This window comes from Paenibacillus solani, assembly GCF_001277345.1.
In the GTDB taxonomy this organism is placed as follows: Bacteria; Bacillota; Bacilli; order Paenibacillales; family Paenibacillaceae; genus Paenibacillus_AQ; species Paenibacillus_AQ solani.
In genome coordinates this window covers 318071-375741 of the sequence record NZ_LIUT01000006.1, presented here as the reverse complement: position 1 = coordinate 375741, position 57671 = coordinate 318071, and the positions used below count along the sequence as shown (strand labels likewise).

General features: G+C 48.9%; 55 protein-coding genes (2 of these 55 running past the window's edge). 18 read left to right on the top strand and 37 right to left on the bottom strand.

Going from position 1 to position 57671, the window contains the following annotated elements; translation table 11 throughout:
* Positions 1 to 694: the 5' portion of an oxygen-insensitive NADPH nitroreductase gene (gene nfsA, locus AM231_RS22985; protein WP_053490182.1), read on the bottom strand. Its footprint begins 47 nt before the window's first position; 694 of the gene's 741 nt are visible here — the first part of the coding sequence; it begins with the start codon at positions 692 to 694; the stop codon falls past the left edge of the window.
* A gap of 189 nt (positions 695 to 883) precedes the next feature.
* Positions 884 to 1087: a cation transporter gene (locus tag AM231_RS22980; RefSeq protein ID WP_053490183.1), complete on the bottom strand. Its 204-nt coding sequence runs from the start codon at positions 1085 to 1087 to the stop codon at positions 884 to 886.
* A 299-nt stretch (positions 1088 to 1386) separates the two neighbouring features.
* Here AM231_RS22980 and AM231_RS22975 point away from each other — a divergent pair, with 299 nt between their 5' ends.
* The 9 genes from AM231_RS22975 to AM231_RS22935 all read left to right on the top strand — a co-directional run bounded on the left by AM231_RS22975 (position 1387) and on the right by AM231_RS22935 (position 12567).
* Positions 1387 to 2004 (top strand): DUF5317 domain-containing protein, encoded by a 618-nt coding sequence (locus AM231_RS22975; protein WP_053490184.1) that lies wholly within the window; start codon positions 1387 to 1389, stop codon positions 2002 to 2004.
* Positions 2005 to 2269: 265 nt separating this feature from the next.
* Entirely contained in the window at positions 2270 to 4129 is a 1860-nt protein-coding gene (locus AM231_RS22970) for a bifunctional diguanylate cyclase/phosphohydrolase (protein ID WP_053490185.1), read from the top strand.
* A 109-nt stretch (positions 4130 to 4238) separates the two neighbouring features.
* Positions 4239 to 4469, top strand: a complete 231-nt coding sequence (locus AM231_RS22965) for a hypothetical protein (protein ID WP_053490186.1) — start codon at positions 4239 to 4241, stop codon at positions 4467 to 4469.
* A 122-nt stretch (positions 4470 to 4591) separates the two neighbouring features.
* On the top strand, positions 4592 to 5692 hold the full coding sequence (locus tag AM231_RS22960) for an ArnT family glycosyltransferase (RefSeq protein ID WP_242615285.1): 1101 nt from the start codon (positions 4592 to 4594) through the stop codon (positions 5690 to 5692).
* Between the two features lie 214 nt (positions 5693 to 5906).
* The gene (locus tag AM231_RS22955) at positions 5907 to 6407 is read left to right on the top strand and encodes a sigma-70 family RNA polymerase sigma factor (protein ID WP_053490188.1); all 501 of its coding nucleotides are present in this window, start codon (positions 5907 to 5909) and stop codon (positions 6405 to 6407) included.
* The gene (locus AM231_RS22950; protein WP_054404671.1) at positions 6404 to 7660 is read left to right on the top strand and encodes an anti-sigma factor; all 1257 of its coding nucleotides are present in this window, start codon (positions 6404 to 6406) and stop codon (positions 7658 to 7660) included. Before AM231_RS22955 ends, AM231_RS22950 begins: the two co-directional genes overlap by 4 nt.
* Before the next feature lie 246 nt (positions 7661 to 7906).
* The gene (locus AM231_RS22945; RefSeq protein ID WP_053490190.1) at positions 7907 to 10369 is read left to right on the top strand and encodes a UvrD-helicase domain-containing protein; all 2463 of its coding nucleotides are present in this window, start codon (positions 7907 to 7909) and stop codon (positions 10367 to 10369) included.
* Between the two features lie 54 nt (positions 10370 to 10423).
* Entirely contained in the window at positions 10424 to 10777 is a 354-nt protein-coding gene (locus AM231_RS22940) for a VOC family protein (RefSeq protein ID WP_053490191.1), read from the top strand.
* A 284-nt stretch (positions 10778 to 11061) separates the two neighbouring features.
* Positions 11062 to 12567 carry an MDR family MFS transporter gene (locus tag AM231_RS22935; protein WP_053490192.1) on the top strand — a complete coding sequence of 502 codons (1506 nt, stop codon included), beginning with the start codon at positions 11062 to 11064 and terminating at the stop codon, positions 12565 to 12567.
* A 159-nt stretch (positions 12568 to 12726) separates the two neighbouring features.
* Here the strand turns inward: AM231_RS22935 and AM231_RS22930 are convergent, their stop codons facing one another.
* From AM231_RS22930 to AM231_RS22920, 3 genes are all read right to left on the bottom strand, one after another.
* Complete coding sequence (locus tag AM231_RS22930) at positions 12727 to 13557, bottom strand: aldo/keto reductase (protein WP_053490193.1); 831 nt, start codon at positions 13555 to 13557, stop codon at positions 12727 to 12729.
* Between the two features lie 187 nt (positions 13558 to 13744).
* Positions 13745 to 14116, bottom strand: coding sequence for a hypothetical protein (locus AM231_RS22925; protein ID WP_053490194.1), 372 nt, complete (start codon positions 14114 to 14116; stop codon positions 13745 to 13747).
* Between the two features lie 98 nt (positions 14117 to 14214).
* Positions 14215 to 14799, bottom strand: coding sequence for a nitroreductase family protein (locus AM231_RS22920; RefSeq protein ID WP_053490195.1), 585 nt, complete (start codon positions 14797 to 14799; stop codon positions 14215 to 14217).
* Positions 14800 to 15088: 289 nt separating this feature from the next.
* On the opposite strand from AM231_RS22920, the gene AM231_RS22915 reads away from it, so the two are divergent.
* On the top strand, positions 15089 to 17089 hold the full coding sequence (locus tag AM231_RS22915; protein ID WP_053490196.1) for a S9 family peptidase: 2001 nt from the start codon (positions 15089 to 15091) through the stop codon (positions 17087 to 17089).
* Between the two features lie 148 nt (positions 17090 to 17237).
* On the opposite strand, the gene AM231_RS22910 is transcribed toward AM231_RS22915, so the two are convergent.
* Positions 17238 to 18632 carry an MATE family efflux transporter gene (locus tag AM231_RS22910; RefSeq protein ID WP_054404670.1) on the bottom strand — a complete coding sequence of 465 codons (1395 nt, stop codon included), beginning with the start codon at positions 18630 to 18632 and terminating at the stop codon, positions 17238 to 17240.
* A 157-nt stretch (positions 18633 to 18789) separates the two neighbouring features.
* Between AM231_RS22910 and AM231_RS22905 the strand changes: the two genes are divergently transcribed.
* Both AM231_RS22905 and AM231_RS29270 read left to right on the top strand, forming a co-directional pair.
* On the top strand, positions 18790 to 19659 hold the full coding sequence (locus tag AM231_RS22905; protein WP_054404669.1) for an AraC family transcriptional regulator: 870 nt from the start codon (positions 18790 to 18792) through the stop codon (positions 19657 to 19659).
* A gap of 189 nt (positions 19660 to 19848) precedes the next feature.
* Complete coding sequence (locus tag AM231_RS29270; RefSeq protein ID WP_165593461.1) at positions 19849 to 20001, top strand: hypothetical protein; 153 nt, start codon at positions 19849 to 19851, stop codon at positions 19999 to 20001.
* A gap of 210 nt (positions 20002 to 20211) precedes the next feature.
* Here AM231_RS29270 and AM231_RS22900 read toward each other — a convergent pair whose 3' ends face one another.
* From AM231_RS22900 to AM231_RS22855, 12 genes are all read right to left on the bottom strand, one after another.
* Complete coding sequence (locus AM231_RS22900) at positions 20212 to 21795, bottom strand: response regulator (protein WP_054404668.1); 1584 nt, start codon at positions 21793 to 21795, stop codon at positions 20212 to 20214.
* A complete protein-coding gene (locus AM231_RS22895; protein WP_242615284.1) occupies positions 21770 to 23683 on the bottom strand; it encodes a cache domain-containing sensor histidine kinase in 1914 nt (637 codons plus the stop codon). Before AM231_RS22895 ends, AM231_RS22900 begins: the two co-directional genes overlap by 26 nt.
* A gap of 240 nt (positions 23684 to 23923) precedes the next feature.
* Entirely contained in the window at positions 23924 to 25597 is a 1674-nt protein-coding gene (locus AM231_RS22890) for an extracellular solute-binding protein (protein WP_207383672.1), read from the bottom strand.
* 135 nt (positions 25598 to 25732) lie between these two features.
* Entirely contained in the window at positions 25733 to 26614 is an 882-nt protein-coding gene (locus tag AM231_RS22885) for a carbohydrate ABC transporter permease (RefSeq protein WP_054404666.1), read from the bottom strand.
* Between the two features lie 30 nt (positions 26615 to 26644).
* On the bottom strand, positions 26645 to 27637 hold the full coding sequence (locus tag AM231_RS22880; protein WP_082341783.1) for an ABC transporter permease: 993 nt from the start codon (positions 27635 to 27637) through the stop codon (positions 26645 to 26647).
* A gap of 304 nt (positions 27638 to 27941) precedes the next feature.
* Positions 27942 to 28115: a hypothetical protein gene (locus AM231_RS29265; RefSeq protein ID WP_165593460.1), complete on the bottom strand. Its 174-nt coding sequence runs from the start codon at positions 28113 to 28115 to the stop codon at positions 27942 to 27944.
* Between the two features lie 191 nt (positions 28116 to 28306).
* Positions 28307 to 28543 (bottom strand): cold-shock protein, encoded by a 237-nt coding sequence (locus AM231_RS22875; RefSeq protein ID WP_053490202.1) that lies wholly within the window; start codon positions 28541 to 28543, stop codon positions 28307 to 28309.
* A 96-nt stretch (positions 28544 to 28639) separates the two neighbouring features.
* Complete coding sequence (gene cspD, locus AM231_RS22870) at positions 28640 to 28840, bottom strand: cold-shock protein CspD (RefSeq protein WP_006207896.1); 201 nt, start codon at positions 28838 to 28840, stop codon at positions 28640 to 28642.
* A 306-nt stretch (positions 28841 to 29146) separates the two neighbouring features.
* Positions 29147 to 29611, bottom strand: a complete 465-nt coding sequence (locus AM231_RS22865) for a hypothetical protein (protein ID WP_054404665.1) — start codon at positions 29609 to 29611, stop codon at positions 29147 to 29149.
* Between the two features lie 4 nt (positions 29612 to 29615).
* Positions 29616 to 29825, bottom strand: coding sequence for a hypothetical protein (locus AM231_RS30100; protein WP_242615283.1), 210 nt, complete (start codon positions 29823 to 29825; stop codon positions 29616 to 29618).
* Between the two features lie 102 nt (positions 29826 to 29927).
* Positions 29928 to 31283, bottom strand: coding sequence for a glycoside hydrolase family 5 protein (locus AM231_RS22860; protein ID WP_242615282.1), 1356 nt, complete (start codon positions 31281 to 31283; stop codon positions 29928 to 29930).
* A 223-nt stretch (positions 31284 to 31506) separates the two neighbouring features.
* Positions 31507 to 32697, bottom strand: a complete 1191-nt coding sequence (locus tag AM231_RS22855; protein WP_054404664.1) for an acyltransferase — start codon at positions 32695 to 32697, stop codon at positions 31507 to 31509.
* Between the two features lie 168 nt (positions 32698 to 32865).
* Between AM231_RS22855 and AM231_RS22850 the strand changes: the two genes are divergently transcribed.
* From AM231_RS22850 to AM231_RS22825, 6 genes are all read left to right on the top strand, one after another.
* The gene (locus AM231_RS22850; protein ID WP_106406118.1) at positions 32866 to 33615 is read left to right on the top strand and encodes an amino acid ABC transporter ATP-binding protein; all 750 of its coding nucleotides are present in this window, start codon (positions 32866 to 32868) and stop codon (positions 33613 to 33615) included.
* 39 nt (positions 33616 to 33654) lie between these two features.
* Positions 33655 to 34464: a glutamate ABC transporter substrate-binding protein gene (locus tag AM231_RS22845; RefSeq protein ID WP_054404663.1), complete on the top strand. Its 810-nt coding sequence runs from the start codon at positions 33655 to 33657 to the stop codon at positions 34462 to 34464.
* A gap of 133 nt (positions 34465 to 34597) precedes the next feature.
* On the top strand, positions 34598 to 35257 hold the full coding sequence (locus AM231_RS22840; RefSeq protein WP_082341782.1) for an amino acid ABC transporter permease: 660 nt from the start codon (positions 34598 to 34600) through the stop codon (positions 35255 to 35257).
* Between the two features lie 44 nt (positions 35258 to 35301).
* Positions 35302 to 35952 carry an amino acid ABC transporter permease gene (locus AM231_RS22835; protein WP_054404662.1) on the top strand — a complete coding sequence of 217 codons (651 nt, stop codon included), beginning with the start codon at positions 35302 to 35304 and terminating at the stop codon, positions 35950 to 35952.
* Positions 35953 to 36261: 309 nt separating this feature from the next.
* Positions 36262 to 36759, top strand: coding sequence for a hypothetical protein (locus AM231_RS22830; protein WP_054404661.1), 498 nt, complete (start codon positions 36262 to 36264; stop codon positions 36757 to 36759).
* Positions 36760 to 36895: 136 nt separating this feature from the next.
* Positions 36896 to 37330, top strand: a complete 435-nt coding sequence (locus AM231_RS22825) for a DUF6376 family protein (protein ID WP_054404660.1) — start codon at positions 36896 to 36898, stop codon at positions 37328 to 37330.
* 77 nt (positions 37331 to 37407) lie between these two features.
* Here the strand turns inward: AM231_RS22825 and AM231_RS22820 are convergent, their stop codons facing one another.
* The 19 genes from AM231_RS22820 to AM231_RS22725 form a co-directional block, all read right to left on the bottom strand.
* Positions 37408 to 38514: a hypothetical protein gene (locus tag AM231_RS22820; protein WP_242615281.1), complete on the bottom strand. Its 1107-nt coding sequence runs from the start codon at positions 38512 to 38514 to the stop codon at positions 37408 to 37410.
* A gap of 174 nt (positions 38515 to 38688) precedes the next feature.
* A complete protein-coding gene (locus AM231_RS22815; RefSeq protein WP_054404659.1) occupies positions 38689 to 39315 on the bottom strand; it encodes a nitroreductase family protein in 627 nt (208 codons plus the stop codon).
* A gap of 21 nt (positions 39316 to 39336) precedes the next feature.
* Positions 39337 to 39741 carry a DoxX family protein gene (locus AM231_RS22810; RefSeq protein WP_054404658.1) on the bottom strand — a complete coding sequence of 135 codons (405 nt, stop codon included), beginning with the start codon at positions 39739 to 39741 and terminating at the stop codon, positions 39337 to 39339.
* A 329-nt stretch (positions 39742 to 40070) separates the two neighbouring features.
* Positions 40071 to 40331 carry an ABC transporter permease family protein gene (locus AM231_RS22805; protein ID WP_242615280.1) on the bottom strand — a complete coding sequence of 87 codons (261 nt, stop codon included), beginning with the start codon at positions 40329 to 40331 and terminating at the stop codon, positions 40071 to 40073.
* Complete coding sequence (locus tag AM231_RS22800) at positions 40328 to 40531, bottom strand: response regulator (protein WP_054404657.1); 204 nt, start codon at positions 40529 to 40531, stop codon at positions 40328 to 40330. The genes AM231_RS22805 and AM231_RS22800 overlap by 4 nt, the downstream gene beginning before the upstream one ends.
* Positions 40521 to 41291, bottom strand: a complete 771-nt coding sequence (locus tag AM231_RS22795) for a sensor histidine kinase (protein WP_054404656.1) — start codon at positions 41289 to 41291, stop codon at positions 40521 to 40523. Before AM231_RS22795 ends, AM231_RS22800 begins: the two co-directional genes overlap by 11 nt.
* Before the next feature lie 202 nt (positions 41292 to 41493).
* The gene (locus tag AM231_RS22790) at positions 41494 to 42321 is read right to left on the bottom strand and encodes a cache domain-containing protein (RefSeq protein WP_054404655.1); all 828 of its coding nucleotides are present in this window, start codon (positions 42319 to 42321) and stop codon (positions 41494 to 41496) included.
* Positions 42322 to 42586: 265 nt separating this feature from the next.
* Positions 42587 to 44815 (bottom strand): helix-turn-helix domain-containing protein, encoded by a 2229-nt coding sequence (locus AM231_RS22785; protein WP_054404654.1) that lies wholly within the window; start codon positions 44813 to 44815, stop codon positions 42587 to 42589.
* Between the two features lie 67 nt (positions 44816 to 44882).
* Entirely contained in the window at positions 44883 to 46502 is a 1620-nt protein-coding gene (locus AM231_RS22780) for an extracellular solute-binding protein (RefSeq protein ID WP_054404653.1), read from the bottom strand.
* A gap of 255 nt (positions 46503 to 46757) precedes the next feature.
* On the bottom strand, positions 46758 to 47678 hold the full coding sequence (sdaAA, locus tag AM231_RS22775; protein ID WP_054404652.1) for an L-serine ammonia-lyase, iron-sulfur-dependent, subunit alpha: 921 nt from the start codon (positions 47676 to 47678) through the stop codon (positions 46758 to 46760).
* Positions 47675 to 48361, bottom strand: coding sequence for an L-serine ammonia-lyase, iron-sulfur-dependent subunit beta (gene sdaAB / locus AM231_RS22770; protein WP_054404651.1), 687 nt, complete (start codon positions 48359 to 48361; stop codon positions 47675 to 47677). The genes sdaAA and sdaAB overlap by 4 nt, the downstream gene beginning before the upstream one ends.
* Positions 48362 to 48400: 39 nt before the next feature.
* Positions 48401 to 49483, bottom strand: coding sequence for a dihydrodipicolinate synthase family protein (locus tag AM231_RS22765; protein ID WP_054404650.1), 1083 nt, complete (start codon positions 49481 to 49483; stop codon positions 48401 to 48403).
* Positions 49484 to 50500 (bottom strand): NAD-dependent epimerase/dehydratase family protein, encoded by a 1017-nt coding sequence (locus AM231_RS22760; RefSeq protein WP_053494005.1) that lies wholly within the window; start codon positions 50498 to 50500, stop codon positions 49484 to 49486.
* A 398-nt stretch (positions 50501 to 50898) separates the two neighbouring features.
* Positions 50899 to 51972, bottom strand: a complete 1074-nt coding sequence (locus AM231_RS22750; protein ID WP_054404649.1) for a DUF4349 domain-containing protein — start codon at positions 51970 to 51972, stop codon at positions 50899 to 50901.
* 321 nt (positions 51973 to 52293) lie between these two features.
* A complete protein-coding gene (locus AM231_RS22745) occupies positions 52294 to 53289 on the bottom strand; it encodes a zinc-dependent alcohol dehydrogenase (protein ID WP_054404648.1) in 996 nt (331 codons plus the stop codon).
* Positions 53290 to 53388: 99 nt separating this feature from the next.
* Entirely contained in the window at positions 53389 to 55011 is a 1623-nt protein-coding gene (locus AM231_RS22740; protein WP_054404647.1) for a carbamoyltransferase family protein, read from the bottom strand.
* Positions 55012 to 55056: 45 nt separating this feature from the next.
* Positions 55057 to 56310: a type III PLP-dependent enzyme domain-containing protein gene (locus tag AM231_RS22735; protein ID WP_054404646.1), complete on the bottom strand. Its 1254-nt coding sequence runs from the start codon at positions 56308 to 56310 to the stop codon at positions 55057 to 55059.
* A gap of 5 nt (positions 56311 to 56315) precedes the next feature.
* Positions 56316 to 57593, bottom strand: a complete 1278-nt coding sequence (locus AM231_RS22730; protein ID WP_054404645.1) for an ATP-grasp domain-containing protein — start codon at positions 57591 to 57593, stop codon at positions 56316 to 56318.
* A protein-coding gene (locus AM231_RS22725) for a sugar phosphate isomerase/epimerase family protein (RefSeq protein WP_054404644.1) crosses the window boundary here: on the bottom strand, positions 57590 to 57671 show its final stretch. The gene runs 782 nt beyond the window's last position; only the last 82 of its 864 coding nucleotides appear in the window; its start codon lies beyond the right edge, outside the window — the gene reads right to left on this strand; it ends in the stop codon at positions 57590 to 57592. The genes AM231_RS22730 and AM231_RS22725 overlap by 4 nt, the downstream gene beginning before the upstream one ends.

Sequence of the window (57671 nt, the reverse complement as noted above, 5' to 3'; positions counted from 1 at the left end):
GTCTTACCGGCTCCGCCAAACGCTTGGCCATAAGCTCTGACCATGGCGTATTATTCTTGCCCTGGGTACGCTTGGATAAATATTCGGAAGAGATGCGGTCATAATTCTTCACTTCCTCTACAGCCTCCCGCTCGTAACGGTCCCGATGCAGAACGGCTTCCATCGGAAGCCGGGGGCGCAGTCCGGGTTTCTGATCGGGATAGCCGAGGCACATTCCAAACACGGGATAGACCAGCTCCGGCAGCTCCAGAACTTCGGAGAACTCGGCAATGGCATTGCGAACCCCGCCGATATATACAATGCCAAGGCCCAGCGATTCTGCGGCAATCGCGGCATTCTGCGCAGCCAAAGCGGCATCCACCGTAGCCACGATGAAGTTCTCGGTCGAATCTTCGTACGTCTCTTGATCAGCCGAAAGCGCATCTGTACTCTTTTTCAAGCGGAACAGATCTGCGCACCATACGAGAAATACCGGACATTCCACGATATACGCCTGGTTTCCCGCTAATTCAGCCAAGCGCTGCTTCTTCTCTTGAGAGGTGACGGCAATGATGCTGTACGCCTGGACATTGCTGGAGGTAGATGCCATCTGGCCTGCAGCCACGACTGCTCTAAGCTGCTCCTCTGATACGGGCTGATTCGAATATTTACGAATCGACCGATGGTTCATTAGCAGTGAAATTGTATCATTCATCGGATATTATCACTCCTTCGATTTAGATAAAAAGGTTTAATAGGATTCCTGCAAAATGATCTCCTATAATCTATATTTCAAGCTCCTGAGAGAGCTTATGAAACAATGCAAAAAGCCGGCATGCTATAACTAGCAACCGGCTCAAACTCAGCTCTTGCCCTCAAGCTTCCTAATATACCGGGGCTTCTATTAGGACACAATATCGTAGCCCTGCTCTTCAATCGCCTCTTTCAATGCTTCAAGGCTAACCTTGGTTTCATCATACTCAACAGCTACAGTGCTCGATGCCAAATCGACTTTCCCTGAAGCTCCTGCATTCTTTAGCGCGCCTTCAACCGAGTTCACGCAGTGGTTACAGGACATGCCTTCCACTGTTAATGTCACTTGTTTCATGCTGTCGCCCTCCTATCCAATAATGTTGTACAATCTAACCTTACTATACCCCCCGTAGGTATGTAAAGTTCGTTGAGGGTTCAATTCTTCTACGGATAATATGAAATATTAGGAAGATATTTCTTGTTTCCGTCTGTTATAATGTACATAAATCGTTTGATTCATGCATATCTGGGCAATTTTTATGAAAATATTCCTTTTTAAATAAAATTTGATTGTTTGTTGCAGGAATTACCAATTCATTGTCGAACTATCTTTATGAATAGGGAACATTGAACTATGAAAGTAGGAACTTTATTATGGTATTTGACGGCATTATACTGGGATTATTTGTCGGACTGATACGAGGCGGATTCCGTCATGGCCTGCAGCAATTCAGCAGGATTCGCCTACGGGGCGGCATCATTTTCCCCATCCTCCTGATCGTTCAGCTGCTTATATTCCGTTTTCAAGTAAATTCTGACTGGTTGTCCTCCGCAAGCGGATATATATTTATGTTCATCTATGTTGCTGGCATGGTCTTCCTCTGGATGAACCGGGATCAGAAGGGGTTTGGGAGCATATTAGCCGGGGTCTTCCTCAACTTCCTGGTCATGGCTGCTAATGGCGGAAGAATGCCGGTATCCATGAGTGCAGCTTCTGTTCTTGATCCCATCTACGTGGACATGCTCATGGATGGGGCAGCTACGACCAAACATTATTTAATGGATGCTACGACCCGCCTGTCTCTTCTTGGTGACATCATTCCACTATCCCCGCCTTATCCAAGAACGCAGGTCATCAGTATCGGCGATATTATTATGAATATCGGTATTTTCCTCTATATCATGCATCTCATGACTTCAGGAAAGAATACCACCGCTCATAATCCTACTCGACCATCCGATACGACTGAGCAAGTTGAACCACAAAATTAATCATACATCATACCACCTGGAAAGGAGGGAGATCTGTGAAAAAGACTGATAAAATCAAGTATTCCCGCATCGTATTGAATGCAATCATCGTTGCTTCCGTAGTTGTTGCTTTGACTTCCGGTTACAGACTGGGCTAATTCCTTACCTTACACAAAAAAAACAGGCTGAGAACTCCAGCCTGTTTTTTTACATCTTTTACGTTGTTTTGCCCCCCGTTATATCTTAAAATTGGAGAATACACCATGTTTTTATGAGGAGAACCGTTATGTCCATATTCAAGCGTCCTAAGATTTCTCGGGAAAAGCTTCCGATACAGCTGTATTTTGTACTCATATCGCTTATGGGCTGTTTAACCTTTCTACTAGTGCATAAAGGAGAATTTATACATTATTCCCCTTCACAGTGGGTATGGGTTTATGCGATGTTAGGTGCTGCCCTCATATTAAATTATTTTACCTTCCAGCTTCCGCCCGAAGGTAATTTGCAATCTATGGATTCTTCCGTTTACTTAGCTTGCATATTCATATATGGCGCTCCTTTCGCTCTTTCCGTCATCCTATTCAACACTCTAGCGATCGCACTCTATGACAGAAAGGTCCCCTTTTGGAAGCATTTCGTTAATTTCTCCATATATACACTCATGATCGTAGGATCCTCACTTATTTTTAAGATAGCAGGAGGACAGACAGGACCTATCCTCAACAATCAATTTGGGGCCTATCTTGCCGCATTGCTTGTGTATTTTATTATCAATGTGTTTCTAATTGGATTCTATTATTACTTATTATATCGCGGATCTTTATATGACGTCCTGAAGTCCTTCATTAAAGATACCCTGCTCGTTTATTTGAGTACGCTCATAATGTCTCTGGTCCTCTCTGTGCTCATCGTACATAACGCCGTGTTCGGACTTACCTTATTTATAGGTCTTAGCATCATGCTGTCCTATTCTTTCAAGCAGCTCTTCACCATGTATACGCAGTTACAGGAGAAGGCGATCAAAGATCAACGGACCGGCTTGTATAATCATAGTTATTTTGAAAACCTGCTCGACAACGAAATCAAGAAAGCCAAGACAACGGAATCACCATTATCCCTGGCCATGATTGATATCGATGACTTCAAAAAATATAACGATCAGTTCGGACATCTGAAAGGCGATATGCTTCTGGGGTTCCTCGGCCAATATTTGAAAGTTGAAGCCGAAGCAGCCGGGGTGATAGCCTCTCGTTTCGGTGGCGAAGAATTCACGATTCTTATGCCGGGTTATGATGACAACCAAGCGCGCTCCTTTATGAACAGGCTCCGCAAAAAGCTGAATGACACGTACTTTGAGGGCGTCGAGATTTTCCCTTCCGGGTGTCTCTCCTTCTCGGCTGGCGTGGCCGCGTATCGAATTGACATCCATGACAAGTCACAGCTCGTCGAGCTTGCCGATCAAGCTCTGTACTATGCCAAGAAACAGGGAAAGAACAATGTGCATGTATACGGGAGCGGTGCGGAAAAAGAATCCGAGATCGACTTTGCGGAAGATGTCCGCGATATCGAGCAGCAGTTGAAGCTGTTCTTGTATAAAGATGTGGATACGTTCAAACATTCCAAGCGTGTCTTCCGCTACGCGATGGACATGAGCGAAGTGCTCGGACTTGATAGTGCGGAGCAGCGCAATTTCGTACTCGGCGCACTTATCCATGATATTGGCAAGCTGGAGATCCCATGGGCCATTCTTAATAAAAAGGACAAGCTTACAGCAAGCGAATGGGAAACCGTCAAACGGCATGTCAGCTGGGGCAAACGCATTGCCGAAACGAACGAAAAGTTCAAGGAACTGGTTCCTTATATTGAATTGCACCACGAACGGTTTGATGGCGGCGGTTACCCGCACGGCTTCAAAGGCAGTCAAATCCCCAAGCTGTGCCGCATGCTGACCATTATCGATTCATTTGACGCAATGACCACGGAACGGCCATACCAGCAAACCAAAACCTTTGAGGAAGGAATTGAAGAATTGCTCCACTGCTCGGGCACGCAATTTGATCCGGAGCTTGTCGAGCTGTTCATTCGTTATTTACGGCTTAAAGCCGAAGCCCAGCAGCAGCCTGCCGCCAGCTTGGAGACATCCTGATGAGTAATCGGCTGCAGAATGATTCTCCCGCCCCGTCCCATCTTAATGTTTGATACTCTCTCAAAAAAGGTATAAAGGTAGTATCCTAATGATAATGAGGTGAGAATCGGTGGCTGATAAGAAAAAGAATCTTCCGCTTCAAAATGGTCCCGGTAACATGGATCACCCTGAACAATATCCGACGGAAAATGAAAGCCTGTTCGACAAGTTTGAGAGCGAACAGCATGTGGACCCCATTCCCATGGAAGATGCCAGGCTGGAACGCGAGGAAGAAAAACAGCGAGACGGCACATCAAAACAGCGTTCATCCAGTGATGACAAGTATCACAGCGGCTTCTAGCATGAGATGGTCTAATGGCTGCAGTGCAACTTGACCGTAGGGCTCCGTTATGGCGGAGCCTTTTTAGTTAGATTATATAGAGTGGAGTGGACCCTTTGTTTTCGATATGGACATTAACCCGCATGCAGCGAAGAATGCTTCTGATCCTGATCGCTGTGGTTCTGGTTATGTCATGTTTGCTGGTGCTGACCGGCCTTCATGAACGTACCCCGAGCATAAGCAGCGTCATCGAAGAACGATATATCCAAAGTGCGGCCATGATCAGCCACCCCGGCGAAGAGCTGGAATACCACGCTTCTCGTGTCATGCCCGGTGTGCCGCTTATGATTGCCGGACTTGCCGCCTTGTTCGGAAGCATTGACGCTGCCCTGGTAGCCTATCAGCTGCTTCAATGCGTCTTTCATGCCTTTTCTGTCTACCTGGTGTTTGTGCTCTCCCGCTATATGTTTAATACGCGAATTGCTTTTCTCTCGTGCTCGATCTATGCGCTGTTCTGGCCGGCATACGGCGCAGTCCGTCTGATCTTGCCCGATATTGCCATGCAAACCTTGATGCTTCTCCTCGTCTGTGCAGTCATCGGGGCATTGGAATTGAAACAGGCTGGCTGGTATGCTGCGGCCGGGGCACTAACAGCGCTGATGGCTTGCTACAATCTGCAGGCGCTGCTGTATCCGGTGCTATTCATTGCCTTTTGGATCAAGTATCGCAGCCCCATCAAAATCGTAATCGGCGGAATCCTCCTCATTGGCATGGGTTATTTGCTTATCCTGTCGCCATGGTGGTTGAACATCCCTCTTTTCAACCGCTTGATGTATATGTCCGGGCCATGGAATTTAGCCTCGCTGTGGCTGGAATCCAGATATATTGAAGGCAATCCCATCGTTCATCTGTTCCGCAGCATCTTTGCCGGCCGGACCTCCAAATATGCAGCTGCGATCGGAAATGAGGATGCAAGAAAAATCGTGCAATCCGCGTTGGATGCCGTCCGTCTTGTGATGCTGTTCGCCGGGGTTGCCGGCGTCATCTGGTCCGTGTGGAAATACCGCCTGAAGCGGCAGCTTCCCGTCCTGCTGACATTGCTGTATTTTATTGCTGCCGAATGGTTTGTTCCCAGTCTGGATGGAACCGGATTCCCCTACTCGGTCTTCCTGCTCCTCTATGCCGCATTCTTGGCTGACAAAGCGATCCTCTACGCCCATAAGACACGCTTGCTGCGTAAATAGGATGAAACCGTAATGCCTGGCTAAATCTTCGCTCATAATCCCGGCCGCGCCTGAAAGCACTCTTTTCGGGCGCTTTTTTATATATGTTTAAACTTGTCCACCAATAGCTGCGCCTATCTTATCTCTGCAAATCCTATAGTCCCTATATCATTTAGTTCAGCCGAAACTGTAACTTTATGCTTGGGTTATACGTGTATTACCTAGAGGGGAGGCCATGAAACTGAACAGTCTGGAATCAATTTATCAATATTATGTGAAGGACGTTTACCGTTATCTTTACTCCCTCTCTTATGATCACCATACGGCGGAAGATCTGGTGCAAGAGACCTTTTACCGGGCTTATCTGTATCTTGAGGATTGGAAGGAAGAACGAATAAAGCCATGGTTATTCCGGGTGGCCCACAACGCTTATGTTGATTATCAGCGTAAAGCAAGCCGCAGTCTCGTCAAAGATGCTGCCTTTTTCGAACAGATGGTTGATCAGAATACACCCGAGAGTACGCTGCTCCAGCAAGAGATTCACCGGGAAATCGGACAGATGCTCTCCCAGATTCCCGACAAGCAGCGACAGGCCGTCCTCCTGGTCGATTTTCACCAATTCACGTATCAGGAGGCCGCGGACATCATGGGCATTACCTTATCGCATATCAAGATTACACTGTTTCGGGCCAGGCAGCGGCTGCGGGACATGAAACGAAAGGAGGAGTTAGGATGAGCGAAGATTTCAAGCAGCGACTAAAAGATTACGAAGACGGGAAGTTAAGTGACGAAGAAAAAATGGAAGTCGAACGCGAAATCGAGAAACTGGAGGAATACCAGGCTTACGTAAACGAGTTGATGGACCAAGCGGAGGCAGATAACAATAAGCGTGCGCATGCTAAGGGCAAACCATCAGGTCTCTCTCCCAAAAAAGAAAAGCGGATCGTGCGCAGGGGAAAATGGAAGGCTCGCATCTCTAATACGCTGACTGTCCTGTCTGCATTCCTGGCTATATCCATCATTAGCTCGATCTTAACGGCACTATTCTACGGGATGGGTGATCCAAGCCGAAACGATAAATACCGGGATGCCATTGCTTCCGCTATCTCGATTTCCCATCCTAATATTGATGTCTCGCTGAACAGTCAGGGCAAAGTCTTCTTCATGCAGGAAGTATACGGGGATATGAAAAAGCGCGTAGGCGATGATCGCGTGACGGTCGGTGAATACTCCGTCAACTTCCTGTTCGGGCTGCCATCGGTCAAGGAGGATTGGAACGGACTCAGCACAGGTACCTCTCAAGTTTTCCAACGGCCGGATGGCAAATCTGAAGCTTCTGCCCTAGCTGATGCGGAGAATGGCAGCGGTCAACAGTCGGCAAAAGAACAAAAGAAGGATGCGTCTTCTGCCAAAAGCGGCGATTGGTCCAGGCTAAAGAAGCTCCCCGAGGGTACGGTAGCCGAAGCTTATGTATCATTTAACCGCTTCTTCTCGACCGATGAACTGCTCAAGGAATTTGAGAATCTGGATATGGAAGCGATCTGGTTTGCCGTCGATACCGGACCGGATGACCGGTTTGGGGGCCATGATGGAATCATCTCCGATCCCGTCGGCTTTCCGGCTATGCCCGTCTGGCATAATGATGATCTGACGGTAACCTCATACGGGGAAGAAAAAAGTGGCTGGTTCGGCAAAGTATCGTTCAGCGGCGGACATTACCCCTCTTTGGAAACGTATGGGGATGGAGAGCTGCGAAATGAACATTTCATAAAATCGCTGCGGCTGCTGCAGGAGTATGAACTGATTGCTGACCGAGTGGCTCCGTTCATCGATATAGATGCTTCGTTGGCTTACGTAGAACAGCATGGCGTCCAGCTCTATGGGGCTGTTGTAACCGGTCCTGTCAAGGAGCTGTTGACCCTGCGCGAGGTTTCCTGGGTGCAAGATTTGCGGGTCGGAGAAGTGCGCCTGTGGAATTGGAGCGAATAAGGGAAGCCTGTGGCTAACAAGCGCAGCATCGCTTGCTGGTTAAGATGAAATTCAAATGACACGGAATGATAAGAAATCCCGGTGTTCGCTTCACGCGAAAGGCCCGGGATTTTTGTTATTCCATATCAATGATAGGTCATGAAGGGCCTATGTTTCGATCGTTTGTCTCCTGTGCTTTGCCAGACTTCCACGAATCCGTTAAACTGGTAAGACGATAATCGAAATACGAAATGATTGGTGAATTACATGACATCCATACCCTTCTATAAACGCCCGTACGGCGGTGAGCGTCAGGATATTCCGTTTGCGAAGCTGGCTTCCTTCGAGAACAGCCGGGACCTGATTTCCGATGATGTGCCGGATGCGGCTTTTTTTCGCGGCTTGGAATCCCAGGGGCTGCTGTTGAACCGCGCCCAAATCCAGGCCGTACGACATACACAAGGACCGCTGCTTACGCTCGCTGGAGCAGGCTCCGGCAAAACCTCCGTACTGGTCAGCCGGACAGGCTATCTCATAGCTGCCAAAAGGGTTGATCCTGCTTCGATCCTGCTCGTTACCTTCTCTTCCAAGGCGGCAGCAGAAATGAAGGAACGCATTATGGCACTTCCCGGTTTGCGAACAAACGAGACCGCCAAGGTAACGGCAAGAACCTTCCATTCCTTCTTCCTGTACTTGCTGCGAACCCGCGGCTACAAGCAGGAGATTCTGAGCAATGCCAGGCATCAGCAATTTATCATGAAGCGCATCCTGCGGGAAATGGGCTTGCAGGACAGCTACGAAGCCGAAACGCTGCTATCGCTGTGGTCTGCCCATCGAATGAACATGACCAGGCTTGAAGAGCTGCCTGCCAAAACACCTGCCGATGTGGAGCAAAAGCAAATATTCGCCCGTTATGAAGCTTGGAAGGAAGATCATGGCCAGATGGATTTCGATGATATTCTGGTCATGTCCTACCATCTGCTGTCTCATGATCCTGGTTTGCTTGCCTCCCTTCAGAGGCGATACCGATATGTTATGGTCGACGAGTTCCAGGATACGGGATTGCTCCCTTATGAGCTGCTGAAGAAAATCGTCGCTCCGCATCGCAATCTGATGGTTGTCGGTGACGATGACCAAACCATATACGGCTTCAACGGTGCACGCAACGAATTCATTCTGGAATTCGACCAGACCTTTCCCGGCGCCAAGGTGGTGACACTGGATATCAATTACCGTTCCCTCTCTTCGATCGTCGGGCTGGGAAATGAAGTGATCCGCGTCAATGAGCGCCGCCGTTCCAAGCAGCTGCGATCTACCCGCAAGAGCAGTGGTGTGCCGCTGTATCTTCGTCCCGGCGATCCCGACCAAGAAGCCGAGCTGCTGCTGACCTATATTACCGAGCAGGTCCGGGAGCACGAAAAGCAATACCGCGATCATGCAATTCTGTACCGAACCGCAAACAACAGCCGAGCTATCTTTGAACAGCTCGTCATGCGGGAAATTCCGTTTATTCATTACGAGAACGGCGATCTGTTCTATGAGCAGTGGATCGTCAAACCGCTTCTGGATCATCTGCGGCTGTCGCTGGACCGGCGCAATTTCACGGCGATGGAAGGCATGCTTCATACGCTTTACATCAATCGGGATAAGGGCATGGCTTTCATCCGGCAGCAGGACGCACCGAGGCCCAAGAAAGGCCCGCTGTCTCACCTTCTGTCCTTACCCGGCCTGAAGGATTTTCAGATTGAGAATATCAGAGGCCGTTCCAAGCTCATCAAGGGATTAAAAGCGATGGAGCCGCTGCAAGCTGTTCAGGAAATGAGGCGCCAATTCTACGATAAATTTCTGGAGGCGGACGAACGGCAGGAGATTACGCTGCATAAGGAATTCATACAGGAGGCGCTGGATGAATTGGAGGCTTCCGCCAAGCGCTTTGACCATATCGCCGAATTCGTCGAATTTGTCGATCGGTTAATCGCCATCCATAAGGAAATGGCGGCCATGAAACGGGACGAACATGCCGATGCCGTCCGCTTAATGACCATCCATAAATCCAAAGGGCTGGAGTTCCCCTCTGTATCGCTGATCGGGGCAAGCGAGGGCATTCTTCCGCATACATCCGCATTGGACGCAGAGCGCCGGGATGATCAGCGTCCGTTGTCGGACAGAGAGGTTAAAGCACTGGATGCGCTCGAAGAGGAACGCAGATTGGCTTATGTCGCCATCACGAGAGCACGAGACGAACTCATTATCAGCTCACCAGGCTTTTATCGGGGACGAAAAGCGGAGGTTTCCCGCTTCTTCCGGGATGTATTCGTCACGGATGAACAGAGTAAGCAAGGTAATAGCATCCCGGGCAAGGACGCGAAGTCATCGACACACCGATCCTTTACTGCAAAGCGTACGGTTCGCATAGAGACATCTGCCAAGCATTCGTCCACGTCCTCTTCTGCTGGCCAAAGATCCACGGTTGCAGCAACTCCCGTAAGTCGGCTCAGCGGTTCAGGTGTACACCCCGTACAGAACTCTCGGGACATGGCTGCACCCACTGCCATGGAGATCGTCGATGTGTGGCTGTGCACGGGGGCTCATTGCAAGGGCTGGCAGCGGGTCACTGCAAGAATCCCGGCTGCTGCGGGCAAAGGGAACCGGGAGAACAAGCTCTGCCCTCTATGCCAATCGCCCATGACCCAAGGAAAAAAGGAAGTACCGGTGCCGCATAGACGCTAAAGGCTCGTAATTGATGGCATAACTAAATAATCAATAAATGCATGTAGGCCATTCATGTTTGTTCCAAGACGAGATCTCCCTTTTACCCGTGCCTTTGATATTCCGAATGATCAGGGTGAGCCTTGGATTGAGTACATTAAGGTGACAGAGGGTCAGTTTATCGAGCTGTTTTACGGAGGGCAAAATAAGCCGGAGCAGATAGCCAAGCCCGTAGGGTTCTCCCATCTCTGTCTGGAAGTCGAAGATATTGAGCGAATGGCGGAGCATCTTCGCAATCAAGGCGTGAAGCTGGACGTCGAGCCGGTCCAGGGAAAGGACTTCAATTGGCAGTGCTGGGCAAGGGACCCGGACGGCAACCGGATCGAATTTATGCAGCTGGATCCAAAATCGCCGCAGATGAACTGCTAAGCTTCACGTATGCAACCTCATCCCGGCCGTGTTATTGTGGAGAAATCAAATCATACATGATGGATTTACAGGCACAGGCATCTTTGCAGGCGGTTATCCTGCGAATGACAAGGCCCTTTTCGCAGCATACAGGGTTGGCCTTGTTTTCTTATGCAGACTATAGAAACAGGCGGCTGCATGAAACTTCTTGCTAACCTCTGTTAATCCAGCTACAATATAACCACTCTATGGTTCAAATTTAAATAGTATGTACATAGTTGAATATGAAAAAGGAGCATCTTCACATGAATGCACAACAAAGCAATATCAAATTAGTCGTGACTGGGTTGCTGCTCGGTATTTTCATGTCCGCGATCGATAATACCATCGTAGCGACTGCATTATCGACGATTATCCGCGATCTTCAGGGCTTTGACCAGGTCGTCTGGGTAACCTCCATCTATATGGTTGCCGTTATGGCGGGCACGCCGATATTCGGCAAATTGTCTGATATGTATGGACGAAAACGGTTCTTTATCTTCGGGCTCGTCGTCTTCCTGGTCGGGTCTGCCTTGTGCGGAATGGCGGGAAGCATGACACAGCTCATTATTTTCCGCGCGATTCAGGGAATCGGCGGCGGTGCTCTAATGCCGATTGCATTTACGATCGTATTCGACCTGTTCCCGCCGGAGAAGCGTGGTAAGATGACAGGACTACTCGGCGCTGTCTTCGGCACATCCAGCATCATGGGACCGCTGCTTGGCGCCTTTATTACCGACAGCATCGGATGGGAATGGATATTCTATGTCAATGTTCCGATCGGAATCGTGTCCTTCATCCTCATCATGACGTCTTACAAGGAGTCCCGCTCCCATGTCAAACAGAAGATTGACTGGACCGGAGCTGCCACCCTCGTAGGCGCGATCATCTGCCTGATGTTCGGGCTGGAGCTTGGTGGTCAAACCTATCCGTGGGATTCACCGCAAATTTTAGGTCTGTTTGCTGGATTCCTAGCGTTGTTTATCGTGTTTCTCTTTGCAGAGACCCGGGCTGACGAGCCGATCATTTCATTTCAAATGTTCCGCAAGCGGCTGTTTGCTTCGAGTAATATCGTAGCCCTGTTCTATGGCGCCACCTTTATTGTGGCTACCATCTACATTCCGATCTTCGTCAGCGGTGTGTATGGTGGCAGCGCGACCAATTCGGGCCTCATTCTGATGCCGATGATGCTCGGCAGCGTAGCCGGCAGTCAAAGCGGCGGGATGCTGACAACCCGGACCTCGTTCAAAAACATTATGATTCTGTCCGTCATTTGTTTCATCGCAGGCATATTCTGCCTGAGTACGATAAGTCCGGATACGCCGCGCTACCTGTTGACGTTGTTCATGGTTCTGACCGGCTTTGGCGTCGGATTCTCGTTCTCCACACTCAGCATGGCCTCCATCCATAATTTTGATGCGAGACAGCGCGGTGCGGCCACATCAACGAATTCTTTCCTCCGCTCATTCGGCATGACGGTCGGAATTACAATCTTCGGTATTATTCAGCGAAACGGCCTGAACAGTCGACTTGCGGAAGCAGGTGACAGCGCCCCTGCCGGTACCCAGCTAAGTGCAGATGCCGCCCTTTCACCTGAAGTGATGGGACAGCTCCCGCCGGAAGTACGTGAACAGATCACGAACTCTTTGGCGGACTCCATCGCTGGGACGTTTATGTGGGCGCTTGTACCAGCCGTCCTTGCACTGGTGTTCGTGTTCTTGATGGGTAACGAACGGATCACTCTTCCCTCTAAAAGCCAAGGAAGAGCCTAGCTAGTGAGTTGTGAAGGAGCTCGAGTCTTCCTCGGGGTCCTGCTGGAAGGAAACCTTCCTCCGGACGACATCCGGACTGCAAGCGAATAAACATAACAAAAAAGAGAGCGAGCACACCCTCAAGTATAGGGCGTGCTCGCTCTTTATATATGGCGTAAATTAGAACAGAACCTCATCCGGATTCGATCCAAAACGTTTGTTTTGGTTCAAGCCGTCAATGACCGCAATATCTTCTGCCGAAAGCTCGAAATCAAAGATGCCAGCATTTTCACGGATACGATGTTCTTTAACGGATTTCGGTATGACGATAACGCCATTCTGAATATCCCAGCGCAGAATCACTTGCGCCACCGTTTTTCCGTATTTCTCTGCAATCTCAACCAGCGTCGGTTGATCAAGGTTACCCTGCATCAATGGGCTCCATGCTTCCAGAACGATACCGTTCTCGCGTGCGTAGCTTAACAGCTCCTTCTGGGAAAGAAGCGGGTGCAGCTCCACCTGGTTGACAACCGGAACTACGCCGGTATCCTCAATGATATGCTGCAGATGGCGAATTTGAAAATTGCTGACACCGATGGACCGGACAAGACCTTCCTTTTGCAGATGGATCAATGCTTTCCAGGTGTCCAGGTATTTATCTTTTCCCGGCCAGTGCACGAGATATAAATCAAGGAAATCCAACCCCAATTTCTTGCGGCTTGTCTCAAAAGCTTGCAGCGTTTGCTCATAACCCTGATCATCGTTCCATACCTTAGTTGTGATGAACAGCTCGTCACGCGACACGCCGGATTCGCGAATGGCTTGCCCTACACCCTCTTCATTGCCGTAGATGGCTGCTGTATCAATGCTGCGGTATCCTGCAGCGATGGCTGATTTTACGGATTGAATAACCTCTTCGCCTTCTTTGGTCTTCCATACGCCAAGGCCCAGCCACGGCATCGTTACGCCATTGTTCAAAGTAGGTCCATCGGTAAAAATGTGATTGGCCATTCTGAATTCCCTCCTGTTTATGTAATAATGGAGCGGTTATAAAGCCGCTTTCTTCAGTATATCAAAATTCCGGTACCCCGCTCAACGTTGCCCCTAAAGCCAAATAGGCCGCACCTCTTGGCAGCATGCCGCCTCCAGGTACAGCCTATTCCCTATGATTTTATATGGCACGGATGTGCTGCGTTCACTAATTCTTGCGTCTAAAAATACCAAAGCTCAGCAAACCGCATGCTGCCAGGAACAGATAAGGTCCCGCAGCGGCACCTCTTATCGTCTGTCCAAAGAAATCAACCGTTTTGGATGATACGTACATCATCGTTAATATGATAGCCACCAATGCAAAAACATAGGCAATGAGCTTGCTCATCTTCTTCTCGCGGACCACTTTAATAAATGGGTAGATGAAACAAACGATGAAGAACACGCCGCCCTGCAAAAATCCATTCTCTGCGGCAACACCGATATCCAACCATTTGAAAAAGAAAGAGGCAATCGCTAAACAGGTTGCTATAAAAATCAGCTTGCTCCCCAGATCCCACTGCATGAAACGAAATTTCATCCACTTACACTCCCCTTGCGTCAATCGCCCGGATGCTATGTCACCCTCGACAAACTTAGGGTCATTATACCGGATTTTTGCGGTTGAGGGTAGAGCGATTATAGGTCAGAAGGACTGTTAAGCCATACGGTCTTGCTCGCTGCCGGTTGGCGTTTACCCTGCTTCGGCTCCATATCCGGATATCCGATATAGAGGAAACCAAGCATTTTATCTTGAGCCTTCAATCCGAATGCTTGATTCATTAGCTCATGGAAGCACGGCTCGCCCGTTCTCCACACAGCACCAAGTCCAAGCTCATGAATCTGCAGGAGCATATTCTGAATGGCGGCAAATACCGCCCCGTATTCTTCAAGCTCAATCACCTTCGGATCTGTAGACGGCTCAACGGCTACTCCGATGACAAGCGGTGCACGATAGGCTTTCGTACGTCCCGATTCACGTGCAGCGTTTATGGCTTCTTCGCTCTTATCCTCATTGCCGGCAGCTTGAATATCGCCGAGGGCATTACCAAGGACGTTCCGACCTTCCCCTTGCATGACAAAAAATTTCCACGGCTCCGTAAGCTTGTGGTTCGGCGCCCATGTCCCTGCTTCTACGATTTGCTCAATCCACTCCTGCGGTACAGCATCAGGCTTGACCTTGCCAAAGCTGCGGCGCGTGCGGATCGCTTCACTTACGTTCATAACTAAATTCCTCCCGAGATTTATATTATTGGCCTTACAGTACATTCCTCTAAATGAGAGCCTGTCTCAATTATAGCAAATAGCGTGTCGTATAGCTCCTAAATTGACCATATGAAGATTAATCTGCGATTTTCATAAATATAGTTTAGTAGAAATATGCAATCCACTCTCTATTTCACTAAGATTTGAACCGAGTCGCTGTCTTCCTACTCCTACTTTCATATAGATTTCTATTCCATTACCTGGGATAATGAGATTTAACTCACACAGAAGATTAGGAGGAAGATACATGACCGACAAACGACTTATAACCCCCGAAGATTTATACCGGATGCACTGGGTGAATGACCCTGTCGTATCTCCAGCCAGCGGAGCGATCGCGTATGTACATAAGTCCGTGAGTGAGAAAAAAGATGGTTACCGCTCTCACATTCGCCTGCTTCCTTCGGATGGGGGCCCGGATCTATCCTTCACTTCAGGTGAAGCGGACACCGCGCCAGCCTGGTCCCCTGATGGGTCAAAGCTTGCCTTCCTGCGTAAAAAGGACGATAAGCCGCAGGTATGGATCATGCCTGCCACAGGTGGAGAAGCCCATTCGGTTACTGACTTGAAATATGGGGTCAGCGCCTTTAAATGGTCACCGGATAGCGCCCGACTGTTGGTTAGAAGCGAAGCAATGGGGACAGAGTCTGCGGAAAACGAAGAACAAGACAAAGACAGTAAAGATAAACTGCCTGAAGAAATGATCATTAAGCGCATTAAATATAAAGCCGATGGCGCGGGATTGTGGAATGAACGTCGACATCATCTATATCTCATAGATCCGTCTGCTACGGAATCCAAACAACTGACTGAGGGAGATTATGACGTATACTCCTTTGCCTGGTCACCGGATGGCAGCCACATCGCGTACAGCTGCAGTCTTGCCACTGAGCAATTTCCAGATCCGGATCTTCGTTTGACCAACGATGTATCCGTGATGAACCTTTCTACCGAATCTGTAACAGAAATTACGGACGGAACATTGTCGATTGGCTCCATTGCTTTCACTCCGGATGGACAGTATGTGCTGATGCTTGCCAGCGACCTCAGCTGCGGCTTCGCTACACTGACCAAGATCCATCTGGTCCCGCTCACTGGCGGAGAATCGCAGGTTCTGTATAAGGATATGGATGTACAGCTGGGGCATACTGCGGTCAGCGATATGCGTTCCGGGGCAGGAACACCACCCCTGTTCAGCAAGGACGGCCAATCGGTATACCTGCAGCTTAGCCAGGATGGCGGCGTCCATATTGGGCGGTTCGCCTTGGACGGTTCATCCTTCGAGCTGGTGGTCTCAGGTGAACGCGAAGTGTACCAATTTGCACTGACGCCGGAGGAGAATGTGGTATTTGCCGCTGCCGACCCGCTGCAGCCCGGTGATCTGTTCAGCTTCACTGCAATCAGCCTCGAGGAACGCCGCCTGACGAACTGTAATGAGGAGCTATGGAACGAGCTCACGCTTAGCACGCCGGAAACCTTTACGTTCCGTACGTCGGACGGCTGGCCGATCCAAGGCTGGATCATGAAGCCTGCCGGCTTTATGGAAGGTGCCAAAGTCCCGGCTGTGCTTGAAATTCACGGTGGTCCGCAAGCCATGTACGGACACACATTCATGCACGAGTTTCAACTGCTGGCAGCAGCCGGCTATGCCGTCTTCTACACCAATCCTCGGGGCGGCCACGGGTATGGGCAAGTTCACGTCAACACCGTGAGAGGTGATTACGGCGGGCGGGATTACCAGGATCTGATGGAAGCCGTAGATTATGTTTTGAACACCTACACATATATCGATGCCTCTCGTCTTGGCGTTACCGGCGGCAGTTACGGCGGCTTCATGACCAACTGGATCGTCGGTCATACCGACCGGTTCCAGGCTGCGGTCACCCAGCGCTCGATATGTAACTGGATCTCCTTTTACGGTGTCAGCGATATCGGCTATTCCTTTACACAGGATCAAATCTGGGGCAATCCTTGGGACGATCTCGAGAAGCTGTGGAAGCATTCCCCACTCGCTTACGTGAAGGACATCAACACGCCGCTGCTCATCCTTCACGGCGAGCAGGACCTCCGCTGCCCAATCGAGCAGGGAGAACAGCTGTTTATCGCATTGAAGCGGCTGGGACGGACAACCGAGTTCATCCGTTTCCCTGGTGCGGATCACAACTTATCCCGAAGCGGCCATCCGCATCTGCGAGTGAAGCGTTTGAGTCATATTGTCCGCTGGTTCGTAGAACATATCGATAGATAAACCAAACACAAATAACCATCCCCTATGAGACAAACACACGACGGGATGGTTGTTTTTTTGTTCAACTGTTTGATATTCAAAAGCATGGTTCATTCCGGATAAGATGAACTCCTGCTTGCTCCTGCATTTTCCCTTACTATAACCGCAATTACGCTTGCGTTGGCATTACTTCCATCGGTGTGATTTGATGACTCACCGAAGGCTCGTGTTGTTCCGCTTTTCGCAAATACTTCTGCCCGCGCCAGCGGAAGAAAGACAGCACACCCCGCAAATATTCGTCTGCAATCATGCAGGAATAGATTCCGATGAGTCCCCATCCCATGTGGACGCCGAGCACGTAAGAAAGCACCGTAGCGACAAGCCACATCGAGCCGAGTGAAATATACATCGTGAATCTTGTATCTCCAATGGCATTGAGCGAGTTGCCGAGTGCCATATTCAGCATTTTGCCAGGCTGGAGAATCAAATTCATGCCCAGCAGCGATGCACCGATCGCAATGATCGTCTTATCCTCCGTGAACAGCCCCAGCAGCTGTTTGCCAAAGACAAACAGAAGGAAGGCATTGACGATAACGTAAATGGCTCCGATCCCGAGCGCGCGATAGGCGCTCCGATAAGCATCCTTGATCTTTCCGGCGCCAAACAGATGCGCGATCTGGATCTGGGCAGCCATCGCAATCGACGAGCCCAACAGAAAACAGAACGATTCCAGTGTATTCATATACGTCCGGGCGGCCAGTTCCGCAGCCCCAAGCGTTGCAATAAAAGAATATATAATCAGCTGCGTAAAGACCCAGCAAGACATATTGATGCCGAGCGGCCATCCGATTTTTAGAATTTCACCGAACAGCGGACGGTTAAACACACGGAATTCCTTCCACTTGATCCGATATTCGAATGAACGAAGGAATATATACAACAGCAAGAATACGGCAAGCAATCTGCTGACGACCGTCGAGATTGCGACACCGGTAAGTCCCCACTGCGGAAAGCCAAAAGCGCCGAATATAAACCCGTAGTTCATAATCACATGGATGATATTCATGCCAATGGCCACATACATCGGAGCCCGTGTGTTCCCCGTATTACGGATAACGGTACTCATCGTTGCCATCATGGCAATCAGCACCATTCCCCCACCCACGATGGAAATGTATGTCCCGGCGAGCGGCAGCAGACGGTCCGGCAGCTGCAGTATCGAAGCGATGGCTTCCGGCATCGCAAACAATATCACACTGCACACCAAACCGATGATCGTCGTGACGCTCAGTGCCATGATGCCGATCGTTCGAGCCTCTCCTCTTTTATGCGAGCCAATTTTCTGGGCAATGAGAATACCAGCACCACTCGCAACCGTCATAAACAATGTGGTCATGGCTTGAAACAACTGATTCGAGAAGCCTACCACCGCAACGGCGTCATCCGATATCCTGCTCACCATCAATGTATCCACCGCTCCCAATAAAAACTGCAGGAACAGCTCAATAAATATAGGCCATGCAAGGACCCATAGTGTAAACTTATTCACACTCTTATCCAACATTCCAACCTCCGCCCATGATGTAAGGATTAAACCCAATTCCTATAAAAAATGGTGTTTAACCTTCTCAAATTATAGATGGTATACTGGAGGTATAATATCATTATCCGAACGAAAACTATCAAATTTCCAACCTCAAACATCACGAAAGGGCTTTCTTATGACGATCTTGAATTTTACCGTACCGCCGCTGCCGGAGTACATCAACAGCGGTCTAACCCGCGCCCCGGTGAATGGGCGTCATCCCAACCGTAAAAACATCGGCATCTTCGACCTGCTCGTTGTCATCAAAGGGCAGCTCAATGTCACGGAGAATGGCAATCCTTACGAGATCAAGCCTGGCATGTTCCTGATCCTGCGTCCCGATACACATCATTTCGGCACAACAGGTTGCACCGAAGAAACCGATTATTACTGGCTTCATTTTCAGACGTCCGGTGCTTGGCATGCGGATGAAGCTGTTCACGCGCCGAGAAGAGACGAGGTTACCGAATTGAAGGCGATGACGCCGAATTATTTTTCCGTAAACATTCCTCAGTTCGGCACCCTTCCTCAGCCCGAGAAGACTATGGAATTTCTGGCAACCTTGTCATCACTGGTTCAATACGGTCATCAGGCCAAATTTCTATGGCGCCAGCAGGTGGTGTTTCAAGAGCTTATCGAGCAGCTGGCAGCCGCACTGAATGTACCAGTGTCTTCCCCCTCTTCTGCCTGCGCCGAGCGGGCTGCCGCTTACTTACGCAAGCACTACCAAGAGGAGTTCAAGGTACAGGAACTGGGCGACCGCATTAACTTTCATCCTGTCTATATCGCACGCTGCATGCAGAAGGAATTCGGATGTTCACCCGTTGAATATCTGCAGCACTACCGGATTGAACAAGCTAAAATGCTTCTGATGCAAACAGACTTCAATATCAGCCGGATTGCCGAAGAAGTCGGTTTTAACCATGCGGCCTACTTCACTTCTTGTTTCACGAAACAGGAAGGCATATCGCCTCGTAAATACAGACAGCGGTTCTTCATGAATTAATTCTTGAATATGTAAAAAAATCTGAGAAAGTGGCTTGCAACCTGAGCGGGAACTCTTTATAATAAGAATCAGCTACATGATAATGATTATCATTACCGGACAAGTGAGAATCCATTGAGAATATAAACTCCCGATGTTCACACTTGCTCTGCTTGGAGAGTTTATATATAAAGGAGAGCCGATTGACTTATGAAGACGACTTCCCGCCGCTGTTCTCTGCAAATAGACGATTATCTGGATATGCTGAATCTTGCGATCCAGCTTGGAGATATGAAATGGCAGAAAGAAATCACCCGCAAAATGGAAATGGCCCTATCCACCCTGGAAGCAGCCACTCAATAATCTTATATACAAGGATTGCATAATCCTCCAATAGAAAGGACGCCGTGCCACACTGTCACCCGCTCGGGTAATGTATGGCATACAGGCGTCCTTAGTCTTTCGCTACTTCTTTTATATCCAAAGCGACCACCACCGCGACTTCTCATCATTTGCAATCCCGCCGCATCAATCAAGAGATGCGGCGAGATGATGGGTAAGCATCAATTGAGCCTATTCTTGCCTTAGTCCCGCATCGGTTTGCACCTTGATCCGGTATTCATGAGGCGAAACCCCTTCCAGCTCTTTAAATACACGTGAGAATTGCTTGGTGTTCTCGAACCCGACGGCATTGCCAATGTCGGCCAGTTTCATCGTGTCATCCCGCAGCAGCTCCTTGGCTTTTGAAATCCGCAGTTTCTTAAGATATACCACAAAGTTTTCACCTGTATGCACCTTAAACGCTTCACTGAAATATGAGTAGTTCAAAGACACATGATTGCTGACCATCGCCATATTAAGCGGCCGGTGGTAATTCTCCTCCATATACATCAACGCTGCTTTCATTTCAGAATGCTCGCTGTGGGCTGAACGGATGCCTTTGATATATTCATTTACATGCAGCAGCAGATGCTCCAGATTTCTGAAATACGAGTGGAAATGCCGATAATTGTCCATCGTCCCTACCTTCCGGTACAGCTTCAGCACCTCTACCATGGACTCCCCGTAAACGCGGAACACTTCATCCAGCACCCGCTCATTGATCTGCTTGCTGACATGCTCCAAATAATCCAAGGCCACATCCGGCATATCCTCGATATGAAAAATATCAAGAAGGAGCTCCTTGATCTCCCGTTCCCGTTCCGTACCAAGCATATTGCCGAGTTTACGGATAGCTTCATCCGGCATCGGATATGTATGCAATTTCCCTTGGATATCACCATGACTCATTAGCTTGACGTTCGGATGTATAAACGTATAGTTTAATGCGCTCAGCGCCTGATTATAGCAGGGCCTAATATCTTCAACCGTGAATCCCTCGCGGCTAATCCCCATAAACAGCCCATCCATCTCCCGCTCGGTAAACTGCTGCGCAAGCTCCTCGAACTGTCCGTCCGGACTGCCGATGAGCACCAGCTTTCCTGCACTGTCCGGGAAGCAAGCATGGATTCGCCCTTCCATGGACATGACTATTTTCTCGGTCAATTGCTTGAGCTCATCTTTATTCATGGCATTGCCGTTCTCATACTTGTATCTCATCACCGCCACCTTGAACGGCTTCACAAACGAATCAAATCCAATCTCCTTCGCAAGGGTATCCATGTCTTCGCTTCGTGCTGGCGGCTGTTCCAGCAGCTCTCTCAATCGATGGGTCTGCAGCTGCTGGAGATGCAGCTCACTGGCTTTAATCCGGTTATGCAGATCAGCTTGCCAGTTCAACGTTTCTTCTGTTTTTCGGAGTGCAGCGAACAGCTCTTCGCGGCGGATCGGTTTAAGGAGGTACTCCTTCACCTGGTAGCGGATCGCAGCCTTTGCGTATTCGAAATCATCATATCCGCTTAGAATCAGAATGACAGGCTTTACCTGCACTGGTTCTTCCCAATCAGCTATTGCCCCAATCAGCTGGATACCATCCATCACCGGCATTCGGATATCAGTAATGATAATATCCGCCGGTTGCTGATGAAGATAATCCAGCGCTTCCTGACCCTGGGCAGCCAGGCGGATTTCGTATTGATGGGGGAACTCCCGCTCAATCATCGCTTTCAGCCCGGTCCGAATATTCTTCTCATCATCCACGATTATCAGATTTCTCATGTCCGCTGCCTCCTCCTGTTAACAGAACCTTAGGGAATGTCATGGTCACCTGCGTGTATTTCCCTTGTTCGCTCTTCACTTCGATTCCGTAATCATTCCCATAGAACAACCGGATTCGCTGATGCACATTCCGCAGCCCGATGCCTCCTGCCTGTACTCCACCGCGTCCGTAGTCTCCCGAAGGGAGCTCTTCATGATCTGTCGTCCGCAAAATCTCGGTCAGTCTGCCAAGCCGATAGGGCTCAATGCCGATACCATTGTCTGTGATGTGAATCGTGATCTGATCCTTCTCCCAAGCGATGACATCGATCTTGATCTGCTTCTCTTGATCCTGTGCTTCAGGCCAGGCGTGCTTGACGGCATTCTCCACGATCGGCTGGAGCGACATCTTTAATAGCTCAAGCTCCATGAATTCTGACGGAATATTAAGTCTCAGCTGGATCGGTTCATCAAAACGGATATTCATAACATCGATATAGTTCTGGATATGACGAACCTCATCCCTTAACTTGACGTATTCACCCGACCATTTGAAATTGTAGCGCATCATTCCGCCTAATGAGGTTAAGGCATCCGAGATCGTTCGCTGTCCCTCGATTTCGGCGAGCATCTTAATATTTTCAAGCGTATTGTAGAGAAAATGAGAGTCGATCTGATTATGCAGGGTACGCAGCTCTGCTTCCTTCGTTACCGCCTGCTTTCGTACTCCTTGAGCTATCAGTTCATTTATGGTACGAAGCAATTTATTAAAATGATGTGCTAATTCTCCAACCTCACCGCCACCCTGAATGGCAATGCCCGCAGTCACCTCTCCCTTGCGAACTCTTTTCATAGCCTCGGTCAATCGGCGAAGACTCTTCAGGATTATGGAATTCATATAGTAGGTAATGATCGATAACAAAATAATCAGTCCGATGTTCACTGCTATAATCTGTCCCTGGGCCTTGGACACGTTATTTAATGCTCCTTCCAGAGAAACGATATTGAGCAAATGGGCATCCAGCCGTTTCATGGGCGTCGCAATCAGCAAATACGATGAATCGTTATAACTAAACTGGGCATGAACCGTGTCTTCGCTATCGGCGGTACGCTGCTTCAGTTTCGCGAATTGAGCCTTGACCTCATCAGGCAGCCCTTCTTGACTGCTCATGAACAACTGGTTCTTGTCCATAAACAGCTGCCCTTCCCCATCGGCAATAACCATCTGCGAGCTATCATCCAGAATACCGGCAAAGGTCTTCGGCGCAAAATACTTCAGCAGCATATCGACCTGGACCAGGGCTGTATAGCTTCCTTCAGGAACTTGTCGGATGAGTGATACTTTGGGCAGTTCCTCGGATGCATCTGCCGCGTAGCGCTGCAATATGTCCGGATCACGATGATGAAATACCCACAGTTCCCCGCCGTTTAGCTTCTTCGTCTTCGGATACCATGGCTCGTTCACAACCCGTTTTTCCTGAAAAATGATGGGCCACATCTCTAAAATGTTCGGATTGTTTGTAAAGATACGAAGATGTGTAATATTGGGGTTGTTAATCTGAATACGCTGTAAGTCCTTAATCGGACCCCACACCAGATTGTATAGCCAGGCAGAGTCAGGCTCCTCATGGACCCGCAAATAATCCTTAATCTCCTCATCCGAGATCGCCAGCTGTGCAGCCATTTCAATCGCTTCGATCTGATTCAGCATGTTCATTCTCTCAATTTCTAGCAGGAACGAATTCTGATTCAGAGCATCGCTGATGTAGGTATCCCGGATCTGTTTAAAAAAGTAATTCGACACGATGATGCTCGGTATGAGCAAAATCAAGATATAAGCCGCTACCAAACGGCTCTGCATCGATCTGCGGCCAAACCAATAGGTAAACGATTGAATAAGTGCTGCCATTCGTTTCATCCTGTCCGTCACATCCCGTGTTCTATAAAATGAGTCGTAGCCGGTCCTGAGCATGTTGCAACATATGGAAATATTGGAAGACATGCAGCAGCAGATCGGATACCATCCTATAGTAGCTCGTGATGCGACAAAAGGCACCCTATTTCGACAAAATCGAATCTAGGGTACCTTCGTCTTCATTTAGTTGTGCATCCGCCTGATCTACGTAGGCTTGCTTGTTTCCTTGCTTATTTACTTCAAAAATTCCTCAAGCTTCTTCACATTCTCCTCGTATTCTTTCTGTCTGTATTCTTGAACTTTCGCGAATCCGAGCGATTCACGCTTTGCTTGGTAATCATTCCAGATTTGATCAAACTCGGCATCCGACTTGGCAAAGATCAGCTTCGGCAGGATTTTTCCCCACTCGTTCATAACCTTTTCATTAATGATGCCTTCTTCGGAGTTTGCATCCGGATCCAATTGGTCAAATTGCGAGAAGCTTGCGGCCTTACCGCGCGTCCAATCTTCCAATTGCTTGAACGGCTCAACGGCTGCAGGCTTCCAAGCCTGGGTTACGTTCTCATCCATCATCATCCAGAAGGTATGGGAGGCACCATACTTCTTATCGAATGCCCCGCGGTCACTATTCAGCAGCTCCGCAACTTCTGGCAGGAACTGGTCCTTGCCATCGATCGTATCCCAAGTTACGCCCTTCTCTCCCAAGAAGGTATCCCGCTGCCCTTCTTCAGAGATGAGATAATCCAGGAAACGGATCGCGCGTGCTTTGTCTTTCACGTTCTTCGATATGAGTGTAACTGTCCAGCCGGAGATGGATGGACCCGACAGTGTCGGCTGATCCAGCTTGGAGTTAGCCATTCCATCCACCGCGATATAAACGGAGTTTGGATCGTTTGCATATAGTGCGTTCTGCTGATTAGCCATATCGCTGCGTTGATACAGCATCGCGAAATAACGGCCCTGGGCAATTTTCTCTTCCATCTGCGGACGTTTATCCACAAAAACATCCTTGGACATCAAGCCCTTTTCATTCGCCATGCGCAGTGTCTTCAGCCATCTCACATATTCCGGATCCGTGCCGCGGTCGTACAACTTCCCGTCTTTATCCTGCGGAATAGCCAGGAAGTTCTGCAGATAACCTTCGAGAGAGCTGTTGCCCTTCTCATGGAAATCATGCAGTCCAAACGGAATAAGCGGCTGACCGTTTACATCCGGGAACATTTTCTTGGCATCCTCAAGCGCCTTCAGGAACCCTTCCGGTGTGCGCATGTCCGGGCTTCCCAGCGCCTCATACATATCTTTGCGCACGAGGAAGGTTTGGTTGGAAGTCAGTTCATCGCCAAACTTCTCATAGTCCTTGGGTGAAGACGAAGCATTCGGATAACCGTAGATGTTGCCGTCATCCTTCGTATACCATGACACCTTCGCAGGGTCGGTTACTTTATAGAAATATGGATCATATTGATCTGCCAATTCGTTCAGCGGCAGTACCAGATCGCCCTCGATCATTTTTTTGACAGCGTCTTCATACCAGCCCAGCGTAATAAAATCAGGCAGCGTACCGGAAGCGATCATCGTATTCATCTTCTCGGCTTCATTCCCTGCCGGTACGATGAAGTTAATGTTAACTCCTGTTTTCTTCGTTACGTATTGGGAGGTAATGTCCTCGCCCCATTTGTTCGGGAACCAGGCAAAGTTGATATACCAGTCAAACGTAATCGGGGAGGTGTCAATCTCCCATCCGGGCTGGTCCTGAGTCAATTTCACTTCTTCTTCTGCCGGTTTTTGATCCTCTTTTTCTGACGCGCCTTTATCACTTCCACTTCCGGACGAGCACGCTGTTGTAAAGGCCATGACCAGTGCAAACATCAACAACAGAAAGCTCTTTGGCTTAAGCATCTTGCTCATGTGTTTACCCCTCTTCTTATTTAAAAATAGATGATATATAGAACTCCTGCCAGATGCAGCAAGAGAAGCTACCATACGATTGCCTCTGGTTTCCCTAGGAATGAGGCATATTATCCGGATATTCAGCTTTGAGTCTTAACCCTTAATAGAACCAATCATCATCCCTTTTACGAAATATCGCTGCAGGAACGGATAGACGAATACGATAGGTGCCGTTGTCACAACCATGGTCGCCATCTTGATCGACTGAGAGGTAACCGTCTTGGAAACCCCGCCCGGAACCTGGGCCATCATCTGGTTCGAGCTGGACTGGGCAACGACCTTATACAGATACGTCTGAATCGGCTGCAAATCCGCGTTATTAATGTAGAGGACACCTGTGAAATAGTCATTCCACTGGAACACCCCATGAAATAGCGCGATCGTTGCGATAACCGGCATAGACACCGGGAGCACAACTCTTAAGAAAATCGACCAGTCATTTGCCCCGTCAATCTTCGCCGCTTCCTCCAGACCGTCGGGAATCTCGCGGAAAAATGTCATGAAGATAATCAGGTCAAAGAAACTGAACATGAACGGAATTATGTACACCAGGAAGCTATCAAGCATATTCAAGTCCTTGATTAGCAAATAAAAAGGAATAATTCCGCCGCCAAAAAACATCGTTATCGTGCCCAGCAAAATATAGAATTTCCCGCCGATCAGGCCCTTTCGGGAAAAGGCATAAGCCACCATCGCAGTGAACAAGACGTGTATAAATACGCCGACCACGGTTTTGGCCACGGTAATGCCCATCGCCGTCATGATGCCGGAGCTCTGGAACACCGCGCTGAAGTTCTCGAAGCTGAACATTCGCGGCCACCAGTAGATCCCTCCGCGCATGGCGTCCTGCCCGTCATTAAAGGCATTCACCAGCACGTACCAGATCGGGTAGATCGTCAGGAAGCATACGATCAGCATGCCGAAATTATTGAATATATCAAACAAGGCTTCGCCTCTGGTTCTTCGTTTAAACATGATTGTTCTTCTCCCTTCTGGCTGGTCTCGCTAGAATAGTGATGTATCATTCAGCTTTTTGGTCACCTTGTTTGCGATCAGCAGCAGGATGATTGCAATCACGGACTTAAACAATGAGACCGCCTGTGCGTAGGAATAACGCCCGTTTTGAATACCGGTATGGTATACGAAAATATCGATGACATTGCTCGCGCTTTCGTTCAGCGTGTTTCGGAGCACCAGAATCTGATCGAAGTTGGAGTTCAGCACACCACTAACCGCAAGAATGAAGAGGATCGATATGGTCGATTTGATACTGGGAAGGGTGATATACCACATCTTCTGGAACCGACCGGCACCATCAATCGTCGACGCCTCGTACATCTCAGGTGAAATACTGGAAATAGCCGCCAGATAAATAATTGCAGACCAGCCTAGCTCCTTCCATATATCCGAAGTGATAATAATTCCCCAGAAGTATTTCGGTTCCGCCAGATAGGTGATTGGCTCATCAATCACGTGCAGAGCCAGCAGAATATTGTTGATAATTCCGATATCTGCAAGCCAGGTCATCAGTATGCCGCCCAGAATGACCCATGACAAGAAGTGAGGCAGATAGGAAATTGTCTGAATCGTTCGCTTGTACCGAACGGACCGGATCTCATTCAGAAAGAGTGCAAAAATGATCGGGAGCGGAAATCCGATAAACAGCTTTAGTAAGCTAATCCCGAGTGTGTTCCGCATGACGGTCGTAAAGTCATCATCCGAGAAAAATTCCTTAAAATGCTCTAATCCAACCCATGGCGCTTCGCCTATGGATTTCACGATATTAAATTCTTTGAATGCAATGATGATCCCGTACATGGGAATGTAGTTAAATACAATCATCCATGCAATACCTAGCAGTGCCATAATCTGAAGATGTCGTTGACCATAGAGCTTTCTAAACCATCTTTGTCTGTCTAGTTTCTTTTCGTTCCTTACAGAAGGCTCCATCGGGGAACCGACACCGGTATCGGAATCGGGATGAAGTTGATTTGGCATGATTATGACCTCCAAGTTGATCCTAACTATGATCGAAGAAACCCTTACATTCCTTATGTATCTATTGTAGATCGGTCTTTCTCTGCAAGTAAGGTTTCAGATTTCGTTTCGAGGGTCTCATTTTTCGGGTCAACGAACGGTTGTTTCTGACTAAAAAAAGGCACAAAAAAAGCGTAGAGGGCAGCCTTAACAGCTGTCCTCTACGCTTCTTACCTCGCCAGTGACTTCATGCCTGCATATGATCTCTTCAATCGTTATGCTGACGATCATCACTTGATCGAGCGTATATCAAGGATTTTACCGGTTATTCCTTTTTGTCCTCATCATGATGTTCCATTCTGCTCTCGTGTTCCTGTTGGTATTTCTCACGCATCAGCTTCTGCATGATGAACTTCTCCTGATCGTTCAAGCCGCCTTGGTTCTCCTGAATAATCATGTTATCAATGTTGCGCTTCAGTACCTCGGTTTGCGTGTTCAATACATTTCACTCCTTTGAATTATGCGTCCCTTAGGTTGCGAAACCATTCTGACCCAGAAATGTAAGGGTACATGTATTACCTAACCAATCTCGTCATAATGAAACAAAAATAGACGGATTTGCCATAAAATCCGAAGGTAGCTTCAAGAAGAATTTCATGTTTGCCCAGCGCTTTCTCTAGGTATTAGCTGCTATTTGCGTTCAATTTGGATCCCTTTAGCCAGGGATTTCTGTTGTTTGTTGGTATTAACAAGCTGCGGCAGACTTCTGGTTTCCTTGACCATAGGGGATTGACACAAATGACATACCGGCTCCGTGTCGAACGCAAAATCGTCCCGCATCCAACCTTTGCAGTCTTCCTTCGTGCATGCCCAAACATCCGTCATTTCTTCAGGAATACTCTCCATCGAGTTTTTACGCGAATACATGAACGCTCCTCCTTATTCTCGTCGTAGAAAATAGAAACGCCGTATAATAGAAAACTGCCCTTAATGTCTCACATTAAGGGCAGTCTTCTATTGTAATTACAATTTAACAACGTTCTCAGCTTGTGGTCCACGGTTGCCTTCAACAATGTTGAACTCAACGCGTTGGCCTTCGTCAAGCGTTTTGAAGCCGTCGCCTTGGATCGCGCTGAAGTGAACGAATACATCGTTTCCGCCTTCAACTTCGATGAAACCAAAGCCCTTCTCAGCATTAAACCATTTAACAGTTCCTGTTTGCATGGGAAAATCCTCCTTGATATATATTTACATGACCTTTTTTCTTCGCAGACGGAATAAAAAAAATTCACATATTGCACAAGGTTACCAGAAATGACAACCCTCTACAATATGTGAATTCAGGTCGATTTCGATATTCATATCTTAACACAAATATTGGCCGATAGCAAATACCAAAACAAAAAATTCTGCGGAAAAAGTAAAGTTGTTTTCTTTGGCATTATTCCGTCGAGAGCACAAGCAAAAGGCAAGCGTAGCCCCCGGTATATTCCGGGGGCCATATCTGATGCAGGATTTTACACATGAATGTTATTTCCGCAATTCACCGAGCGTTTCCTTCCATCGCTCCAATACTTGATCCGGTTTGTGCAGCTGGAATCTCACGGCCGATAGAATATCAGCATACTTAGCGGTATCTTCACGCACGGACACTACTTCAGCCTCAAAACGCTGCCGCGGATGTTCAGCATCCGGCAGGTCTGGAAGCGGCTGAACACGCAAGCGGACATAGTGTGCCGCCTCCTCATGAATCGCCACCAAGGTTGCCTGTCCGGTCCGAAGGAGATTGCTCGTCGTGCCCGTTCCCTGCCATAGTGCGATTCGCAGCCTGTTCCGGTCTAAAGCCAGGACTTCCCCTACGCTGAGCATAGCCGTACTCGGCCATCCATCCTCCGTTACGCTCAATAGCAGCATCGCATCATTTTGTTTTAACTCCAAATTAAAGCCATCCAGCCATTGGCTCAAACCTTCTGATATTGCAGCCTGTTCCGTCACAGCACTATCTCCCCTTTAACTTATCTCCATTTAACGTGTTTTTGGTAAATTCCAGCCAATCCAGCTCGATTCGGCCCTGGTTCACCATGATTACCACATCGACGGGGCCTTCCTCAATCAGCATTCCCCCGCCCAACTCATGAACATGCCATTGCCCTTCGCCGGGGTCTGACAGAGTAAGTGCTTCGGGCTCCCGATCACCGATCTGAACCATAATATCTACTGTATTCTCAGGAATTCGCCCCCGCATATCCAGATGAAAGACGTCCGCAGATGCGCAATGCGCATTATAAACAAGCCAATCTCCTTCCCGGAGCTACACACATACCAGGTTGTCCTCTATCCATGGCTTGCCGCCTTCCGGAGCGTAGCTTGGTTTCTCCGTCTTGCCTGTGATCATGCGCATCGGAACGCCGTCCGAAATTCGGAAGCCGATATCCTGGCTGGCTTTCTCCTCCACATGATAGGAAACGCCTTCCCCCCGATACCCGTAAAACTCTGCAGGAATTTGAACGGGCAGCCGTCGAAACAATGAACGGGATATGTTCGGATAAGCATCGCAGGCTTCCAGTGGAAGGCAATCCAGGTATTCTTCCAGAATGGACTCCGCTTCGGCTGGAGAAGGCTTCTCTCCACCTTCCAGGTAAGCCGCAAGCTTATACCAGCCTTCCGGCATACGAATCGAGAATGGCGAGTTCGTGGTGCTCATCTTCTTCCAGGTCCAGAAGTTCCAGGATATGTTGTGGTCCTCAAACAGCCGAAATGCTCCTGTATACCACTGCGGATTATTCTCGCCGCCTTCCCCCATGAAGATAGGCACATTCCATTCATCACGCATATCGAGATACTTCTGAATGCTCTCCGTGTCAGGATTATTCCAATACTTGTGGAATTGCAGCATCAGATTATCATCAAATTTTTCGTTAAAAATGCTCCAATCCGTAGACCAATGCACACCTTCCAAAATGATCATATGGCGTTTGTCCACTTCGCGTATCGCTGCCGTAATTTCCTTATAAAGCGGCATCACCCGATCATAGTATTCACTGAACCAATCTGGCAGCGGCTCATTAAGGAGGTCATATCCAGCAACAATCCACTCGTCTTTATAACGCTCCGCCAGCATCCGCCACAGCGCCACGATCCGCTCTGCGTTCAGCCGATCCGTAAACAGCTCTGGCAAATCACGCTCGGAGTCGTCAATATTGGCGCCAGTCTGTCCGCCTGGCGCGCCATGTAAATCCAGAATAACATACAGCGAGTGCGTCCTGCACCAATCGATCACACGGTCGATCAGCTTCAAATGATCTTCATGATAAACAAATGGCGGCTGTTGCCCTTCCTCCATGATCAACCTGGCATTGATCGGCACCCGGATGGAATTGAAGCCTTCCGCGGCGATCTGCCGGATATCGGCCTCAGTGATATACCGCTCGTAATAGGTCTCCCAGAATGCGGCTGCCTTCTCCTCCCCTATCAGATCCCGAATTATGCACTCGATGCGCCGCGGGCGGTCCCCCTGCTCCGGCAGTTTCCACATATATCCCTCCGGCAGAAGCCAGCTGCCAAGCCCGACTCCCTGCAGCAGTATTTCCTGCCCGTCCCCATTCACCACACGTTTGCCATCCGTCTTAACAAAACCGCTTACCAAAGGATTTCCGCTAACGTCCATATTGGCATCCCCTCGCTCTCATGTCTGTAACGAATGTGATTGACCTGTAAGTATTGAAATGTTCTTCATCGGCTATACAGGCCAAAACATCACACAAAATATATCATGAGCTCCGGGGCGAAAATTGGAATTCCGAAAATCAGGGAAACCTCCTGAAATATCGCTACCTCTGGAAAAGAAAAGGCTCTCCTCAAAGGAGGAGAGCGCTTTTCTCATATAGAGCTTACGATGAAACCTTCGTAACAGGTTGGCCAGGACCAGGCACAGGAGGACTTGGCGTTCTTCCCGTACGCAGATTTCCGGGTAATTTGCCGAAGAAGATCCAGGTCCAACTCCCGAGACGACTTATGCTGTACACTACGATATACGAGACCGCGAGTGCGCTGACAAAACCGCCGGCATACCATGCCAAGAGCAGCCAAGAGTTCTCTGTTTGCGGGGGATAATCCCGGTAAACAAGGAGCACCAGCGGATGCACCAGATACACACCAAAGGAATACACCCCGAGCTGCCTAAATCCTTTCAGCCACCAAGCTCTCTTATTCCCAAGAAGCAGGGCAACCTGGAGCATGACCACTGCGGTGGTTAATGTATGCACATTCCAAAAGGCATCGTATAACAGTGGGTGATATTCCATTCCCAGCAGGCGCTGATTGTATCGAAGACCAATATGGATCAGCGCTGCGCCCAGCCATACTGCCCAGAGTGTGATCCAGCCCAGCCTGCGCCGAGCTGGTCTTGCTGCCTCTTTCGCTGAAGTCAACCAGGCCTTTACCCGCTCATAATAGATACCGAACCATGCCCCGAGAAAATAATATGACAGAAACGACAGCGACCAGCTGTTTCGATTCGTTACGTCCCACCAAGCGTCATTGCCAATATAGAACAGCCACTGCAGCACAATGCCGACCAGGACGCAGACCGATGCGAAACCACGGAATCGCTTCAGCAGCATCAGCACGAGCGGGAACAGCACATAGAACTGGATGTTAATGAAGATGAAATATAAGTGCGTGTAGGATTTTCCCGTCGCCAGCTTGGGCCAGAAGCTCTCCAGCATCGCTGCCAGATCGGATTCACCCCCGCGATGATACCAAGCCACCGTAAAGAACAGTACAGAGAACAGCACATACGGCACCAGGATATACATGAGTCGGTTCTTGAAGAATCGGACCAGGTCACGACCCCGAAACGGGCGATGGTAATAGTTGTAGAACAACACAAAGCTGCTCAGAAATATGAACGTCGTCGTCCCGACTTTCGAGAATATGTTCAAGAAATTATACAAGCCAAAAAAATCGTCCCCGCGCATCTGAACTGTGGCGAATGATGTCGCATGCACCATCAGCACACCCATCATCGCAAAGCCCCGAACCAGGTCGATTTCGGTTATTTTTGCACGTTTCTCTTTCATGTTGCCTCCTTCGTCTGATTACGCCCCTATTATATCTCACTCCCTCCTGCTTGGATACTAAATTTTCCTGAAAGTGGCATGGAACAAGCTCCCTTTGCCATACCAGTGTAAAAAGGGCCTGGCACCCAGACAGGACACAAGCTTGCAGTCATAGAGCGATGATCCAAAGTGAATAGGAGGGGATTTCTACTGATTGAATTCAGCTGCGTCAACAAATTTTTCGGAACCTTCCATGTTCTGAAAGAAATCAACCTGACCATTACCCAAGGGGAAGTCGTCGTCATTGTTGGACCTTCCGGCTCAGGGAAAAGCACACTGCTGCGGTGCATCAACCGGCTTGAAGGCATAACAGATGGAGAGCTTGTCGTTAACGGAGTCCAGCTTCATAACCGAAAGATCGACATCAATGCATTTCGGAGGAATATCGGAATGGTCTTCCAGCATTTCAACCTGTATCCGCACAAGAAAGTGATCGATAACATTATCCTTGCTCCGATGAAGGTGCTGGGCATGACCAAAGCGGAAGCGACGGAGAAAGCGATGACCTACCTGCAGCGGGTCGGGATTGCCGATAAAGCAGACAGCTACCCTTCCCAGCTCTCCGGCGGTCAGCAGCAGCGGGTGGCGATTGCCCGCGGATTGACCATGAATCCGAAAATTATGCTGTTTGATGAACCCACATCCGCGCTGGATCCCGAGATGATCGGCGAAGTGCTGGATGTCATGCGCTCACTCGCCCATCAAGGTATGACCATGGCCGTCGTTACGCATGAGATGGGCTTCGCCCGTGAAGCCGCAGACCGGATCGTATTTATGGACGAAGGCCGGATTATCGAGGATGCGCCTGCCTCCGACTTCTTCCAGCAGCCGCGGGAAGAACGAGCACGGGCATTCTTAAGCCGCCTGCTGCATCACTAACAGGGAGAAAAAAATTAGATATTTTAGGGGGACGGGATTATGAAAAAGAAGTTAATGAAGTCATTTCGATGGAGTGCAGCCTTTCTGGCGCTTATCGTCCTGCTGGTCGCTTCGGGATGCGGCGGCTCCGGCAATACGGATACGCTTGAGGCGATCAAGAAACGGGGCAAGCTGGTAGCCGGTGTGAAGTATGATACCAAGCTGTTTGGACTGCAGGATCCTGCCACTGGCAATGTAGAGGGCTTCGATATCGATATCGCCAAGGCATTGGCCAAAAAGATTCTCGGTGACGAAACCAAGGTTGAGCTGAAGGAGGTTACCTCCAAGACTCGAATCGACATGCTGAAGAACGGGGACATCGATATCATTATTGCGACGATGACAATCACGGAAGAGCGCAAGCAGCAGGTGGATTTCAGCGATGTCTATTTTGAAGCCGGGCAATCGCTGCTGGTGAAGAAAGGAAGCCCGATCACGGGTCTGGAAAGCCTGAACAAAGATACGAAGGTGCTGACCGTAAAAGGCTCTACCTCCGCACAAAATATTCGTGAGAAAGCTCCTGACGCCGTCATTCTCGAATTCGAGAATTATCAGGACGCATTCACCGCACTCAAGGCGGGACAGGGGGATGCTCTGACCACCGATAACTCCATCCTCCTCGGTATGCAGCAGCAGGACCCGAGCTTTGAGCTGGTGGGCGGCAATTTTACGGATGAACCATACGGAATGGCTATCAAAAAAGGAAATCCGGAGTTTGTCAAAACCGTCAACGAACTGTTGAAAGAGCTGAAGGACAGCGGCGAATACAACAAGCTGTATGAGCAGTGGATGGGCGTGAAGCCGGAATAACCGAAGTATGGCTTGGCTTGGCCGTTCTAACCGTCGCGGCTCCAATCGGGTTTCTCTCATTTACTGGGAGGAACACGTCTGGCTACGGTCGACTAGCTAATCGCTCATAATCCCCAATTGGAGGTGATGCGTATTGTCCTTGTGGGATTTTAACATTCTAGTTGAGCACTGGGACCAATTCATGGCTGGCCTGCGCCAGACTATTCTTGCCAGCCTGCTTGGGCTAATCGGCAGCTTGGTGCTGGGGACATTCATCGCCATCCTGCGAATTGCCCCTTTTCGCATATTGAAAGCCATCGGCACCATCTATGTCGAGTTTATCCGCAACATTCCGCTGCTTGTAGTTGTGTTTTTCTTTTTCCTCGGCCTGCCTACTCTCGGTATACCAGTTGACCCGTTCACTTCAGGCACGCTCGGACTGATGGTATACACCGCTTCCTTCATCGCCGAAGCCATTCGGGCGGGGATTCAGGCGGTTCCTTCGGGTCAGTCGGAAGCAGCGCGTTCTTCGGGCCTCAGTTATATTCAGACTATGCGCTACATCATTATGCCGCAGGCCATCAAAATCGTACTGCCAGCCATCGGCAACCAATTGATCAATTTGGTCAAGAATTCTTCGGTTCTGGGCGTTATCGCCGGGCTCGACCTGATGTATTATGCCGATCTCATCAATCTGAGCACCTTCAAAGGCATCCCTGTCTATACGTTTGTTGCTCTGTTCTATTTGCTCCTGACCGTGCCGCTCAGCTTGGCCGTCCATTATATGGAGCGCCGCTTTGCGAGAAGCAATTGATGTTAACACGAAGCTCGCCCTACTAAAACAGGAGGTGGCATGAGATGGATTTTATCGGTGCATACTCCTGGCCGAATCTGCGATATCTCCTTCAAGGCTTTTGGATCACGGTGCAGGTTGCCGGCTTATCCATTATATTCAGCTTCATCATTGGAACCGTTCTCGGAACCGTGAGATATACGAAAACCCCTTTCCTGTCCAGAACGACGGCTATATTTGTAGATACGATCCGCAATCTGCCGCTGCTGCTGATTATTTTCTTTATCGGCATGGTTCTGCCGCAGACCGGACTGCGCATTCCCACCTTCTGGGCGGCTGTCGTAGGCTTAAGCATTTTTGAAGGGGCTATGATTGCCGAGATTGTACGCAGCGGTCTTGTATCGGTAGATAAGGGCCAGATCGAAGCGGCCCGGGCTTCGGGCCTTTCTTATATGCAGACGCTGCGCCATGTGATACTCCCACTGGCTTTGCGCCGGATGTCCCCGCCTATGGTGAGCCAGTTTATCTCCCTCATCAAGGACACTTCGCTCGCTGTGATCATCTCACTGCCTGAGCTAATGCGTAATGTGCAAATTCTTAGCGGTTCCAGCTATTCCTATGTAATTCCAGCCCTTGTGTTTGCATCCTTGTTATACTTTACGCTGAACTACGTCCTGTCGATAATCGCCAAACGTCTGGAAGCAAGGCAAATTTAGTATTTAATGCGATGAACAATTCTTGCTAGCTTCATTGAATACCAGCCATCTAGTGTGAAGACTACATTCGTTTGGAACACATACTTGCATCCTATCCTGCCCCGCAGCCGTTACGGCTTGCGGGGTGTTTGCCGCTTCCGCGAAAAACGGACAGCAAGAGAACAAGTTACCTTATCTTGCGGCTGCCAATCTTGTCGCAAATCTTGATTTTATCCATGTTCGCACATCAACCATTTTCCAGAAACTGCAACATTGACTAAATTATACTCGTCTAAATACATATCCAATCTCGATAAAGGAGTTTTCCATATGAAAAAAGGACTGCTCGTCATGATCATCCTCTCCCTTTCACTCGGAATATGGCTTGGCACCGATCAATCTAGAGCATCCGCACTATCTTGTGCGGGACCTCGACCAGTAACCGAGGAATTAAAAGTGTCAGCCGCAGTATTCCGGGGCACCCTCATCTCGCACAATCCTGCATCCGACGTATCCCAAACCAACTACGTATTTCAGGTTGCCGAGTGGTGGAAAGGAGATATGAAATCTTCCACGATCACCCTGTATACCAACGGCTGGGAGTCTTTCGAAGAGGGCAAAGAATATGTAGTCTTCGCAAATAAAGGCAAAGAGAAATTCAAGCCACGTCTATGCGGAAATACCGGCCTCTCCTCAAGGGTAGACACCGCTCCTTTGGGTGAAGGAACCCAGCCTGAGAAGCCCGCTCAGCCAGCCAAAAGACCAACGACCTTCAACATCCTTGACGGCTTGATTGAACTTATCCGTATTCTGCAGAACAAGCATTAACTCCCTTTCGTAGAAAAAGAGCCGTTCACATTACCTGCAACAATCTGCTCAGCCTCAAGAAATAAATACAACCATTCTCCATGTCATACGTAAAACAACGTAAAAGAGCAATAGCGATATGACAGGAGGATGAGAAATGATCAAACGATTATTGTTGATTTCACTTGTTCTGGGAATTCTCTCTGGCTGTTCCTTGGTGGATGATGTAAACAACTCCTTGGATTACACGAAAGAAGCAACCACCTTCATCAATGAGGTTTCCCAATTTGCCGAGTCTATTTCGGAGCTTGCTCAGCAGGCAGCCACCCAAACAGACGCTAAAGAAACGCTGACCAAGGAGCTTGATGCCATGAAAGCCCAAATCTCGGAGTTTAACGGCATAGAGGCCCCTGCCTTTGCAAGTAACGTCCATGAACAGCTGGTAGCATTAAACGATACACTTCTGACCGACATCAACGGCTACATGGACCAAATCCAGAATGGAGTCACCGACTTCCAGAATTCAGGCATGGCACAAACCATCAATAAGATTACAGAGACGATGGACATGCTCCAGAATTTGCAGCCGTAGACAGGCCAGCCCTTTGACCTTAGCATAACAGCCCTGCTCTTCATGAGCAGGGCTGTTATTTGTATGTATTCCATTCCTCATTTTAAGAAAGGGTCTAAATTGCCAGTCAGTGTCTGTTTTACAACATACCTCGTCCCGTCCCCGCTTGGAGCCATAATCCAGGATGTGCCTTTACTTTCTTCCCCATCCTCCGGATTCCAAGCCACAATGAACTGCCAGTCAGAGCCGAAACGTTTATCATATTCTGCTATGTAGGTTTCAGCGATGTTTCCGCGTGATACTGATTTGATCAGCATCTGCTGCACGCTCTCAACCGATTTCATCGTTTCGGAAAATTCCGACATATCCCATGTATGCTGACCTGCGAAATACCCTTCGTCTCCACCCGACATCGCGAAGAAAGTTTCCTCATCCTCTGCCTGGGCTGCCTGATAGAGCAAGGAAACGCTCTGCACCGGGTTCCATAGGGGCTCCTTCGCTCTTGCTGCCAGTAATCCTCTGTCCTCTGCGGTACGGCGGATTTCCTCAGCAACAAGCTCCTCTAACTCTGCCTCTCTTCCCAGCTCGTAAGCTCCGGGATAGACCGTGGACTGCTCCACTACCTTAAGTCCATCCGTAAACGCCGTCACAAACCATATATGAAAATCGCCCTGGCTAAGCTCCTCCAGCACGATCTCGGCCTGACTGCCGTATGTAAGAGACAACAACCGGCTGCTTTCCGAATCAAGCACCGCTTTATCAAATAGCTTGAATCGTTCCGGTTTTACTTCCCGCTTCCCAGCCTCTTCAAATGTTAATTTCAGCTTGGCGGGGGAAATACGGATGCTCGGTATGTCAGCTAGACGGAAATACGCTTTAGAATCGTTCGCCTGAAGTGCTTCATACATACCCAGAACTGCTTCCACCGGATCCCGCTTAGGTTCCTCCTCAGGCAGCTCCGTTTCTTGTGTGGCTTGAACATCATCCTGATCTCCATGCAGAAATACCATCTGTACGCTCTCCTTGGCGACCGGCAACCATTCCTTGTCATTTGCCGTCCCCTCTTCACTCTGAGCGGCAGCTGTCGAAGCAGGATGAATCTCTGACGGCGGCATATCGTTCGTACATGCTGCCATCAGAAATGCCAGAGCGACCAAAACCACGGTTGGTCCATATCGCTGATATAGCCGCTTCCCGATCTTCATTTCATTCACCTCCCTTACATAAAGTATCGAACACCACTGGAACGAGAAACTGCACCGATCTCTTTATATTCATCATCGTCATTACGGAGAAGAATGTTTATTGCTGGTACGAAAAAAAGCTCCCGCCGGATCTTTAAACCTCCAGCGAGAGCTTCTTCCTCATATTCATGCCCATCAAAATTGATTATAGCTTACAAATTCCAGTACCGGTTTGCGATAACCGCGCGGACGCGGCTTCCTTGTATCCTCCTTGCCGATAGCAATCAGCATGACGGGCACATAAGCATCCGGAATGTTTAATTCCTTCAGCAGCGCCTCGGGATCAAATCCGATCATCGGACAAGTATCCCAGCCTTTATCTTTGGCTGCCATCATCAATAACATCGCGGATAAACTGGCGTTACGTATGGCTTCTTCTCTCATGAAGGATGGTCCCCCATTTTCATAAAAGCTTGTCACTGATTCCACCGTCATGTCATATTCCAGCTTATCAATCACGCCTAAATTCAGGAAGCCTTCATTCATTCTTCCGATATCCTTGTACGCCAGCTGATTCCCCAGGACAACGAGAACGGCCGATGCGGTGAGTATCTTATACTGCTTCTGGGCGGCTTCGTACACTTTGTGCTTGATATCGGGGTCCTTAACCACAACATAGTGTGCATGCTGCAAATTAAAAGCCGAAGGAGCATATTTAACTTCATTAAATAGTTCATTCAAATCTTGATCGGGAATTTCGATGCCTTCCATAAACAGATTAGCCGATCTTCGGCTCTTGATTAATGTAGTTAGATCACTCATATCCTGCACGCTCCTCATCTATTAGTTAAATATGACCGCATCCAGCGAGTATGCGCCTGCACCCGTCAGTGCTACTGCTACCGATACGGCGATCAACAGCAGATTATACTCATAACCATTGGCTGTGGCCCAATATCCATTTTGGCCATGCACCTTCACAATCGCACCCAGCATTGTCAGCGTAATCAGCGCAGCGCCAAGCACTGTGAGGAAACCGGCTGCAAACAGCAGCCCGCCAACCAGTTCCATCAAACCTGACAGCACCGCGACTGCCACTCCAGGCTTAATGCCAATCGATTCCATCCAGCCGCCCGTCCCTTTCGGCCCGTAACCGCCAAACCATCCAAACAGCTTCTGCGCGCCATGCGCCATGAACGACAACCCAACCACCAAACGAAGTATCAACAATCCAAGATCTATAGCCATCTTGTACGCCTCCATTTTCATTTTTGTAATCTATAGAAATCCTTCAACAACACGAGCTCACTCATATCTTAATATTAAGATATAAACCTGTAGAATGATTAACATGCTTCACTTATTCACTTAGCTAACGTTTAAACACCTTCAAACTTACCCCTTTCTATCTACTTACTTTTATATAGTTATTTACCTTAATATCAAGATATATGATTTTCTTTCGACTGTCAACCGCTATTTTGAAAAAAGAATGTACAGCAAAAAAGCATCCCCGCCAAATTCCCGGCGAGGATGCTTCTTAATGCTATTGATCTCCACATACGCGGAGCTTGTCATTATTCCTTAACTGCACCGATCGAGATACCGCTTGTGAAGTATTTCTGGAACATGATGAAGATAATGAGCATCGGTATCGCGGCCACCGTAGCCCCTGTCATTTTGTAGGCAAAATTCGGATTGAGGTCCTGCATCAGTGTTGCAACACCGACCATCAGCGTCTTCATCTGTTTATCCTGGCCGATGACAAGCTGCCAGAGATAGTCGTTCCATACCTGCACGAAGTTCAAAATGAACAAGGCGCCGATACCCGGCTTCACGATTGGAAGCAGGATCTGGAGGAAGGTCCGGACCGGGGCATGATAATATCGGTAAGCAGGATATCCGGCACTTCCTTCTCCATCAGCTCAAGCGCTTTTACGCCGTCCGGGGCATCACCAATAAAGGAAAAGCCGTGCTTTTCCCATTCGATCAACGATTTAATCCCCAAGCGAACAAGTAGTTCGTCATCAGCCAGCATCACTTATAAGGTCATCGTGATCCCCTTCCTGCACTTTTTTGAACGGAAGCAAAAATGCCACCGTTGTCCCTTCATGAACTTTGCTGTGAATTTGGATGCCGTAAGGCTCTCCATACTGAAGTCGAATGCGATCATGCACATTCTTGATGCCGATGCGCTCAGGCAGCTCTTCCGATCCAGCCGCCAGCCTCGCTTCCAGTTCCTGCAGCTTCTCGGGAGAAATGACGACACCGTTATCTTCGGCCGTTAATAGGAAATGGTCATCCTCCAATCTGGCTCGGACAATGATTCTGCCTGCTCCGTTCATCGGCTCAATGCCATGAATCAGGCTGTTCTCGATCACAGGCTGCAGCATGATTTTGATGACTTCCTGATCCATAAGCTCATCTTCAATGTCATATTCCATCGACAGCTTGTCATTAAACTTCATTTTCATCAGCTCAATATAATTCTCGATATACTGAATTTCCTGCCGCAGCGGAATCAGCGTTCCACCACGCCCGATGCTCTGCTCGAGAACGGCGCCCAGGCTGGAAAGCATATCGCCGACTTCTTTATCATTGCGTATATAAGCCATCCACTTAATATTGTTCAGCGTATTCAGCACGAAATGCGGGTTGATCTGCGCCTGGAGCGCACGAAACCGCATATCCTCCTTCTGCTGATACTCGTCTTTCACCCGGTTCAGCAGCTGACGAATTTCGGTAACCATTTTATTGTAAGTTTCGATAAGAGATGAAATTTCCTTTGGACCTGCCACTGACAATACGGAATGGAAATCTTTCTCCTAACACCTGCATCCGTTTCTTCAACAGTTTGAGGGGACGAGACATTCCGTATGAAATAGACAGCGTAATCACTGCAAAGATACCAAAGATCAGCAGCACAATGAGTGATTTGGTTTTGCGCAGGTCGTATATCTCCTTGAAGACAGCATCGTAGGGAACCTTCTGTACGATTTTCTATCCGTTCAAATCCACCGTATCAAAATTCACGATGTATTTCTGGTCCGCTTTCTCCACCATGGCCTGCCCTCTGCGTTTTGTCCACAAGCCGGACATATAGGACTCTTCGGAGACATTCTTGCCAATCATCTCCCTGTTCGGGCTGGAGACGATATTTCCCTCTTTATCCACAAGATACACATCGCCCTCAAGTCCGGTCAAATATTTGCGAATATCTTTCTCGGTGACGCTAAATACGATCATGCCGATATTCTGATTGCTCTGAAGCTCTGTGATACTCTTCACAAGGGATATGATCGGCTCACGGTCAATGTATAGAAACTGTTGGTTATTAAACATCCAGCGGATTTGATAAGGGTGGCTTATCATCTTCTCATACCAGTCGGAATGAATGTACTCCTGATAACGGCTCTCCTCCAGATAGCGGGTGCTGTACCAATTCCCGTGACGGTCGAAAAGAGTGACGTAAGTGTTCGAGAAATACGAGCTGAACGAACGGTTAAGCGTCACATCATTCAGTCTGAGCTTCTGCCAATGGGTGAAGGCATCCGGATCCTTAAGCATTTTCTTAGTGTCATCATTGGTGGTGATATCGACTGCCGAGTTCAGCATATCCTCCAGAAACAATTGAACGTTAAAGGTCATCAGAACCAGTGCATCCTGCGAAGACTTTGCGATCTTCTGTTCGATCGCTCTCTCCATAGGCTTATCCAAATACTGATTGGAAAGCAGAAATGGAATAACCAAAAACAGCAGGATGGAGAAAAAAATACGGTTGCGGATCGAGTTCAACCCGCTGGCCCATTGCTTGATACGCTCCATCATAAGGTCATCCCCCCCTGCTGACATGCATGCTTCTATCCCTTAAGTCTAGGACCCGCACCGTGGTTTTGTAAAGGCTTTCTAAATGGCTTGTTTATCCACCTGATACTCTTAAAAGGCCTGCCGGAGTAAAAAAGAGTATCCGTCAATGACGGATACTCTGATGAACAGACTGCATCTCGATAGCATTATAGTCAGTCGGTTTTAGGGAGCAACTGTTTCGTTGAATCGTGGATGCCACCTTCATATTGAACCATCCTGCTCCGCTTTATTTTCCTGATGTTTTCCGATATTCGCTCGGCGAGACACCGCAGTACTTCTTAAAGGTTGTCGTAAATGTGGAAGAGTTCGAATATCCCGTCTTCTCACCGATTTCAGCAATACTCAGGTCCGTATTCCGAAGATATTCACGGGCATGCGATAATCTAACTCTGTTCAAATACTCCACATAATTCACGCCGAATGTCTTCTTGAAATAATTCGAGAAATATTTCGAGCTTGTATCCAGCACTTCAGCCATATGGTCCAGGTACAGATTCTCCATATAATGAAGCTCGATATATTGGGTAATAAACGCCGGATTCAGCTTGCTGCGCGGATCGTGGTTACGCATGTTCGCAACTACCGGGATCACCTCAACAAGCGCATCCAGAATCTCCTTATAAGTAAATGCCTGATCGACCTTGTCGATAAAAGCGCTTTCCAAACGAAACAATTCGCTACGGTCTACCGTAGAGGACTCCGCCTGCTGTAGGACGATAAAAAACATGCTCTTGGCAATATGGATCATCTGATGATGATGAATCTGCACAGAGACATTTTCCTGAATGATTTCATTGACGATCCGCAGCCCTTCCTCCACTTTACCGCTCAGCATGCAATTGCTCAGCTTTTCAATCTCCTGGATTGGGAAGTACAGCTCTGGGACATACCGGATTCGTTCTGTGTCGACGACACAGTTATCCTCGTTTACATGCCTGTACAGCAGCCCGTCCTTAATATCCTCAGAGGCAGCGCGGCAGTTGCTGATCTTAGATTCGTAAGAGCGACTGACGCATCCCCATACATCGAATGACTGCAAATAGTCCTTCTTGGCGGCCTCAAGAAATTGCTCAAACCTCTGCACTAACTTAATGCGCTCCGATGGCTGGTCAAAGCCGATCAGCGCCAGAAACTTTAAATGCTCAGTATGATAAACGATCGCATGCTCATAACGCTCAGCCAGATCCTTCCGGATTGTTGCCGTTAATTCCTCCAGCACGAACTCGCTTTCAGTGTCCGGCTTTAAGTAGATGGCTGCCATAACGAAATGCCTGCTCTGGAAAAGATACGTGTACTGCTTCTGCATTTGAATTTCCTGTTCACGCGAATGATTCTGTCCGTCCAGGGTCTGCAGGAACACGCCTCTCCGAATTTCTTCCTCAACAAGTTCCATTTGCTTCTTGAGCGATTCGTTCTCCCGCTGCACTTTGATGATCCCGCTCTGAATTTTTACGAAATCATTCCCCTTCAGCGTGTTGCCTCCAAGCAGCTTGACGATATTTTTGACAGGTCGATACAGGTAGACGCTTAACAGAAGCGACAACAGCACGGCCAGTACAATCGCTCCGTACATAATCCACTGGTTGGCATTGGTCACGGAGTCGATATTTTGAAATTTGTAAGGCAGCTTATTGATATAGATGAACCCGTTATAGTCGGACTTATAAAAGTTGTATTCGTAATTGCCATTCGTCAGGGAAGCTTCCTGAGAAGGATTAAAGTACACGTCGTTCAAAATGTCGACCAAGTCCAGGTCCTTCTCCGTGCTGAGGATTACGTTACGATTGGAGTCCAGGACGATCAGCGAAGCGCCGGGAATCATTGAATTCAGGTCGATTCCTTTCAACAGCTTGCTTACATCGATAAAAATCATGAGGTTCTTGTTTGACATCCGGACCTTGTTCCCATCCACCGCAACCATCAAATTGCGTCCATAGCCACTGTTAAGATCCGCATAATCCTCGGCTGGAAATACGGTAAATCCATGCTCGGAACGCATAAAATTTCTCCAGAACATAGAGTTGTAGCGCTGTGATATGTAACGTCTGTCAAAGAGAGTGTCCAGGCTGCTCGTTCCCCGGGTCGTAATGGCAAGATCACGATCATTGAATGAGATGATCACGTCCTCCACAATATCCAAATTGGACACAATGCTTGTTAAGCTGTCCTGCAGGGATATGACCTTTTCCATGTCAAGCCCACCCGCGTCCGTCAGAATCCGGTCCGAAGGAAGCGCATGAATGTTGAAAATAAGATTGTTGACGGAGGAGAAACTGGTATCAAACGATTGAATGACATTTTTGATCACCATTCGGTTGTTGTCGCTCACCTTTTCATATATCCCGCTGATGGAATTTTTGTACACAATGTAATTGAATATGAACATGATGCCGATGACCAGTTGCAGAGCGAAGAAAATCTGAAGCAATCCTCTCTTGGCGATCAATCGATTCATTATGGATTCACCTTTCTTGAAGTCATCCCTTCATATTCAACATGCATGGCTACGGTCCCTTCCCTGCTTAGTTCGCAGCTTTATCCAATCTCTTCTGGGCAGCGTTGAAAATGTCGACGATCTGCTTCGCGCCCTGCTTTTCGGCTTGTACCTGCCACTGCTGCCACTGCATGTCGCCATAGTCTTTATTCAGAATGTATTTCGCATTGAATTCATCCGCCATTTTTTTCAGTGATGTTTGAATTTCAGCGATGGCGTACGTTTCGTCGTCCGTGAAATTCAGAACCGGATCGAGCGGTTCAAATTTGTTGCCATCCAGCAGCTTATCCTGAGCTTCCTGTTCCTTCTCCGTATAGTTGAAGTACACGCTGCGCTTGTCGGCATTGATATATAAGCCCTGCAGCCATAGGCCATAGCGGTCCTCCAGCACGCTGATATCCACCAGTGGAACGTCCGCCAGCTCCGGATAAATAGCTTTATCACCTTCAATCCTAAACGTCTCGCCTTCTACACCCATTGTCACCAGGGTCGCACCAGATGGGCTAGTCAAATAATCCAGCAGCTTCAGAGCCGCCTCTTTGTTATCATTGTTCGCTACGGCGATACTGAAGCCATTCGTAATGCTTTCGAGCGTCTTGCCATTGCCCGTTGGACCGATAGGATTGCCGTAGCGGAGGTCATAATCAGGGTTCTGGTCTTTTACTTGGTTGTAGAACAGGTCCAGACGGCCGATCCAGTCATAGGTAACAAAGGATTTATTACCGCTCGTCATCTTCGCCGTCCAGGAATCGTCGGTATCCGTCATGAATTCCGGATCGAGGAGCTCTTCCTTGTACAGCTTCTTCATGAAATCGAGCATGTCTTTATGCTCCGGTTGTACGGTTGCATATTTCCAGATCTTAGCCGCCTCGTCGTAATATACCGGATAGTTGGCGCCGCCAATGCCCCATCCGTATGCCCAGTCGCGAAAAATATTCTCTTTCGTCTTGGAAGCGTACGGATATGAATCCGGATAAGCCTCCTTCAGTTTTTTGAGTGCTTGATAGAATTCCTCGGTGTTCGTCCACTCCTTAATGCCTTGTCCGTCGAAAATGTCTTTACGGTACAGGAAGCCATGGTTCACGTCACGGTTGATATTCGCCACCGGCCAGGTATAAATGTTCCCGGCTTCATCCGCATAAGAAGGAATGACCAAAGGATTCTCGTCAACATACAAACGTTTGAAATTCGGCAGCATGTCGAGATGATCGTTGATCGCAACAACCGCCTTCTGCTTGCCGATCTTCTTCAGCTCCGATGGCGTCAGGCCATGGAAAATATCCGGCAGCTTGCCGGAGGCGACCGTCACCTTCAGCTTGTCGTTGTACGTGGACGGTGAGTACGCCTGGAAGTTGATTTTAATACCTGTGCGCTTTTCGATTTCTTTGGCAAGCAGTGAATCATTAAGGTTTGTCTTCTCACTTACCACCATCCATGTAATCGTGGTCGGCTTATGCACCAGCGGCAGCGTAAGCCCACCTGTATCTCCGTATGGGTCCAGACCAACCACAGCAGGTGCTGCTTCCTGACCGTCTCCCATCTCAGGTTCCGTCCCCTCGCCTCCGCCGCTGCAAGCAGCAAGCATCGACGCGATCATGGTTAATACAAGTGCCATACGAAACAGAAACCATGATTTTGGTCTTCTCATACAGGCGTCCCCCTACTTTCGTGTAAAGTTTGCTCACAATTTCTCACACGTTCCTACAATACAACCAGACAGACGTCTCTTTTGTACTCATACTAGCACTCACTTCTTCGACAGACCAGAGGGTTCTTCACCGTTCCGGCCCAATATGCCAGGCTTATTTTAAGGAATTTCGTATTCGCAACCTTGACCTGCCAAATTAAAAGAAGGAGCCACCTTAGTGACTCCACGATAATGTCCAGATCAGCCCCAGTTTCGCTATTCTCCCTTACCCTTTGCTCCCTTTTCGCGCAGCTTCTTGCCTTCCTTACCGTAGAGATCCTTTAAAATTTTCTTGCCGGTCGGCGTCTGCGCAAGCCCGCCCTTCGCGGTCTCCCGATGCTTGGCCGGCATGGCCGTGCCAACCTCCAGCATGACATCGATCACTTCATCCGATGGAATAACGCTTCGAACGCCGGCCAGCGCCATATCCGAAGCCGCCAGTGCGGTAACTGCACCGAAGCCGTTGCGTACGATGCATGGGATTTCTACCAGTCCTCCGACGGGATCGCAGATGAGACCCAGCGAGTTTTTCAGTGCAAGCCCTACCGCATGAACTGCCTGCTCCGGAGTGCCACCGCGAAGCTCCGTCAATGCACCGGCCGCCATACCGATTGCGGATCCAACCTCGGCCTGACAGCCACCCTCTGCCCCCGATATGAATGAATTATTTGCAATAACATACCCGATGGCACCTGCACTGAACAGCCCCATGACCAGGTAATCGTCATCCCATCCAAATCGCTGCTGCACGCTGACGAACACGCCTGGAATGATGCCACATGAGCCAGCGGTTGGTGTGGCGACGATCCGTCCCATGGACGCATTCACTTCCGATACGGACAGAGCATAGGCGAGCGCTGTGCAAGCATCGGTGCCCAGCGCAGGCACGCCCGTCGACATGTATTCGTGGACGCGGACGGCATCTCCTCCGGTCAGACCACTCTTCGACGGAACCGGTTCATGGATGCCCCGGTGAACGGCCTCCTTCATAATGCCGTAATAATCGGCCATTTGCTTAAATGTCTCCTCCCGGCTTTTGCCGGTTTCCTTGATCTGCTCCTGCAGCATCAGCTGCCCGATCGTTACCTGATCCTTCTCGCACCAGGCGATGATGTCTTTCAATGTGGAAAACTTCATGAGGCTGCCTCCTCCTCTGTCGTCAGATCCGCAAATACGACGCGATGTACACTCGGCAAGCTCTCAATATGCTTTATCAGCTCCAGTGGAACGGCCTCGTCCGATTCGACGACAGTGATGGCATCGCCGCCTCGTCCCTTACGATCCACGTCCATATAGGCAATATTGACGCCTCCGCCCTCAAGCAGTCGAGTGATATGCGCTACCATACCTGGCGTATCGTCATGGAAGACCAGCAGCACGGGGTAGTTCGTCGTGAATTTGACATCAAAGCCGTTCACCTGCAGCATCTCGACGCTGCCTCCACCAATGGAGGCGCCTACAATACGATCTTCACGTCCTCTACTGGCTAATCTAAGCTCCACCGTATTCGGATGGAAAGCGACATTCTGCGCTGTCTTGAAGGTCAGCCGCATACCCGCCGCCTCGGCGAGTTCAACAGAATTGCGGATGCGCATATCATCTGTGGCAAAATCCAGCAGCCCGCCGACGACAGCCAAGTCCGTACCGTGACCGCGGTAAGTATCGGCAAAGGAGCCGTAAAATACGATTTCCGCCTGGTCGGGGAACGCGCCGAATATGCGCCGCGCTGCCCTTCCGATTCGGACGGCCCCCGCGGTATGGGAGCTCGATGGCCCTACCATACTCGGCCCTATAATTGAAAACACATCTTTAAACCGCATGCGCGATTCCCCACTTTCGACTATTCTGCCTTCATTCTATCAGTCTAAAAGCCATTCTTCCAACTGTTCACGAATAAAGTCGTCGTCATTCAGATGCGGATATTCGCGGTAAACCCGGTCAATTTCTTCAGCCTGCCCCGGCGATAGCGTCTCATGCGGATTCAAGCACCAAGTGCCCCTCAGCAATCCTTGGCGACGGAGCACTTCGTGTATCCCCGGAATACATCCGGCAAACTCATGCGCCGGGTCAAAGAAGGCCGCATTGCAATCTGTGATCTCCACATTGCGCGTTAGCCATTCCTTGGAGACGCTTCCAGCCTTTCTCGCCTCTTTGATTTCCTCCAGCAGCTCGACCGCTTTTTGGGTCCATACAGCCCAGTGGCCGAGCAGTCCGCCGACGATCTTCTTCTCTACAGGCACCCCGTCGACCTGGAAGCGGTACGTGGTCAGCAAATCGTTCACGATATTATCATCATTGCCAGTATACAGCGCAATCTCTTCTCGGCGATTCGAATAGCAGACGGCACGGACGACATCAATCGTCTGATATCGATTGAAAGGCGCCATCTTAATCGCAACAACGTTTGGTATCTCGGCAAAGGCCCGCCAGAAATTAAAGGAGAAGATCTTTCCGCCAACTGACGGCTGCAGATAGAAGCCGATGACCGGCATTATAGCAGCGATCGACTCGGTCCGCTTCAGAATGTCTTCCTCGCTCCAGCTGTCAAGGCCTCCCATGCTGAGGAGCACTGCGTCATAACCGAGCTTCCGCGCTATCTCTGTCTCCTCAAGCGCTTGGGGAGTCGGGCCGCAGACGCCAGCGACCATGATGAACGGGCGCTCAAGCTTTGCCTTGCTGATCTCTTCAGCCGCCAGACGCAGCACCGGTTCGTACAGATCAATACCGGGCTCGCGTATCTCGAACTGGGTCGAATGCACGCCTACTGCGATACCGCCGGCGCCAGATGCCGCATAATAACGGGACAGTGCCCTCTGACGGCGTTCATCCAGCTTCCGGTTCTCGTCCAAGGCGAGAGGGTGAGCCGGAATAACAAGCCCTTGATGAAGCGCTTCCAGTTTTTCAGGTGCCAATTGCACGGTTGCCCAGGTCTGTCCGCTCATTTAGAATTTCCCCTTTCGCTCTTGGAAGTGTGTCGGCTTATTCCAGCTTTCGCCTCCAGCCTGTACCCACGCTGCGGTCCAGTCGATCATTTGCAGCAGGGATACCTTCGGATAGCCGAACAGCTGATGCGACTTCGACGCATTATTCAGCAGTGCTGTCTCGGATTCCGTGCCATTAAACTGTGCCTCTTTCCCCATCCGTTTGGCCAATTCCTGTGCCGCCCAGCGGATCGACATCGTCTCCGGTCCAGTAATATTGATGATCTCCGGCGGGGTATTGCAGTGCAAGAGAGAGCGCAGCGCCATCTCGTTGGCATCCCCCTGCCATATGATATTCGCGTGTCCCATTGTCAGGTCTATCGGGCGGTCCTCGTGGATAGACTTGGCCAGCTCATGCAGCACGCCGTACCGCATATCGATGGCGTAATTGAGACGATAAATAGCCATCGGCGTTCCATTCTGATGAGAGAAATATTCAAAGATACGTTCCCGGCCCAGGCAGGACTGCGCATATTCGCCGATCGGTTCCGGCGCAACTGATTCGTTCACACCACCGCTCCCTACTGGGGAAAAGGGATATACATTACCCGACGAGAACACAACGATTTTGGATTGCTTAAACTTTTCAGAGACCCGTCCCGGCAAATATGAATTCATCGCCCAGGTGAAATACTCGCGGCCCGCCGTTCCGAATTTATTCCCAGCCATATAGATGACATTTGGAGACTCCGGCAGCATCTGGAGTTCCTGATCGTTTAACAGGTCGCACGAGATCGTGTGGACACCCGCTTCCTCCAGCTCGCGTCTCGCCTCCTGGTTCGAGAATCGGGACACTCCGATAATCCGCTTGCCCCCGCCCCCTTCACGAACAGCGTTCGCCGCCAGTCTCGCAAGGCTCGGACCCATTTTCCCCCCAACGCCCAATACTACAATATCGCCATCCAATGACGCTAGGTCAGCGACCAGCTGTTCCGAAGGCTCGGCAAGCTTACGCTCCAGTTCTGCAACGGTTAACATCATTCCATCTCCTCCTCGTATTGATTCCCTTTTATCATACGAGGGGACACGATATAAAGACAAATCTTTAAATCGTCTTTAAATAGATGCAGGTTAGGACAAGTACGTAAAATGTTCCTACAATCACTGTTGTTTTCAGATTTCTTGATTTTATAGAACCTATTTAGTGCGAGTTCAAAAAGTCGGTTTTTCAGCACCGCAGCTTATGCTTCCGAAGTACGTTTTTTAAAACACTTTAGGTTAGATGAAGCTAGGGACGTCAGGAGCGGAGCTACACGTTTTCGCAGAAAACGCCTTCGAAAGCATCAGCTGTTTTAGGTACATGAGCACCTGACAAGTTTCCCTAGGAAACATGCTTCGGAAGCATCTGCTTAGGCCTGGCTGAATTCAAGATTCATTCATTTTTCCTCGTCCCTTTGGCCGTCCGGCTGACCTTCCTCAGATGTCGGCCCGTTATTGAGCAGCTTTCGCTTTCGGGCTGCATCTTCCCGTTTCTGCCGTCCCGATTTCCGGGCCAGCCATAGGATGAGCAGAACGAAGCCCGCGATGACCAATATGGGAAGCGATCCGGAAAGGATAACGATCATCCATTGGACGATGATGGTGATCACGTCGATACTGCCCTGAAAAGCTTCGGAAACCCGCTGCCCGAGCGGCGCCTGAATGGCGGACCCTTTGGGATCATCCTTTTTCTGCGGTGTCTGGTAAAGCCTGATTTCTACTGTGGAATAGGACACGTTCTGGTCAATGTAACGCATCCGGCCTTTCATCTGCTCGATTTCCGATTGAATGCGCTCCAGCTCATTGGCAAAAGCAACAAGGTCGGTTGTTTTGGTCGCCTGTTTCATGAAGGCTATGTACTGCTCCTCCATGATTTGCTTGGCCTTGAGCCTGGATTCCAAATCGACGTATTCCTCGGTCGCGTCCTGCCCTTCGATGCTTCGCTGCAAATTTTCATGCGCAATGTTCTCCAAATGGTTTAAAAAGGAGGAGAACCCGTTCGCAGGAACTTTCACAATAAACGTTCCGCCTGTTTCGCTGCTGGATTGAGTTTCGCTGAAATTAACGATATAGCCGCCGGAAAGCGTCACTGAGTTCCGGACTTCTGTCTGTGCCTTTCCATAATCCTGAATCTCCATCACAATATTTGCTTTGTACATCAGCTTTTTGTTGAGCCCGCTCGACAAATCCTGCGAATTAAAGCCTGCGCCGGAAGTCTGAGCAGTCGATGGCATATTCGAAGCCTTGGCATCGGGCGATGCCGGCACCTCGGAGCTGCCATCGCTCTCCGCCTCGGTTACATTTTTGGCCGCCGCACCTCCCTCTGTGTTTGAGGCTTGATCCGCCATAGATGCTTGCGTATGGGTTTCCGCAGCAGCTCCGGCATTTTTGCTTTGAGAACCTGAAGAGCAGCTGCTAAACAGCAATACGATAAGTATCAACGCAGCAATCCATAAACCCCGCCTTCTCATACTTTCTCCCCCCTGTAGATGGATATTTCCATTTTATCTACTAACGGTTCCAGCATATGGAAGGTTGCAGGCAAGATAATAAATTATCCAAACAGGGCTGGTTCAACGCAAAAAACGCCTCCTCCGTCTCATAACGGAAGAGGCGCACATTCTCAAGCAATTTCATGCTCTACTCCAAAAACGTAAATCTGAAAATCTGCCTTGGCCTGCCCCTAGGGCACCTGCTCGATCCCTGAGATTCCGCCCCGTCCATGGTCGGTCTACAACTAGCAATGATCAGCAAGCGAAATAACCAATGCAAATAGTTCTACAAAATTAATTTTAGTACTTTATTAATGAAGCCAGTATTTTGCTGTCCGATTCGTATTTCTCATAGGCATGATGCGCTTGGTCCAGCTCGAACTGATCCGTAATTAATGGCTGGACTGAAATCCTTTTCTCAGATAACAACCGAACATACTCCCCAACATTTCTTCCTTCCGTCCAACGCACATAACCGACCGGATAATCCCGATTTTCTCTTTCGTACTGATTATCATACCGTCCTGCCCCGCCTGCCCTGGAGATCAATACGCGCGCTTCCTTCTTGAACATTGCCGCCCGGGAAAACTCCATCGTTAAATTGCCAACGATGACTACACTCCCCCGGTCCCGCAGCCATTCGAACGAGCTGTTGATCAATTCTTCTCCTGAGCCGCCTGCGCATAGAATGATGGAATCGAAGCCATGACCATCCGTTAAAACATCAAGCTGTTCTTCTAAATCCTCGGTACGCTCAAAAACCTGTGACAATCCTTGCTGCTTGAGTAATTCCACACGCTCACTGCTTAGATCCAGACCTACCGTTCTGTAGGCGGCAGCCGAAGCAATTTGTGCCACTAAATTCCCTAATATCCCCAGACCCACGACAAGTACCGATTCTCCAAATCGCAAATCCGCGATGCGTAAAGCGTGAATCGCAATGGCACCCAAACCGGTAAATGCGGCTTCTTGTGGAGATACATGCTCGGATACAGAGGCGATCAGATTCGTTGGAACGGCCAATATCTCTGCATGCTGTACGAAAGGGGAGCCGTAACATGCGACACGTTCGCCAATCTCATATTCGGTTACCCCTTCCCCCAACTGTTCGATTCGGCCAACCGCGCTATATCCAATCATGACGCTCTTTCCAGCAGAATTTTTAATGATGCCCATTTCCGTTCCTGGACTAATTCCTGAAAACTCCGTTCGTATGAGAACATGCCCTTCCTTTAGTTCCGGTGCATCGACTTCAATTACGGCTGCTTTTCCATCTCTAGCTGCTACTGCCTTCATTTGGTTTACCCCCAGCACATCATTATGCGTTTTTTTATATCTTATTATGAGAACTTCTACCAAAGTACTTCTTTTCATAACAACTCTAGCTTTTCAACACTATTGTCGGTTCTTTTTGCGGATCAACCACTTGTCCAATACGAGAGCATCAAGGTCAATATTAAGAAAACAGCGTATAGCATCTGCTGGCGTTTCAACAATCGGTTCCCCATTGTCGTTATACGAGGTATTCAATAGAATCGGCGTCCCCGTCAAACGCTGAAAAGAAGACAACAGCTGGTGCAGTTTCGGATTAATCGCTCTCGATACCGTTTGAACCCTCCCCGTACCGTCCTCATGTGTAATCGAAGGAACCTCACTCCGCTTCTCTTCCAAAATATATGGAACCAACAGCATATAATAGGATGGGTGCTCCATCGAAAAATATGTCGGCTGCTCCTCTTCCAATACGATCGGTGCGAACGGACGAAATGCTTCCCTATGTTTGATCCGGGAGTTAATTAAATCCTTCATATCATTCCTTCGAGCATCAGCCAAAATGCTTCGGTTTCCGAGCGCACGCGGACCGATTTCAGAACGGTCTTGGAACCACCCGATAATCTCGCCTTGATCTAAAATACTGGCCACGGAGCCGTACAGATCGTCCGGCGATTCCACAGTAATATGTTCAGCATACTGCTTCAGTGCACTCTCGTAATCTTCTGCACCATATCCTCTGCCCAAGTATGGAGAAAATAGGATGGATGCATCGCCTCTCGGCTGATTCATCTTGACGTGGTGCCCGTAATAGGCGCTTCCGATCGCCGTTCCAGCATCCCCAGCTGCCGGCTGCACGAAAATATGCTCGAATGGAGTTTCCTCCAAAATTTTATAGTTGGCAACGCTGTTCAGCGCCACACCACCTGCAAGACATAAGTGACGGGATCCCGTCCTCGCATGTAAATACCGGCAGGCTTTGATCATCGCTCTTTCCAAATGATATTGTCCGGCATATGCGATATCCGCCTTGGCCTGAAAACGTTGCTCCTCATCTCGAATGACCCCGACGGTGTGGCGAATAAATTTTTTCATTTCCTGAATATGCTCTTTGCTTTGGATAAACCGTCCTTCGTCATCCATCGTGTAGAAGCGTTCGAATTCTTTGACGTACGCCGTTGAACCATAAGGTGCCAATCCCATGGTCTTTCCGTTCGTCAGCTTGTGAAAACCGATGCCATTGCTTAACACATCATAAAAATAACCCATTGAATTTTCCACAGGCGAAAGCACCTGGTTCCATTCCATTTTCCCTGTAATTTTCAAGAGCTCTTGAATTTCCGTGCCCTTCCCATAGTAATAGGTTGTGGTCTCATTGAGTCCACCTATCTCACTGCCTGCCCCGTCAACGACGAGAATGGCTGCTTCTTCGAACGGCGATGGATAAAAGGCGCTGGAAGCATGGGCAAGATGATGGTTCATCAGGACCATCCGGTCCCGGTACGGCTTGTAATAATTGCGGTCTATAATATCATTGCCTATGATGAGATCGATCTCTGATAGCGTTAGACCTTGGCTTTCCAGACAATAAAGAGCCGCTTGATTTCCAGACGATTTGACATCCAGATCCAGGGAATGCTTGATTCTGGTAATACGCTCCTCTTCAATTGCGACAGCTATCTTTCCATCCAACATGAGGCAAGCGGAAAAATCATGACTCGATCCACCAAGTGCCAATATATTCATCGAATCCCCTCCGTATAATGATGCCACTATTGATCAGCACACCATTTATAGCCAGCTAATATCATGCAGTGCACCGTTTTTTGCAACCCATATTTCTTTAGGCAGCGTATGGGATAAAAAATGCATATTCCCACAGCTTAAGCCGTAAGCTCCTGAATTGGGAAACAGGATCGCATCCCCCATCGTTATATTCTCCGGCAGCAGAACGGAGCTCTGGATTACATCCGTAGGTGTGCAGAGCTTGCCAACGATTTGAGCTGGAACAAATCCATTCGTGGACTCTGCAGGCTCTTCCATGATTTCATGTTCACTGTCATGCAGCATATAGCGGTTAGGCAGGGGCGTCTTAAAGCTTCTGCCCATCACGGAGCTAAATGCACGATGATGGGTCCCCCCGTCGACAATTACAAATTTCTTTCCATGCGACTGCTTGGTGTACAGCACCCGAGTTACATAATTGCCCATACGCGAGGTGATATATCGGCCCGACTCTACGAAAATATGCGGTAAGCATAAATCCTCATTCTTCGATATTTCTTCAGACAGAAGCTGTCCAAAATCATCGATCGGGAACGGATCATCTCCCCTGAAATAAGGCACTCCGAAGCCTCCGCCAAGGCCTACTGTGGTTAAAGGGAGAGCATGCACTTCCTTTAGTCTTCGAATCCACGCAAACATTCTCGGAATGCTTTCCCTGTAATAATCCAAATGAAAATTTTGTGTCCCCTGATACGTATGAAGTCCGATTAATTTGAGCTCGGATTGACCGATCACATATTCCACAGCATCATCAAGCTGTTCCTCGTCAATGCCGAATTGCGTAGGGATGCCGACCGACGCCATTCGTGATCCTTGCCGTGTCGTCATTAGGTTGATTCGGAGCGTGACCGGCACCTTTTTTCCCAAGCGAGCAGCCTCTTCTTGAATCACCCGGAGCTCCTGGAGGGATTCAGCATTGATACAAAAAATACCACCTTCTATACAGGCATGAATTTCTTCCCTGCTTTTCCCCGGTCCGGTAAACACAATCTGTTCGGCCGGCACCCCGATGGAAACAGCTCGATGGTACTCTCCAATCGAAGCCACCTCGATCGGGGACCCATACTGGTGGATCATTTTGCAAATAGAAGGATTTGGATTCGCTTTCATTGAATAATACAGCCCGACTTGTTCCGGTAAGGCGCTGCGGATTCTGGCATAATCATCTTCCAATTGCCTTTCGCTGTACAGAAACAAAGGGGAACCGAAACGCTTCAATGCTTCGGAAACTGTATCCGCCTCTCGCATGATCGTTTCCAAGGAAGTCACCTCATCTCCGTCAATTTCGTAGCACTCATGAATTGCTCGATGCGCTGGACCATCGTAGCAAGCCGATGCCTGTCTTTTTCCCAGAACATCATAAAGATCCGGTATACATACACTTGCTGCTTCGGGTCAAACACCTCATGAAAACCGTAAATGAGAGTTCCTCCTGAATAGGTGGCCGCAATCTCATCAACCTGCCTTCTGAATACCGAAAATTCCATCCGCCGCGGTATTTTCACATCAAAGAACTGAACGCAAATATGAGGAAAGCCATCCGCAAGCAATCGTTCTCTGATAGACAGCGTGTAGGTGACCATCGTGAGTCTCGCGTTGATTTCGATGACGGGAATCAATCTTCCTTGCCTATCCATCACCGAATCGACTCCCATAAAACCCTGGTAGCCTTCCTCTGACAGAAGCTGCCCCAGTGACTCCAGCTCTTGCAAATAGTGCCTCATCACATGCTCGGGAATCAGAGGGTGCAAATCACTCCCTTTGTATACACCGACATCATTATTGTCCTGCCCCGTAACGGCCAGCACACGGCATTCCCCATTCCACAGCAGCAGCTGCGCATTCAAGTTATACTCCACATCATGCCAGCGTTCGATCGACACCATGAAATCCTCCACATGGCGCTGTCTGGATAAATACGTGCAGATAAAATCAAATTCCTTCCGGCTTCGAATATGGAACAAATTTTTACCCGAGGAGCCGTAGGCCGTTTTCAATACATAACGATCTGCATTCGTTTCTTGCTGCAGCTGATGGAAGGCTCCCTCCAGCTGATCAAAGCTGGTGCAAACAATGCCGTCGCTCACGGGAATCGAATGCTGTTCGCAAAATAACCGGGTATACACTTTATTGTTCAGTTTTAAAGCCAGCTCCGGCGGCGGACCAATCCCGATACCACCGTTCGAACTTATAAATCCAGCCTGCTGTACATCCATCAGATAAGGTATCGTATATGTACCCTTCAGTTTGCCAGCAAACTCCTCCGGATGACCTACAAGCATTTTGGGGATACGGATTCCCTGCTCTTCCAAATAACTCAGAAACTCGGAGTCCGGTCTTTCCTGAACGATCACCTCATCCTCCGGATCCGCCAAGTAGATTTGATGAATGTGCATCTGATTCATCAAAGAATCCGTCGTCGCATTTTGGATTTGAGGAAGGCGTACGCCGATTTTGCTTTTCTGCTCCCAATTGATGTTGGAATACCATAGCTTCGGACTTTGAATGTCAAGCAAGCTGCTAATAAAACGTTCCGCCTTCATCTCCTCACCTCATATGGAATTGATGGAGTGGATACATGGCGGAGCCATTCCATCTCACCGCTTAAGTATTGAAACGGC

What these genes read in the sequence shown, in the direction of transcription:
- AM231_RS22980 (WP_053490183.1), bottom strand. Translation starts at nt 1,087, where the DNA reads ATGAAACAAGTGACATTAACAGTGGAAGGCATGTCCTGTAACCACTGC.
- AM231_RS22975 (WP_053490184.1), top strand. Translation starts at nt 1,387, where the DNA reads ATGGTATTTGACGGCATTATACTGGGATTATTTGTCGGACTGATACGA.
- AM231_RS22970 (WP_053490185.1), top strand. Translation starts at nt 2,270, where the DNA reads ATGTCCATATTCAAGCGTCCTAAGATTTCTCGGGAAAAGCTTCCGATA.
- AM231_RS22960 (WP_242615285.1), top strand. Translation starts at nt 4,592, where the DNA reads ATGCAGCGAAGAATGCTTCTGATCCTGATCGCTGTGGTTCTGGTTATG.
- AM231_RS22955 (WP_053490188.1), top strand. Translation starts at nt 5,907, where the DNA reads ATGAAACTGAACAGTCTGGAATCAATTTATCAATATTATGTGAAGGAC.
- AM231_RS22950 (WP_054404671.1), top strand. Translation starts at nt 6,404, where the DNA reads ATGAGCGAAGATTTCAAGCAGCGACTAAAAGATTACGAAGACGGGAAG.
- AM231_RS22945 (WP_053490190.1), top strand. Translation starts at nt 7,907, where the DNA reads ATGACATCCATACCCTTCTATAAACGCCCGTACGGCGGTGAGCGTCAG.
- AM231_RS22940 (WP_053490191.1), top strand. Translation starts at nt 10,424, where the DNA reads ATGTTTGTTCCAAGACGAGATCTCCCTTTTACCCGTGCCTTTGATATT.
- AM231_RS22935 (WP_053490192.1), top strand. Translation starts at nt 11,062, where the DNA reads ATGAATGCACAACAAAGCAATATCAAATTAGTCGTGACTGGGTTGCTG.
- AM231_RS22930 (WP_053490193.1), bottom strand. Translation starts at nt 13,557, where the DNA reads ATGGCCAATCACATTTTTACCGATGGACCTACTTTGAACAATGGCGTA.
- AM231_RS22925 (WP_053490194.1), bottom strand. Translation starts at nt 14,116, where the DNA reads ATGAAATTTCGTTTCATGCAGTGGGATCTGGGGAGCAAGCTGATTTTT.
- AM231_RS22920 (WP_053490195.1), bottom strand. Translation starts at nt 14,799, where the DNA reads ATGAACGTAAGTGAAGCGATCCGCACGCGCCGCAGCTTTGGCAAGGTC.
- AM231_RS22915 (WP_053490196.1), top strand. Translation starts at nt 15,089, where the DNA reads ATGACCGACAAACGACTTATAACCCCCGAAGATTTATACCGGATGCAC.
- AM231_RS22910 (WP_054404670.1), bottom strand. Translation starts at nt 18,632, where the DNA reads ATGTTGGATAAGAGTGTGAATAAGTTTACACTATGGGTCCTTGCATGG.
- AM231_RS22905 (WP_054404669.1), top strand. Translation starts at nt 18,790, where the DNA reads ATGACGATCTTGAATTTTACCGTACCGCCGCTGCCGGAGTACATCAAC.
- AM231_RS29270 (WP_165593461.1), top strand. Translation starts at nt 19,849, where the DNA reads ATGAAGACGACTTCCCGCCGCTGTTCTCTGCAAATAGACGATTATCTG.
- AM231_RS22900 (WP_054404668.1), bottom strand. Translation starts at nt 21,795, where the DNA reads ATGAGAAATCTGATAATCGTGGATGATGAGAAGAATATTCGGACCGGG.
- AM231_RS22895 (WP_242615284.1), bottom strand. Translation starts at nt 23,683, where the DNA reads ATGGCAGCACTTATTCAATCGTTTACCTATTGGTTTGGCCGCAGATCG.
- AM231_RS22890 (WP_207383672.1), bottom strand. Translation starts at nt 25,597, where the DNA reads ATGAGCAAGATGCTTAAGCCAAAGAGCTTTCTGTTGTTGATGTTTGCA.
- AM231_RS22885 (WP_054404666.1), bottom strand. Translation starts at nt 26,614, where the DNA reads ATGTTTAAACGAAGAACCAGAGGCGAAGCCTTGTTTGATATATTCAAT.
- AM231_RS22880 (WP_082341783.1), bottom strand. Translation starts at nt 27,637, where the DNA reads ATGCCAAATCAACTTCATCCCGATTCCGATACCGGTGTCGGTTCCCCG.
- AM231_RS22875 (WP_053490202.1), bottom strand. Translation starts at nt 28,543, where the DNA reads ATGTATTCGCGTAAAAACTCGATGGAGAGTATTCCTGAAGAAATGACG.
- cspD (WP_006207896.1), bottom strand. Translation starts at nt 28,840, where the DNA reads ATGCAAACAGGAACTGTTAAATGGTTTAATGCTGAGAAGGGCTTTGGT.
- AM231_RS30100 (WP_242615283.1), bottom strand. Translation starts at nt 29,825, where the DNA reads ATGGTTCAGATCGGTGATCGGGAGCCCGAAGCACTTACTCTGTCAGAC.
- AM231_RS22860 (WP_242615282.1), bottom strand. Translation starts at nt 31,283, where the DNA reads ATGGACGTTAGCGGAAATCCTTTGGTAAGCGGTTTTGTTAAGACGGAT.
- AM231_RS22855 (WP_054404664.1), bottom strand. Translation starts at nt 32,697, where the DNA reads ATGAAAGAGAAACGTGCAAAAATAACCGAAATCGACCTGGTTCGGGGC.
- AM231_RS22845 (WP_054404663.1), top strand. Translation starts at nt 33,655, where the DNA reads ATGAAAAAGAAGTTAATGAAGTCATTTCGATGGAGTGCAGCCTTTCTG.
- AM231_RS22835 (WP_054404662.1), top strand. Translation starts at nt 35,302, where the DNA reads ATGGATTTTATCGGTGCATACTCCTGGCCGAATCTGCGATATCTCCTT.
- AM231_RS22830 (WP_054404661.1), top strand. Translation starts at nt 36,262, where the DNA reads ATGAAAAAAGGACTGCTCGTCATGATCATCCTCTCCCTTTCACTCGGA.
- AM231_RS22825 (WP_054404660.1), top strand. Translation starts at nt 36,896, where the DNA reads ATGATCAAACGATTATTGTTGATTTCACTTGTTCTGGGAATTCTCTCT.
- AM231_RS22820 (WP_242615281.1), bottom strand. Translation starts at nt 38,514, where the DNA reads ATGAAGATCGGGAAGCGGCTATATCAGCGATATGGACCAACCGTGGTT.
- AM231_RS22815 (WP_054404659.1), bottom strand. Translation starts at nt 39,315, where the DNA reads ATGAGTGATCTAACTACATTAATCAAGAGCCGAAGATCGGCTAATCTG.
- AM231_RS22810 (WP_054404658.1), bottom strand. Translation starts at nt 39,741, where the DNA reads ATGGCTATAGATCTTGGATTGTTGATACTTCGTTTGGTGGTTGGGTTG.
- AM231_RS22800 (WP_054404657.1), bottom strand. Translation starts at nt 40,531, where the DNA reads ATGCTGGCTGATGACGAACTACTTGTTCGCTTGGGGATTAAATCGTTG.
- AM231_RS22790 (WP_054404655.1), bottom strand. Translation starts at nt 42,321, where the DNA reads ATGATGGAGCGTATCAAGCAATGGGCCAGCGGGTTGAACTCGATCCGC.
- AM231_RS22785 (WP_054404654.1), bottom strand. Translation starts at nt 44,815, where the DNA reads ATGAATCGATTGATCGCCAAGAGAGGATTGCTTCAGATTTTCTTCGCT.
- AM231_RS22780 (WP_054404653.1), bottom strand. Translation starts at nt 46,502, where the DNA reads ATGAGAAGACCAAAATCATGGTTTCTGTTTCGTATGGCACTTGTATTA.
- sdaAA (WP_054404652.1), bottom strand. Translation starts at nt 47,678, where the DNA reads ATGAAGTTTTCCACATTGAAAGACATCATCGCCTGGTGCGAGAAGGAT.
- sdaAB (WP_054404651.1), bottom strand. Translation starts at nt 48,361, where the DNA reads ATGCGGTTTAAAGATGTGTTTTCAATTATAGGGCCGAGTATGGTAGGG.
- AM231_RS22765 (WP_054404650.1), bottom strand. Translation starts at nt 49,483, where the DNA reads ATGAGCGGACAGACCTGGGCAACCGTGCAATTGGCACCTGAAAAACTG.
- AM231_RS22760 (WP_053494005.1), bottom strand. Translation starts at nt 50,500, where the DNA reads ATGTTAACCGTTGCAGAACTGGAGCGTAAGCTTGCCGAGCCTTCGGAA.
- AM231_RS22750 (WP_054404649.1), bottom strand. Translation starts at nt 51,972, where the DNA reads ATGAGAAGGCGGGGTTTATGGATTGCTGCGTTGATACTTATCGTATTG.
- AM231_RS22745 (WP_054404648.1), bottom strand. Translation starts at nt 53,289, where the DNA reads ATGAAGGCAGTAGCAGCTAGAGATGGAAAAGCAGCCGTAATTGAAGTC.
- AM231_RS22740 (WP_054404647.1), bottom strand. Translation starts at nt 55,011, where the DNA reads ATGAATATATTGGCACTTGGTGGATCGAGTCATGATTTTTCCGCTTGC.
- AM231_RS22730 (WP_054404645.1), bottom strand. Translation starts at nt 57,593, where the DNA reads ATGAAGGCGGAACGTTTTATTAGCAGCTTGCTTGACATTCAAAGTCCG.